The following is a 47,500-nucleotide window of genomic DNA, read 5'->3' as shown; positions in this document are numbered from 1 at the left end:
TAAGCTTCAGATTACAAGTCATCGTACCCCAAACCGACACAGGTGGTCGGGTAGAGAATACCAAGGCGCTTGAGAGAACTCGGGTGAAGGAACTAGGCAAAATAGAACCGTAACTTCGGGAGAAGGTTCGCTCTTGATGGTGAAGTCCCTTGCGGATGGAGCTGTCGGGAGTCGCAGTGACCAGATGGCTGGGACTGTTTATCAAAAACACAGCACTCTGCAAACACGAAAGTGGACGTATAGGGTGTGACACCTGCCCGGTGCCGGAAGGTTAATTGATGGGGTTAGCGCAAGCGAAGCTCTTGATCGAAGCCCCGGTAAACGGCGGCCGTAACTATAACGGTCCTAAGGTAGCGAAATTCCTTGTCGGGTAAGTTCCGACCTGCACGAATGGTGTAACCATGGCCATGCTGTCTCCACCCGAGACTCAGTGAAATCGAATTCGCCGTGAAGATGCGGTGTACCCGCGGCTAGACGGAAAGACCCCGTGAACCTTTACTACAGCTTGGCACTGAACATTGAACCTACATGTGTAGGATAGGTGGGAGGCTTTGAAGGCGTGACGCCAGTTGCGCTGGAGCCGTCCTTGAAATACCACCCTTGTATGTTTGATGTTCTAACGCAGGGCCCTGAATCGGGCTCGCGGACAGTGCCTGGTGGGTAGTTTGACTGGGGCGGTCTCCTCCCAAAGAGTAACGGAGGAGCACGAAGGTTGGCTAATCCTGGTCGGACATCAGGAGGTTAGTGCAATGGCATAAGCCAGCTTAACTGCGAGACGGACAGGTCGAGCAGGTACGAAAGTAGGTCATAGTGATCCGGTGGTTCTGAATGGAAGGGCCATCGCTCAACGGATAAAAGGTACTCCGGGGATAACAGGCTGATACCGCCCAAGAGTTCATATCGACGGCGGTGTTTGGCACCTCGATGTCGGCTCATCACATCCTGGGGCTGAAGTCGGTCCCAAGGGTATGGCTGTTCGCCATTTAAAGTGGTACGCGAGCTGGGTTCAGAACGTCGTGAGACAGTTCGGTCCCTATCTGCCGTGGGCGTTGGATGATTGAAGGGAGTTGCTCCTAGTACGAGAGGACCGGAGTGAACGAACCTCTGGTGTTCGGGTTGTCACGCCAGTGGCACTGCCCGGTAGCTAAGTTCGGAATCGATAACCGCTGAAAGCATCTAAGCGGGAAGCGAGCCCTGAGATGAGTCATCCCTGACCCCTTGAGGGTCCTAAAGGGCCGTTGGAGACCACAACGTTGATAGGTGGGGTGTGTAAGCGCGGCGACGTGTTGAGCTAACCCATACTAATTACCCGTGAGGCTTAACCATACAACACCCAAGAAGTGTTTCTGGCCTTGTAGCGAATGAACGAACTACTAATTCAGTGATAATGACCAAGTCGTTACTCACGTCAGCTTTCTAGATTAAAGAATTTGCCTGGCGGCCATAGCGCCGTGGAACCACCTGATCCCATGCCGAACTCAGAAGTGAAACGCGGTAGCGCCGATGGTAGTGTGGCATTCGCCATGCGAGAGTAGGACACTGCCAGGCACCCAATTAAACAGTGATGTGAAGAATCATGTCACTGGCTGCGAGGATGACACCTCAGAAAATGCAGCAGAAGATTTAGCGCAAGCTAACCGAATGCGGAGCGGTAGTTCAGTCGGTTAGAATACCGGCCTGTCACGCCGGGGGTCGCGGGTTCGAGTCCCGTCCGCTCCGCCACTAATTTGAAGGCCTTCCCGATTGGGAAGGCCTTTTTGCTATGGGCGATTTTGTCCATAAGACCCACAGGTTTGCATACCAGAACGAATACAAAAGCCCGGCTTCACGACCGGGCTTTTGTATTTTTAGCGCGTTAAACCACCAATGTCTGGCTTTTCCCTGCCAAGTAAGAGTGCCAGATAGCCGGTTATTTCTACCATTTTCTGGCTATATCAGAGTCTTATCAGTTTCATTCACAGCAATTTGAACGACTCTGCAGGTGGTCAAATCAGGCTTCTGTCGCTTGCTGGCTACAGAGCAGTTCCATATTGACCACCCCCTCTTCCATTTGCACATCGATCTTGAAGCCAAGCCGTTTGGCGAGGTTGACCATGCCACGATTGCTGGGCATGGTCATGCCGGATAGCTGGCCAATCCCCTGCTCTTTGGCGTAGCGGATGATCTTCTCCATCATCAATTTGCCGAGCCCCACCCCTTTCAAGTCCGATCGCACCAGAATGGCAAACTCGGCATCGCTCTGGTCCGGGCTCGAAATGGCGCGTACCACGCCGAGGATCTGATCCTGCAGCTCGCCATCTTGCCCCACAGCCACGAAGGCCATCTCCCGGTCGTAATCGATCTGGGTCATGCGAGCCAGCTCTTCATGGCCCAGCTCGCCCACATCGGCGAAGAAGCGTTTGTACCTGTCTTCATCGGAGACCTGCAGCACGAACTGCTTGTGAGCCGGTTCATCTTCCGGCCGGATTGGGCGCAGCAGGATATGGCGCTGATCTTTAAGCCAGGCACCCTCCTCCAGTTCGGTGGGATAGGGGCGGATCGCCAGTCGGTTGATTGTCGGGATGGTAGGGTCACTCAGTGTGAGGCTGGCATCCAGCACCACCATCTCGGCACCGCACGCTTGTAGCGGGTGAAGATCCAGCTCCTGAATTTCCGGAAAGGCGAGCAGCAGCTCGGAGAGCTGGCAAAGCACTTGGCCCAAGGCATCGATATCCAGTCGTTCCGGCGTCGCCTGTTCGCGGATTTTACGGCTCTTGAGTGCACCGATGATCTGGTAACGGGCCAGCGCCTGATTGAGCGGCGGTAACGCTGCCACCATCTCCTGCGGTTCGGCGCCCGACTCGCCCAGCAGAATGACGGGGCCAAAGATGGCGTCTTGCTGGATCCGCACCCGCAGCTCCAGGCCGCCGCTGCGGCGAGCCATGCGCTGTACCAGCAGCCCTTCGATACGGGCGCCCGGATCATGCTGTTTGACCCTGTCCAGAATGGCATCTGCGGCTTGTGCCACTTCGGCCGAGGTGCGCAGATTGAGCACCACCCCGTGTACGGCAGACTTGTGCAGGATATCGGGCGAGCGCAGTTTTACCGCCACTGGATAGCCGATCTGCTCGGCGGTGAGGGTCGCCTCGATGGCGTCGGTGACGATCCAGGTTGGCAGGGTCGAGAGACCTGCGGCTTGTAAAATCGGGTGCACCAGATGGGTATCCAATCTTAGCTGTTTGCGCTCCTGCGCTTGGCGGATCAGCTGCTGGCACAGCTCGACATTGAGCTGGTTGCCGTGCAGTGACGCCGGGGTTTCCATCAACTGCTTCTGGTTGCGGCGGTATTCCACCATGTGCATGAAGGCGGCCATGGCGCTTTCCGGCGTACGGTAGGTCGGGAAGCCCGCCTCGGTAAAGAGTTTGCGCCCCTCCTGCGCCGAGTATTCGCCCGCCCAGTTGGTGAGGATATTGAAACGGCGCGCTCTGGGATGCTGCTTCAGATGGGCGATAAGATGGCTGGCCAGCGGCGCGCTCGGTGCCGTGAGCGAGGGGGCGTGGATGATCAGGATGGCGTCGATCCCATCCTCTTGCAGCACGCTGTCCAGCGCCTCCTGATAGGTGGTGATGGTGGCATCGCTACCAATGTCGAGCGGCGGGCGAGCCAGCTTGCCGCCCCGCTCCAGCAGCACATCCACCGCCATATTGGCCAGCCCGCGGCCGTTGGAGATGATGGCGAGTCGCTCTCCCTTGAGGGTCATGGAGTGGCTGAGGGTTTCCACCGCGGCAAACAGTTCGTGGGTATCCCGTACCCGCAGCATGCCGGCACGGCGGATGGCGGCATCATAGACATTGTCGAGGCCGTGGGCCGGTTCGTGGCGCCCGCTTTTCAGCACCAGGATCGGCTTGTTGCGCGATGCTGCCCGCGCAGCCGAGAGAAAGTGGCGGGCGTCGTGCAACTTGTCCATGTAGATCAAGATGGCGCGGGTGACGCTGTCGCGGGAGAGCTGATCCAGCAGCTGGCCGAAGTCGATATCGCAGTGATCACCAAGGGAGATGAAGGCGGAGAAGCCCAGCTCATGCTGCTTGGCCCAATCCAGAATGGTGGTGCTGACGGCGGCGGATTGCGAGAGAAAGGCGACCTGCCCCGGCTTGGCAGCAATGGGTGAAAAGCTGGCGTTAATCCCCTGGCCGGGCAGCAGCATCCCCATGCTGTTGGGGCCGAGCAGGCGAATACCGTATTGCTGGCAGACCCGTTTCAGCTCCAGCCGCTCCTCGGGGGAAAAGTCGGCGGCCAGTATGATGGCTGCCCCCGCGCCCTTCTGGCCTAGCGCTTCCAGCAATGGCAGGACCCGCTCCCGCCTAGTGCAGATGATGGCGAGATCCGGGGTTAGCGGCAGGCTGGCAATATCGGGATAGGCCAGCACGCCGGCGATGGCTTTGTTGCGCGGGGTTACCGGGAGGATAGGCCCTTTGAACTGGCCCGCCAGCAGGTGGCGCACGATTACGTGACCCGCCTTGAGCGGGTCGGTCGAGGCGCCGATCACGGCGATTGAGTGGGGTTTGAACAGCCGATCCAGACCGCTTGCTTTCATGGGCACTCCCGACAAAAGGGGGAAGATACCAGTCTAATACGCCTTTGCTGCGGGTTCTGTGACCGGATCCTGATCACCGTTTGTTGAGGGCATTGGCACGCAGATAAAAGCGCAGTTCGCCCTGCACCCGGCGAATGGCTCCCAGGTGGCGTTCCTGCAGATAGATATCCTGCTCCCGATCGAGCGCCGTGCTGGGTACGCCCATGCTTTGCAGATACTCGTCAAACAGGGTTGAACCCTTGATCTCTAGCAGATGCTGTTTCATGGCTCTCCTCCCTGCGCCTTGGCGTTTGTTGATGAACGCCCAGTCTGCGATGACTTGTCGGGTTTGCCTATTGTCACTTTTGACATGAGATTTGACACGAGAGCGCTCACACATCTTTCAGAGAGGGCGCCGTTGAGGCGCTGGCTGGCGTTATAGTATGGCGAGGAGCACGAGGCACGGATGGTGCACAGGATGATCAGAGTTTGGTGGTGGTGCATGGCACTGTGGACGGTTGGCGTATCGGCAACCGAGCAGCCTATCCGCGCCTGGAATCTGCTGCTGGATCATCCCAACCCCGCCGTCGTCCAGTTGCTGCGCCTCTCCCTCGATCTCACCGTGCCCGAATATGGCCCCTATCAGCTGGTATCCAGCTCGCAGATGGAGCAGGGGCGGGCGGTGAAGGAGCTGCGCAGCGGTGAGCTGGTTCAGGTCGGTGTCTTTGCCCCCGATGGTGAGCGAGAGCGGGAGTTGCTGGCAATCCACATTCCGCTGGCCAAGGGGCTGCTCGGTTGGCGGGTGTGTCTGGTTCGGCAGGGGGATGAGGGGCGTTTTGCCGCGATCGAGTCGTTGGCGGACTGGCATCGTGCCGGGCTCTCCATCGGCCAGCACAGGTCCTGGCCAGACACCCAGTTGCTGCGGGCCAACGGTCTCAAGGTGACGGTGGGCAATCTTTATGAGGCGCTCTTCAACATGCTGCGCAAGAAGCGCTTTGACTGCTTCCTGCGTTCGGTCATCGAGATCGAGGATGAGCTCAGGCAGCATCCGGATCTCGCCATCGAGCCCCGTCTGGTGTTTCGCTATCCGCTGGCGCTGCTCTTCTTTGTCTCGCCAAAATATCCGGAGCTGGCCCAGCGCATCGAGCTCGGCTTGCTGCGGGCACAGCAATCCGGCGCTTTTGACCGGGTCTTTGAAGAGGGATTTGGCAGCACCATTCGGCGGCTGAAACTGGATGAGCGGGTGCGCCTCGAGCTGCACAACCCCGACTTGCCGCTGCCCAGCCGTATGATGATGGTCGATCCGGCCCTTATCTATAATCCGGTGTCAGCGCAGTGAGCCCTGATTCTGCGCGGTATCCCAGAAGGCGCGGATCAGCGGCTCTTCCAGCCGCTTCTTGAGTACCCCGATCCCCACATCAAATGGCTTGAAGGCGGGTTTGAGGTCGATGATCCGCACCTTGTCGCCGAGCGGGCTATGGTCGATCACCGCTGCCGGCACCAATCCTACGCCACAGCCGAGCGCCACCATGGCGACGATTCCCTCGTTGCCCGCCACTTCGGCATAGATGTTGGGGGCGATCCCCTTGTTGCGAAACCACTGATCGCTGCGTTTGCGGGCCAGCCCCTGCTCGGAGAGGATGACAGGCAACTGCTCCCAATCCGGCTCGCCCTGACGGAACCACTGGTTCAGCTGGGGAGCATTGCGCGGCGCGATAAAGACCAGCGGTACCAGTTGAAGGCTGGCGAACTCCAGCTTGGCGGGCAGGGCATCGGGACGGGCGGCGATGGCGAGATCGGCCTCGTCGGCCAGGATTTTGTCCACCGCCAGCGCCGGGTCGCCGGTCTCCAGCTTGATCTCCAGCTGGGGGTAGCGGCGGCGAAAGCGCTCCAGTACCTCGGGCAGCAGAAAGTAACTGGCGGTGACCGAGCAGAAGACCCGCAGCCGCCCCTGCAGCGGTTCATCGCTGCGTTTGAGCTCCTGCTTGAGCTGACGCCACTCCTGTAACAGGCCGCCGCCGAATTCGCGCAGCTTCTCGCCGGCGGGGGTGAGCCGAACCGAGCGGTTGTCCCGTTCGAACAGGATGCAGCCGGTCTCCTGTTCCAGTCGCTGGATGGCGCGGCTCAGGGTGGAGGGGCTGACCGCCATGGCATCGGCGCTTTTGCCGAAATGAAGGGAGTCGGCGAGGTGGAGAAACAGCTCGAGATTGCGAAGGTCCATCTTTCAGCTCCTGGCGCGGCTTGTGTGCCCGATATCCAGCGGTTGGCGGCTTGTTTCTGCCATCTCGCGGTACATTCAGCAGGCGATTATGAAAGGCTAGCGTTTCAGTTATTGCAACGTACTGTTTCGAATATATCAGTTCAGGCAATAAGTGTCCCGCGCTATAGTGGTTCAGACAACGCCGCTATCCGGCATGGAATCAATCGAACGGAGCAATCACCATGGCTAACTATTTCAACACCTTGAACCTGCGTCAGCAGTTGGCCCAGCTGGGCAAGTGTCGTTTCATGCAGCGCGAAGAGTTCGCGGACGGCTGCAACGTGCTGAAGGGCAAAAAGGTGGTGATTGTGGGCTGTGGTGCCCAGGGTCTGAACCAGGGTCTGAACATGCGCGACTCCGGGCTGGATATCTCCTACGCCCTGCGCAAGGCCGCCATCACCGAGAAGCGCGCCTCCTGGCAGAAGGCTACCGACAACGGCTTCGCGGTCGGTACCTATGAAGAGCTGATCCCGACCGCCGATCTGGTGCTGAACCTGACTCCGGACAAGCAGCACTCTGACGTGGTGAAAACCGTGATGCCGCTGATGAAGCAGGGTGCTGCGCTGGGCTACTCCCACGGCTTCAACGTGGTGGAAGAGGGTCAACAGATCCGCTCCGACATCACGGTCGTGATGGTGGCGCCGAAGTGCCCGGGTACCGAAGTGCGTGAAGAGTACAAGCGCGGTTTCGGCGTACCGACCCTGATCGCTGTTCACCCGGAAAATGACCCGAAAGGCGAAGGCATGGCCATCGCCAAGGCGTGGGCCTCTGCCACCGGCGGCGACCGTGCCGGAGTGCTGGAATCCTCCTTCGTGGCGGAAGTGAAATCCGACCTGATGGGCGAGCAGACCATCCTCTGCGGCATGCTGCAGGCCGGTTCTCTGCTCTGCTACGACAAGCTGGTTGCCGAAGGCACAGACCCGGCCTACGCCGGCAAGCTGATCCAGTTCGGTTGGGAGACCATCACAGAAGCCCTGAAACAGGGCGGGATCAGCCTGATGATGGATCGCCTCTCCAACCCTGCCAAGCTGCGCGCCTTCGAGCTCTCCGAGCAGCTCAAGACCCTGATGCGCCCGCTGTTCGAGAAGCATATGGACGACATCATCGCCGGTGAGTTCTCCCGCGGCATGATGGCTGACTGGGCCGAAGACGATGCCAAGCTGTTCGGCTGGCGCGAAGAGACCGGTAAATCCGCCTTCGAAAACGCCCCGGCGTTTGCAGGCAAGATTGCCGAGCAGGAGTACTTCGACAATGGCGTGGTGATGGTGGCCATGGTCAAGGCGGGTGTCGAGCTGGCGTTCGAGACCATGGTGGCCTCCGGCATCTACGAGGAGTCTGCCTACTACGAATCCCTGCACGAGTTGCCGCTGATCGCCAACACCGTTGCCCGCAAGCGTCTGTACGAGATGAACGTGGTTATTTCCGACACCGCTGAGTACGGTAACTACCTGTTCGCCAACGCTGCTGTGCCCTTGCTGCGTGAGCACTTCATGCCGACCCTGAAAGCGGGCGATCTGGGTGCCAGCAAGGCGGAAGGGCAGAGCGTCGATAACCTGGCGCTGCTGGCGGCCAACGAGGCGACCCGCAACCATCCGATCGAGAAGATCGGCCAGGTACTGCGCGGTTACATGAAGGACATGAAACGCATCGCCGTTGGCGGTTAAGCCCGCATCGGGCTGGATGATGAAGGGGCGGGGATGACGATCCCCGTCGCTGGTCGGACTGGACACCCGACCGGCCAGCCAGAAAAATCAGCCTGACAGCCATAAAAAAGCCCCGCTCATCGAGCGGGGCTTTTGCATTCAGAAAGGCTGGATAAATCAGGCTTTCCACGCTTTCCAGGTGTTGATCAGACCGTTGGTGGAGCAGTCGTGGCTGGTGACAGCCTCGTTGTTGCCCAGCTCCGGCAGGATCTTGTTGGCCAGCTGTTTGCCCAGCTCCACGCCCCACTGGTCGAAGGAGAAGATGTTCCAGATTGCGCCCTGTACGAAGATCTTGTGCTCGTACATGGCGATCAGGGCACCCAGGGTTTTCGGGGTCAGACTCTTGAACAGGATGGAGTTGGTCGGGCGGTTGCCTTCGAACACCTTGAACGGCACCAGATCCTTGACCTGCTCCAGCGTTTTGCCTGCCGCCAGGAACTCGGCTTCGACCTCTTCCTTGCTCTTGCCGAAGGCCAGCGCCTCGGTCTGGGCGAAGAAGTTGGCCAGCAGTTTCGGATGGTGGTCACCGATCGGGTTGTGGCTGATGGCTGGCGCTAGGAAGTCACAGGGGATCAGCTTGGTGCCTTGATGGATCAGCTGGTAGAAGGCGTGCTGGCCGTTGGTGCCCGGCTCACCCCAGATGATGGGGCCAGTCTGGTAGTCAACTGGCTTGCCGTTGCGATCCACGTACTTGCCGTTGGATTCCATGTTGCCCTGCTGGAAGTAGGCAGGGAAGCGGTGCATGTACTGATCGTACGGCAGAATGGCTTCGGACTCGGCACCGTAGAAGTTGTTGTACCACAGGCCGATCAGCGCCAGCAGTACCGGCACGTTCTGCTCATAGGAGGCAGTAGCGAAGTGCATGTCCATCTCGAAGGCGCCTTGCAGCAGGGCTTCGAAGTTCTCGAAACCGACAGACAGGGCGATGGGCATGCCGATGGCAGACCAGGAGGAGTAGCGGCCGCCAACCCAGTCCCAGAACTCGAACATGTTGTTGGTGTCGATGCCGAACTCGGCCACGGCCTTGCCGTTGGTGGAGAGGGCTGCGAAGTGCTTGGCAACGTGGGCCTTGTCACCGGCGATCTTGATGAACCAGTCGCGGGCGGTCAGGGCGTTGGTCATGGTCTCCTGGGTGGTGAAGGTCTTGGAGGCCACCAGGAACAGGGTGGTTTCCGGATCGATCTTCTTCAGGGTCTCGGCGATGTGGGTGCCATCGACGTTGGAGACGAAGTGCATCTGCAGGTGGTTTTTGTAGGGACGCAGAGCCTCGGTGATCATCACCGGACCCAGATCGGAGCCACCGATACCGATGTTGACCACGTGCTGGATCGCTTTACCGGTGTAGCCTTTCCACTCGCCGGAGATGATTTTCTCGCAGAAGCCTTTCATCTTGGCCAGTACGGCGTTCACTTCCGGCATCACGTCCTTGCCGTCGCACTCGATGGGGCGGTCGGAGCGGTTGCGCAGGGCCACGTGCAGTACGGAGCGGCTTTCGGTCATGTTGATCTTGTCGCCATTGAACATGGCATCGATCGCGCTGCGAAGATCGGTCTCTTTGGCCAGATCAACCAGCAACTTGAGGGTTTCTTCGGTGATCAGGTTCTTCGAGTAATCAACCAGGATGTCGCCGCCGAAGGTAAGGGAAAACTTGTCAAAGCGCTTCGGGTCCTGCGCGAACAGATCCTTGAGTCGGGTCTCTTTGTTTGCTGCAAAGTGGGCTTCCAGTGCCTGCCAGGCCTGGGTTTGGGTTGGATTGATATTTTTCATAGGATTCCTGAAATGCCAAGTTGTGTTTGAACCTTGCAGGCAAGGTCCCGCCAAACCTTATTATCCGAGCATTATAGCGAGCCGAACGGGCGGCCCGTGTAACAGATTTTTACCGATTGTCTTTTACCGCAATGGGTCACTGTCGGGAGCATACAACCAGAACATTGGGATTATGTGTCACGAAAGCAAGGCGGATCTTGCGCTTGCTCATGATTGGGGCCACCCCGATAGCCTGAAATTGTTTTCATCCGGTTGGCGTGGTTATGCACCGACATGGCCATGGGCTGGGGCCAGAAACGACAATGCCAGCCCGAAGGCTGGCATTGTCTGTTGCAGCAGAACCGCGATCACGCCTGCGTTTTTTGCATGTGCATCACCATCTGCGGGAAGGGGATCTCGATGCCTTCGGCATCAAAGGTCAGTTTCACCTTCTCGTGGAAGTCGAACCAGACACCCCAGTAGTCAGCGGTTTTCACCCAGGGGCGCACCACGATATTGACCGAGGAGTCGGCCAGCGCGGCAACGGCGATGGTAGCGGCCGGATCTTTCAGGATGCGCGGCTCTTCGCTTACCAGACGCTCGAGGATCTGTTTGGCCTTGCGCAGGTCAGAGCCGTAACCGATACCGAAGGTCATATCGACGCGGCGGGTATCCATGCGCGAGTAGTTGACGATGGTGCCGTTGAGGATGGCGGAGTTCGGGACTACCACCATCTTGTTGTCACCGGAGGTGAGGGTGGTGGTAAAGAGCTGAACGGACTGCACCACACCCGCGGTGCCTGCCACTTCGATAAACTCGCCCGCCTTGATGGGGCGGAAGATGATCAGCAGGAAGCCGGCAGCGAAGTTGGAGAGCGAGCCTTGCAGCGCCAGACCGATGGCCAGACCGGCGGCACCGATAATGGCGACGAAGGAGGCGGTCTGCACGCCGACACGTCCCAGCGCGGCGATCACCACGAACACCAGAATGGCGTATTTGAGGATGCTGCCGACGAAGTGGGTGACTGTGGTGTCCAGCTTGCGGGCCTGCATCACCTTGACCACGCCACCGCTGACGAGGTTGGCGGCGATATAGCCGACCAGCAGGGTCAGCAGGGCGGCGGCGATATTGACGCCGTATTCGATCAGCAGTCCCTGATTATTGACCAGCCAGGTCTGCGCTTCGGTAATGATTTCGGGTTCCATAGGATGTCCTGTCAGGTTCTAAAAGGTTTATGGTGGATAAATCTAACACCGCAGCGCGACAGTACGGGTCGCATCTGGTACTTCTTTTCTGCCATAAAAACCTGACACAAAAAAGAAGGGAGGCCAAAGCCTCCCTTCTTTTTGCTGAATGACGCGAAAAGAACATCAGCTCTGCAGCAGCTGGCTGCGGATAAATTGCCACTGATCTTCGAAACCGGCGGTCGGCTTGAGCTTGAACTCGGAGCGCACGAACTGGCTGATGCGGCCTTCGGTGTAGGCCAGCAGCAGATTGGCCAGCATGGTCTCGTCGAGCTGGAAGCCTTGCCCCTCGCGCAGCCGCTTCTCGCGCAGCACCTGCTTGATCTGGGTCTCCAGCTTGTCAAACAGGATGCTGATGCGATCCCGCAGCCGATCGTGCTCACCCAGCAGGGCGTCGCCGTTGAGGATACGGGTGATGCCGGGATTGCGCTCGGCGAACACCAGCAGCAGCTGCAGGATATGGTGACAGCGCGCCATGGTGTCCTTCTCTTCCGCCATGATCAGATTGACCCGTGACAGCAGGGAATCCTCGATAAAGTCGATCAGCCCCTCGAACATCCGCGCCTTGCTGGGAAAATGTCGATAGAGGGCTGCTTCAGAGACGCCGACCTCGGCCGCCAGACGGGCCGTGGTGATGCGCTGACCCGGACTGGTTTCCAGCATATGGGCGAGCGCTTGCAGGATCTGATCGCGCCGACTCTGTTTCTGATTACTGCTTGCCATGGATTCCCCTAAAAAAAACAATGGCTTGATTCTATTATTAGGCACCGCCCATCGGGCTGGTGTGGTCTGTTATTGGCGACCAGAAGAACCAAAACCGCCTTCACCCCGTTCGCTCTGATTGAACTCATCGACCAGTTGGAAGCTGGCCTGAACCACCGGCATGATCACCAGCTGGGCGATGCGCTCGCCGGGTTGCATGGTGAACTCATCTTTGCCGCGGTTCCAGACCGATACCATCAGCTGACCCTGGTAATCGGAATCGATCAGACCGACCAGGTTGCCCAGCACGATGCCGTGCTTATGGCCGAGGCCGGAGCGGGGCAGGATGGTGGCACACAGACCCGGATCCTGGATGTGAATGGCCAGACCGGTCGGCACCAGGGTGGTATCACCCGGAGCCAGAGTCAGCGGCGCATCCAGCAGTGCGCGCAGATCCATACCGGCAGAGCCCGGTGTGGCGTAGGCGGGCAGCGGGTACTCGGTACCGATACGGGCATCCAGAATCTTCAGTTCAATTTGTGTAGTCATGAATCGCTTTTTCAGTTGGATCTTGTATTGGCGTCCCTCTTGGCAGGCGGGGCGCCGTGAGTCTTGTTCTTTCGGGACGCTCAGTGCCGGTAGTGGCGTGCAATCAGGGCGATCAGGTGACGGGCCAGCGTCAGCTTGTCGGCCAGCGGCAGCGGGGCCTGGCCCCCTTGCCAGAACACGGTCAGGGCGTTGTCATCGGCGTTGAAGCCTTGCCCCTCGCGGGACACATCGTTGGCGGCGATCATGTCCAGCCGCTTACGCTGCAACTTGTCGAGGGCGTATTGTTCCACATCCACGGTTTCGGCGGCAAATCCGACGGTGAAGGGTTTGTCTGAAAGGGCGCCGACGGCCGCGATGATGTCGGGATTTTTCACCAGCTTCACCACCATCTGATCGTTGTCACCGCTCTTCTTGATCTTCTGGCTGGCGACCTGCTCGGGGCGGTAGTCGGCCACCGCGGCGCAACCGATGAAGAGATCGCATTCTCCCACCCGGCTCATCACCGCCTGATGCATCTGCTCGGCGCTCTCGACATTGACGCGGGTGACGCCTGCCGGAGTGGCCAGCGCTACCGGGCCGCTCACCAGCGTCACCTCGGCGCCCGCTTCACGAGCGGCGCGGGCGATGGCGTAGCCCATCTTGCCGGAGCTGTGGTTGCTGATGTAGCGCACCGGATCGAGCGCCTCGCGGGTCGGGCCGGCGGTCAGCAGCAGCTTGACGCCCGCCAGCAAGGGCTCGGCGGCCAGCAGCTGGCAGCAGCGCTCCACCAGTTCGAGGGGATCCAGCATCCGGCCCGGGCCCACATCGCCACAGGCCTGGCTGCCGGAGTCTGGCCCCCACAGCAGGACGCCGCGGCTGGCCAGGGTCTTGAGGTTGGCCTGGGTGGCTGCGTTGAGGTACATCTGCTGGTTCATGGCGGGCGCCAGGGCGACCGGTGCCGGGGTGGCCAGACAGAGGGTGGTGAGCAGTTCGTCGGCCATGCCGGCAGCCATGCGCGCCATCAGGTTGGCGCTGGCGGGGGCGATCAATACCAGATCGGCCCACTTGGCCAGCTCGATATGACCCATGCCCGCTTCGGCAGCCGGATCCAGCAGGCTGTCCGCCACCGGATGGCCGGAGACCGCCTGCAGGGTCAGCGGGGTGATGAACTCCTTGGCGGAGCGGGTCATCACCACCCGCACTTCGGCGCCCTGATCTTTCAGGCGGCGTACCAGCTCGGCACTCTTGTAGGCGGCGATCCCGCCACTGACACCCAACAGGATGCGTTTATCGGCCAATCTCATCTGCTGTTTCTCTATCCGGCTCATTCTGACTGGTCGGCTAAGATACCACAGGCAATGGATGACGACAGGGGTTGGCATCAAGGGGTGTGGTCGGGCGCGCGCAATTTTTTGCTATGTTTTTTCTCAACAGGGATGAGGGAGAGACAAATGAGCATCAAAGAGTGGCCGGAAGATGAACGCCCCAGAGAGAAGTTGCTGCGTCAGGGGCCCGCGGCGCTCTCCGATGCCGAGCTGCTCGCCATCTTTCTGCGCACTGGCGTCAATGGCCTGAGTGCAGTGGATCTTTCACGTAATCTATTGAATCAATTCGGCTCTTTGCGCAGCTTGCTGGGCGCGGATCAGCGCGCTTTCTGCGAGGCCCACGGCCTTGGCCCGGCCAAATATGCCCAGTTGCAGGCGGTGCTGGAGATGGCCAAACGCCATCTGGCGCAGCAGTTGCAACGGGGTGATGCGCTCACCTCGCCCCAGCTGACCCGCGACTATCTGCAAGCCCAGCTGCGGGATCGGCCGCGCGAGGTGTTTGCCCTGCTGCTGCTCGACAATCAGCACAGAGTCATTCAATTTGTTGAGCTTTTTTACGGCACAATCGATTCGGCGAGCGTCTGGCCAAGAGAAATCGTGCAGATCGCGCTCAAACATAATGCAGCCGCGGTGATTCTGGCGCATAATCACCCGTCCGGCGTCGCCGAGCCCAGTAGGGCCGACCGCCAGATCACGGATCGGATCACGGCCGCTTTGGCCCTGATCGATATCAGAGTGCTGGATCACTTGGTGATCGGTGATGGCATCACGGTTTCTTTTGCCGAGCGCGGTTGGCTATAACTGTGCTCTGGCACCGTATTAGTTGATCTTTGATCACGGATGCTGTATAAAATGCCGCCTTCTGTTTGCCCCGCAATCGAAGGCCAGCGGGGCAGATATTTGCTCGAGCAATGAAGTAAGATTTGGAGAGACTGACATGTCTAGAGTATGCCAAGTAACCGGCAAGCGCCCGGCAGTTGGTAACAACCGTTCGCACGCTAACAACGCTACCAAGCGTCGTTTCCTGCCGAACCTGCACACTCACCGTTTCTGGGTTGAGAGTGAAAAACGCTTCGTAAGCCTGCGCGTATCCGCAAAAGGCATGCGTATCATCGACAAGCGTGGCGTTGAAGTGGTTCTGGCTGAACTGCGCGCCAGCGGTGTTAAGGTATAAGGAATTAGATCATGGCTAAAGGTATTCGCGAGAAAATTCGCCTGAACTCCAGCGCCGGTACTGGTCACTTCTATACCACTACCAAAAACAAGCGCACCATGCCCGAAAAAATGGAGATCAAAAAGTTTGATCCCGTTGTTCGTCAGCATGTGATCTACAAGGAAGGCAAAATCAAGTAATTACTTGATGCTGCATTCCCAAAAACCCGGCCTTGTGCCGGGTTTTTTTATGCGCCGAATTCAGTACACTGCCGGTTCAAAGGGAGGCTTGTCATGTTCAAACTGAGCCGCAAAGGCTGGAACAACGTGATCATAGTGGTGGTACTGATCGTGATCACCCTGTTGCATCGTATGGAGACTGCCCAGCAGGAGAACAGCGCCAAGCGGGCTCGCCCCTTGTTGCCGGATGCGTCTGTGGTGCTCACTTGGCAGGGGCCGAGCTGGCAGATTGAGCGGATCGGTCAGGGCTGGCGCAGCATGCCGGATCTGGGGCTCGACACGGCTCAGCTGGATGCCCGTCTGGCGCGCTGGCAGAGCTGGTTGCTGCTCCCCGGCGAGGTGGTGCGCGGTACCCCGGTGACCATCAAGGTGTGGATTGCCGGCCAGAGCGATCCGGTCGAGATCGGCCTCTATCAGAACAGCGGCCAATATGGCGCCCAGCTGCCCTCCGGTCTCTGGCTCGCCCTCACTGCCGAACAGTATCGCGATCTGCTGCGTCCTGCCCCCTGAGTTCCTTTTCCTTGCGAGGTGCCAATGCCCGAATTGCCAGAAGTTGAAGTCAGTCGTCAGGGGGTCTCCCCCTGGCTCACCGGTATCAAGGTGACGCGCGTGGTGGTGCGGGATGGCCGCCTGCGCTGGCCGATCCCCGGTGAGATTCAGGAGCTGGTGGATCTCACCATCCATCGGGTGCGTCGCCGTGCCAAATACCTGCTGCTGGAGACCGATTTCGGCACCGCCATCCTTCATCTGGGGATGTCCGGCAGCCTGCGGGTGCTGGATATCGGCACCCCGGCCGAGAAGCACGACCACGTGGATATCGAGCTGGAGAATGGCAAGCTGCTGCGGCTCAACGATCCGCGCCGCTTCGGCGCCCTGTTGTGGACCCGGGAACCGGCCGAAGCCCACGCGCTGCTCGCCAAGCTGGGGCCCGAGCCGCTCACCGATGCCTTCAGTGCTGATTACCTGCGTGAGCGCGCCAAGGGACGCAGCACCGCCATCAAACAGTTCCTGATGGACAATCAGGTGGTGGTCGGGGTGGGCAACATCTACGCGAACGAGGCGCTCTATGCTGCCGGTATTCACCCCAAACGGGCGGCGGGCAATATCAGTGCCGAGCGGCTGGGAACCCTGGTGGCCGAGATCAAGCGCGTGTTGGCCGAGGCAATTCGCCAGGGCGGCACCACTCTCAAGGATTTCACCAGTGCCGATGGCAAGCCGGGCTATTTCGTGCAGCAGTTGCAGGTCTACGGCCGTGGCGGTCAGCCCTGTTTCCACTGTCACACCCTGCTGACCGAGACAAGAATGGGCCAGCGCACCACGGTTTTTTGCAGTCATTGCCAGCGCTGAGCGCACTTTTTGCCCCGATCCGGGGGAAGTTGTAACAGCGTATTTCCACTCTGTTGAAGATTTGCACAGCTGTCACTAGTATCCCGACCGTTCAGGCGGTTTGAGAATATAAAAATGACAGTTAAATCAATAGACTGGGAATATTTATCCCGGCAGGAGCGCTATTGCGCAAAATCCATGGCCCGCTTCCTCTACCCCGAGGGATGTGACCGAAAAACCTTCAATCGCGGCAAGTTTGTGCTGCGCAGCCTGCTCTATCGCAAGTCGCTGAGTCGGGTCTTCAGTCTGTTTCAGTGCGACTCGCTCAAGGCACTGCCAGCTGTCTATCCCGAGCTGCTCGACAAGCCGATGCGACCCTATCGCTTCGCCTGTGCCAGCGCCCGTGAGCGGGCCGAGATGCTGGAAAATCACTATCGGTTGCTGCTGGAGTGCTACCCGCAGCTGATCGACCCCCTCTATCTGGGCGAGGGGATCGCGCTGGGGCACTATCCCCAGAGCGGCTGCCGCATTCTGCTGCGCCACGATGGCACCTTCCGCCGCGAGGCCGAGCTGGCGCTCTCCATCGTCAACGGCGAGGGGCAGCGCCTCTACAGCTGCGCCTTTTCGCTGGCGGGCAGTGCGGATCGTTTGATTTTGATGATCGGCTCCATGCAGGGGCCAGAGCCTGCAGTCGACAATGCCCAGGAGCGGGTGCGCGAGCTGACCAAAGAGGGGCACGGCCTGCGGCCCAAATCCCTGCTGGTGCAGCTGGTGCTGCAACTGGCACAGGCCATGGGGGCGGCGGAGGTGCTGGCGGTGCGCAAGCGGGCCCATGTGTTTCAGGCCAAGCGCTACAGCAGCAAGCAGAAAGCCAATTTGCAGGCCGATTATGACGAGCTGTGGCAGGAGTTCGACGCCCGGGGTGTGGATGCCAACTTCGTCGCCCTGCAAGCCCAGCCGCGCAAGCCGCTGGAGGAGATCGCCTCCAAGAAGCGGGCTATGTATCGGCGCCGCTACGAGTGGCTCGATCTGCTGGTGCAGGAGATGAATGAGCGGTTTGCCCGTCAGTAACCGGCAAGCAGGCTGACCTCTCTATAACGAGACAGATACAACAAGGGCTACCCGTGGGTAGCCCTTGTTCGTTGTTGCCGTCAGGAATGGCGAGTGTAGAAGGGGATCACCCTTTCTGTTTGGCGGCGATGGCTTGGGCCACCACGGGATCGACAAACTGGCGGATGTCGCCACCGTGCAGCGCCACCTCTTTCACCAGAGTGGAGGAGATAAAGGAGTTCTCCTCTGCCGGGGTGAGGAAGACGCTTTCCAGCTCCGGCATCAGGCGGCGGTTCATATTGGCCAGCTGGAACTCGTACTCGAAGTCGGAGACGGCGCGCAGGCCGCGGATCAGCACGTTGGCCTGATGCTCTTTGGCAAAATCGACCAGCAGGCCGGAGAAGCCCACCACCTTGACGTTGGGAAGCGTGCTGGTCACTTGCTGGACAAGCTGGACACGTTCTGCCAGATCGAACAGCGGGCGCTTGCTCGGGCTGTTGGCGACCCCGACCACCACCTCGTCAAACAGCTTGGCGGCCCGGCCGATGAGATCGGCGTGGCCATTGGTAACGGGATCAAACGTCCCGGGATAAATTACCCTGGTAGTCATCTTTGCGGTCCTGCAACCTGGAAATTTGGTCGCATTATAAGGTCGTCGCTTGAGAATAGCAGTGCATCAGGCAAGAATACGCCATCGCGCATCAAGCCTCCTTGCATTGGTGACAGGGAGCAAAGGGATTTTTTATGAAACGTATTCTGGTCGTTCGCAATGACAAGATTGGTGACTTCATGCTGGCGTGGCCTAGCTTCGCCATGCTCAAAGGATCCATGGAGTGTCATGTGACTGCCCTGGTTCCGGCCTACACGGCACCGCTGGCCCGGCTCTGCCCCTGGATTGACGAGGTGATCATCGATCCGGGCGTGCGGGCCGACAAGGAGCAACAGCGAGCGCTGCTGGCGCGGATCAAGGCGGCGGCGTTCGACGCGTCCATCTGCCTCTTCTCCAACTCCCGCAACGCCATGCTGGTGTGGAAGGCGCACATCCCTTACCGGCTGGCCCCGGCGACCAAGCTGGCGCAAGTGCTCTACAACCAGCGACTGGTGCAGCGTCGCTCCCGCTCCCAGAAGCCGGAATCCGAGTACAATCTGGAGTTGATCCGCCGCTTCCTGGCCGATCAGCAGATGGCCGTGGTGGAGCCCCAGACCCCCTTCCTGCGGTTCGATGACGAGACTCTGCGGCAGGTGCGCGAACAGCTGGCACTCAAGCTCAAGCTCGATGCCAGCCGCCCCTGGCTGATGGTGCATGCCGGTAGCGGCGGTTCGGCCAACAACCTCTCCATCGAGCAGTATGCCCGTATCATCATCAAGCTCAATCAGGCCTGCCCCGAGCTGCAGTGTGTGCTGACCGCAGGCCCGGGCGAGGAGAAGATGGCCGAACAGCTGGCGGCCGAGTTGCTGGCCCACGGTGGCAATGGCTGGATCTACCGCTCCAGCGATGGTCTGCCGATGTTCTGTCAGGTGCTGGCCAACGCAGCCCTGTTTATCGCTGGCAGTACCGGCCCGCTCCATATCGCCGGTGCGCTCGATGTGCCGACTATCGGTTTCTTCCCGATGCGCCGCTCCGCGACTCCGCTGCGCTGGAAGCCCCTCAACAGCGAAGGGCGTCACCTCGCCTTCAGCCCGCCGGAGGATAGCGACCATCCTGAGGATATGAGTCAACTCGATCCCAAGACCATGGTGCCGGTGATGGCCCGCTGGGCGGCGCCTTTCTGGCGCAAATAACGTATGCAACAATGCAAACAGGGCCCCGCGGGGCCCTGTTTCGTATGACGGTTATTCCGGCTGCTGCGGTTGCTGGCGCACCCAGAGGTCGGCGTATTTGACGAAGGTGGAGTGGGCGGAGAGGATCGCCAGCAGCAACCCCTGCTTGCCATCGAGGAAACCGGCTTTTAGCAGGTACATCTTGAGGAAGCAGCCGACCGCGTGGATCAGCCCCTGACTGAGGGAGCCCTTCTTGCCGCGAGCGGTGCGCTGATCGGCCCAGGCGCGGGCATAACCGGCGGATTTCACCAGATAGTGCTCCAGATCCCGATAGGTGAAGTGAAGCAGGTCGCCATGAATATTGACGATCTTCATGTTGGCCCGTACTTCCACCTTTTCGTGCACCAGCGCCTCGTTGTAGCTGGTGAGTGCCTTGGGATAGAGGCGCAGCACCCGATCCGGATACCAGCCACTGTGGCGGATAAAGCGGCCAAACACCCAGGAGAGGCGCGGGATCGAGTAGATGGTTTCGCTGGCCGGATTGGTCATCACGTTGGCTATGGCGGTTTTCAGCTCGGGGGTGAGCCGCTCGTCGGCATCCAGCCACAGCACCCAGTCGGATTGCACGTGGGACTGGGCCAGCCGGCGCTGTTTGCCAAAGCCGGGCCACTTGGCGTTGACGAAGAAACGGGCCCCAAATTCGGCGGCAATGGCCGGGGTCTCGTCCTGACTGCCCGAGTCCAGAATGACGATCTCGTCCACCAGTCCGTCGAGGGAGGCGAGGCACTTGCGCAGGTTGTCGGCTTCATTCTTGACGATCAGAACGGCAGCCAGAGTCGGTTTTTTCACGAATGTGGGCTCACGGTTATTGCCCGGCTGGCGGGTCGAATGCGTATTGATGGGCCATTCTAACGGAAAAACGGGTCAAAGAGAGAGCCGCCATTGCCCGTTTCTATCAGCTGTTTGCCTGTCTCGTCTCGTCCGGTTGGAAGAGGGGCACCGCTGGAAAAATGGGGTGACGGCAGCGTCTGCCAAGGATCTTCTGTTATTTATCCAGTCATTCTTGGGGCATAATCTCGCCCAGTGATGATTAACCGCCGGGCCAGTCCCGAGAGAAGACGCGTGATGAAAATATTGGTGATCGGCCCCTCCTGGGTCGGCGATATGGTGATGTCCCAGAGCCTCTACAAGGCGATCAAGGCCAACCATCCACAGTGCGAATTGCACGTGATGGCCCCCGCCTGGTGCTGTGCCCTGCTGGAGCGGATGCCGGAGGTGGACAAGGCGATCACCATGCCCCTTGGCCACGGTGACTTCAAGCTGGTGGCACGCCGCCGCCTCGGCAAGCAGCTGGCCGCCGAAAAATACGATCAGGCCATCGTCCAGCCCAACTCCATGAAGTCGGCGCTGATCCCCTGGTTTGCCCGCATTCCGGTGCGTACCGGCTGGAAGGGTGAGAGCCGCTATGGCCTGCTCAACGATATGCGCAGCAACAAGTCCGCCTTCCCGCTGATGGTGGAGGGCTATCTGGCGCTCGCCTATCCCAAGGCGCAGATGAAGAGCCGGGCCGATATTCCGACCATTCCGCATCCGGCGCTCCACGTCGATCTGATAAACCAGAGCAAGGCGCTGGAGCGGCTGGGGCTGGATCGCGCCCGCCCGGTGCTGGTGCTCTGTCCCGGTGCCGAGTTCGGCCCGGCCAAGCGCTGGCCGGAAGGGCACTACGCCGTGGTGGCCCAACAGCATCTGGACGAGGGGTGGCAGGTGTGGATCTTCGGTTCCAACAAGGATGTACCAGTGGCCAACACCATCCGGGATCGGGTCAACCTGCTGACTCGCCCCAACTGCCACGTGCTGGCGGGCAAGACCAGCCTGCACGAGGCGATCGATCTGATGGCGCTGGCCGGCCGGGTCATCTCCAACGACTCCGGCCTGATGCACATCGCCGCCGCCCTCAACCGGCCGCTGGTGGGTGTCTATGGCTCCACTTCGCCGCTCTACACCCCGCCGCTGGCGGATCGGGTCGAGATCGTCCACACCGACATCGAGTGTCGCCCCTGCTTCAAGCGCACTTGCAAGTTCGGCCATCTCAAGTGCCTGATCGATCTGGCGCCGGAGCAGGTGGTCGATGCCTGCAAGAAGCTGGAGCAGAGTCAGTAAGATGCCCTATCGTCTGCTCTACAACCTGCTGATCCACTTGGGATTGCCGCTGGCGCTGCTGGCCCTCTATAAGCCTAAGAAAGGCAAGCCCGGCTTTGGCAAGCGCTGGGCCGAGCATCTCGGGCGGCTGCCCGCCACCGGACAGGAGGCGCCGCTCTGGATCCATGCGGTGAGCGTGGGGGAGACGCTGGCCATCACGCCGCTCATTCGTGCCCTCAAGGCGGAGCGGCCCGATCTGCCGATCCTGCTCACCACCACCACCCGCACCGGCGCCGATCAGGCTGCCAGGCTGGGGGGTCTGGTGATCCATCGCTACGCGCCGCTCGACTACCCCTGGGCCATTGCTGCCTTTCTCGACACCTTCAAGCCGCGCGCACTCTGGGTGATGGAGACCGAGCTGTGGCCAAACTGGCTGGCCGCTTGCGAAGCGCGTCACCTGCCGGTGACCATCATCAACGCCCGCCTCTCCGAGCGTTCCTGCCAGCGTTATGCCCGCTTCCACGGCGCCTTCGACGCCCTGAGCCGGCCGCTGACCCATCTGCTCTGTCAACATCAGGATGATGCCGACCGCTTCGCCCGCCTCGGCATCGATCGTTCGCGGTTGGCGGTGACCGGCTCCATCAAGTTCGACATCCAGTTTGGTGACGAGGTACGGGCCAAAGGGCGCGCCCTGCGCCAGCAGCTGGGCGCCGAGCGGCCGGTCTGGATCGCCGCCAGCACCCATCTGGGTGAGGACGAGCAGGTGCTGGCCGCCTTCGATCTGCTGCTCAAACGCCATCCCGACGCGCTGCTCATTCTGGTGCCACGCCACCCCGAGCGGTTCGACCGGGTGGCCGAGCTGTGTGCCCCTTACGGCTGCGTGCGGCGCACTGATGGTGTTGTGGTGCGTGCGGAGGATAAGGTCTATCTCGGCGATACCATGGGCGAGCTGCCACTGATGTTGGCGGCGGCCGATGTGGCCTTTGTCGGTGGCAGTCTGGTGAAGATTGGCGGTCACAACCTGCTGGAGCCGGCAGCCCTCGGCAAGCCCTGCCTGACGGGGCCCGCCTACTTCAACTTCAGCGATATCACTCGTCAGCTGGTGGCTCAGGGGGGCGCCGCCATCGTGGCCGATGCCGCCGAGCTGGGCGAGCGGGTGAGCCAGTTGTTTGCCGACGGCAACGTCCGCCGCGAGATGGGCGAGCAGGCCCGCGCCGTGGTGCTGCGCAATCAGGGAGCCCTGGCGCGCACCCTCTCTCATTGTCTCACCGCGCTGGAGAACGACTGAGTTTCAGCCTTTCATACATCTCAGCCATAAAAAAACGGAGCGCGATGCGCTCCGTTTTGTTTTTGGCGGTGACCGGAATTAGCGAACGATCAGCCCCAGCAGGATGCCGACCACACCGAAGTCGGAGTCGCTGAAGGTGGTGTTGGCGAAACCGAGGTCGCCCAGCACTGGCAGCAGGAAGACCGGCAGAATGGTGAGCAGCAGCAGGCCGTTGGCGAAGGAGCCCAGAATGGCGCCGCGACGACCACCGGTGGCGTTGCCGAACACCCCGGCAGCGGCGCCGACGAAGAAGTGCGGTACCACGCCCGGGATGATGACGGTCAGGCCCATGGCGTAGAGCAGCGCCATCCCCACCAGACCGGCGGCAAAGCTAGACAGGAAGCCGATCAGCACGGCGTTGGGGGCGTAGGGGAAGACGATGGGGCAGTCGAGTGCCGGCTTGGCGTTCGGCACCAGCTTGTCGGAGATCCCCTTGAAGGCCGGAACGATCTCGGCGATGACCATCCGCACACCCTGCAGGATGACGTAGACACCGGCGGCGAAGGTGATGGACTGCATCAGGGAGAACATGAACCAGTGCTTGCCCTTGGCGACGCTGGAGACAAACTCGGGGCCGGCGAAGGCGGAGGTCACCAGGAAGATGATGCCCATGGTGAAGGAGATGGCCACCGGGGTATCGCGCAGGAACAGCAGGCTCTTGGGCACCTGCACATCTTCGCAGCTGTGGGCCTTGTTGCCGAACTTGGCGCCGATCAGGGCGGAGAGCACGTAGGAGCAGGTGGAGAAGTGGCCCAGCGCCACGTCATCGGAGCCGGTGATCTGCTTCATGAAGGGGTGGGCGATGGCCGGGAAGAAGACCATGGCGACACCGACCACCAGACTGCCCACCGCGATCAGCGGCACGCCGCTCATACCGCCGGCAGAGAGGATCACCGCCACCATCATCGACATGAACAGGGTGTGGTGACCGGTCAGGAAGATGAATTTCCACGGGGTCAGACGGGCGATCAGGATGTTCACCAGCATGGCGAAGAACATGATCATCGCCATCTCCTTGCCAAACGAGGTCTGGGCGATGGAGACGATGGCTTCGTTGTTGGGGACGACCCCCTTGATGCCGAAGGCGTGCTGGAAGATGACGGCAAAGTCACCCAGCGAGTTGATCACCAGGGTGGCACCGGCTCCCAGAATGACGAAACCCATGATGGTCTTGACCGTGCCCTTGATGCACTCGGTCACCGGTTTCTTCTGGGCAATAAGGCCGATAAGCGCGATCAGGCCGACCAGCACGGCGGGCTCGGACAGCACGTCAAACATCAGAAAGTTGAAAAATTCCATGGTCAGCTCCTGGCAATGGAAGATGCGGCCCGCAGGCCGCATGGAGGGTCCTTAGAGGGCGCCCAGTTCGCGCAGGGCGATGGCGAGTTTCTCTTTCATCGCGGCCTTGTCGACCATGTTATCGAGGGCCACCAGACGGCCGTTGACGCCCATGCTCTGTAACTGCTCGGCGATGTCGCGGGTGGCGACAAAGATCTCGGCGGTTTCGCTGCCGGCGGAGGCCAGATCGCGGTGATCCACCTCGGCGGTGACTGCCAGCTCTTTCAGGATGCTCTTGATGCTCATCTCCATCATCAGGCTGGTGCCCAGACCGTGACCGCATACAACCAGAATTTTCATTGTCTCTTCCTCTGTCAGGTGCGCAGTGGCGCAGATCAGTAGCGCGCCAGAATGCGCAGGATGTCGCCTTTGGTGTCGGCCGCGATGATGGCCGCCACGTCCTCTTCATTCATAAACATCTCGGCCAGCTGGGCTATGGTCTCCACGTGGGAGTTGCTGTCGCTGGCGGCCAGGGTGATCAGCAGCTGGATCGGGTCGTTGCCCTCGGAGTCGAAATTGACCCCCTGCTTGATGACGGTCAGCCCCAGACCCAGCCGGTTGACGCCGTCTTCGGGGCGGGCATGGGGCATCGCCAGACCGGGGCCCAGTACGTAGTAGGGGCCGAGCTCTTCATGAGAGCGAAACAGCGCCGCCACGTAGGAGGGTTCGATGGTGCCATTGGCCAGCAAGGGCGCCGTGGCCAGCTCGATGGCGTGGCGCCAGTCGCGGGCGGCGGGTTCGATGCGGATGACATCCTCGGTCAGCAGTTGAGTCAGCATGGTGGTGATCCGGCTAGTTAAGATGGCGCCAATCTATCGATCTTGCGGTGGTGAAACTGTGAGGGTGATCGCGAAAGTTAGCGCTATCAGATAGCGCTAACATCAAACTGTGATAGCGCTATCACTTCACCCATTAACGGGAGTCATCCTGCCCTCATTGTGGGGGAAAGAGAGTAGAATCGGCCTTGAGCAAATGGTCAGTGGCGCTCTTTTGCCTTAAAGTGAGCAGCCGCAAGTCGAGGATGGGATGGATGTCAGAAGCAAAGAAGCGCCGTAGTACGGGTCGGGTGACCCTCAACGATGTGGCCCAGCTGGCTGGTGTGGGGGCCATGACGGTTTCCCGTGCCCTGCGCACGCCGGAGATGGTCTCCGACAGAATGCGCGAGCGCATCGAAGCTGCGGTGGAAGAGCTCGGCTATATCCCCAATCGGGCCGCCGGGGCGTTGGCCTCTGCGACTTCCCAGACCATCGTAGTGATCGTCCCGAGTCTGGCGGAAGCGGGCTGTGGCGAGATGATCGCTGGCCTGCAACAGACCCTGCTCGAGGAGGGTTACCAGATCATGCTGGGGGATGCCCAGCATCTGAAACAGCAGGAAGAGCGCCTGCTGACCAGCTTTTTGCAGCACAATCCGGCGGCGGTGGTGCTGTTTGGTGGCGATCCCGGCGAGACGATCCGTACTCGCCTGAAAGCCTCCCGCCTGCCGGTGGTGGAAGTGGGTGCTATGGCCCGCAGTCCCATCGACATGAATGTGGGAGTCTCCAACTTCGATGCCGGTTATCAGCTCACCCACCACCTTATCGAGCGGGGCTACCGCAATATCGGTTTTCTCTGTGCCCGTCAGGAGCAGTGGATGCTACAACAGCGGATGCAGGGCTGGCAGAAGGCGCTGCTCGACAACTACCTCTCCCCCGATGCCATCATCAACACCTCGGAGCGGCCCAGCTTCAGCACTGGCGCCACCATGCTGGGCGAGTTTCTACTGCGCTGGCCCGAGCTGGACGCGCTGATCTGCGTCAACGACGAACTGGCGGCCGGGGTGCTGTTCGAGTGCCAGCGCCGCCATTTGAATGTGCCGGGCAAACTCGCCATCGCCGGATTTGACGATCTGGATGTGGCGCGCGCCTGTTATCCGACCCTTACTTCGGTCAGGATCCCCTATCGGAAAATGGGGCAGGAGGCTGCCGAGCTGATCCTGCGCCAACTGGCCGGGGAGCCCGTGATGGGCACTGCGCTGGCTCTCGATTTTCAACTGCAAAAGCGTCAAAGCAGCTGATCCCCGTTTCACACGTCATCAAAGAGGCAACCATGTTCAAGGCTCTGTTACTGGAAAACCAAGACGGCAAGACCGTACCGACTCTGACCCGGCTGGCCGAGAGCCAGTTGCCGGAAGGTGAAGTGCGGGTGGCGGTCGCTTACAGCTCGATCAACTACAAGGATGGGTTGGCCATCACCGGCAAGGGCAAGATCGTGCGCCAGTGGCCGCTGGTGCCCGGCATCGACTTTGCCGGTACCGTGCTCGAGTCTGCCGACAGCCGCTATCAGCCCGGCGACAAGGTGGTGCTGACCGGTTGGGGTGTGGGCGAAGGGCACTGGGGCGGCATGGCCGAACAGGCGCGGGTCAAGGGGGACTGGCTGGTGCCGTTGCCCGCCGGGCTGGATGAGCGGCAGGCCATGTGCATCGGTACCGCCGGTCTCACCGCCATGCTCTGCGTGCTGGCACTGGAAGAGGCGGGTATTACTCCCGCAAGCGGCGAGGTGCTGGTCACTGGTGCAGCAGGCGGTGTGGGCTCCACCTCGGTTGCCCTGCTGGCAGCCCTTGGCTATCAGGTGGCGGCGCTGACCGGTCGTCCCGAAGAGCAGGGCGCCATGCTGACCGCACTGGGTGCCAGCCGCATCGTGCCGCGCAGCGAGCTGCTGGTGCCTGCCAAACCGCTGGAAAAACAGCTGTGGGCCGCTGCCATCGATACCGTCGGCAGTCAGGTGCTGGCCAAGCTGCTGGCCCAGATGAATTATGGCGGCGCTGTGGCGGCCTGCGGGCTGGCGGGCGGTTTCGATCTGCCGACCAGTGTGATGCCCTTCATCCTGCGCAATGTGCGGTTGCAGGGGGTCGATTCGGTGATGTGCCCGTTTGAACGTCGTCAACTGGCGTGGCAGCGACTGGCACGGGATCTTCCTGCCAGCTTCTTTGAGCAGGCGGTTACCGAGATTGGGCTGGAGCAGGTAGTGGAGGCCGCCGAGGCCATCACGCAAGGCCAGATCGCAGGTCGCACTCTGGTCAAACTTTGAACTCTCTCTGACTGGCGAGCCCGACAATTCCGGATAAAATTGGAGTGCGGGTGAACTATCCAAGGAGAGTGAAGATGGGTGGACACAAGCCGGATTACGACTCCTCTGATGATGATTGGGAGCCGGATTCCTGGGAAGAAGAGCTGGATCAGTGGGAAGATGAAAGCTGGCAGGATGATGACACTTTCGATGACCAGTGAACCACGGCATTGAACGAACAGGCGGGCTTTGGGCCCGCCTGATTTTTTTGCCGCGCTCACACGGCTGAGCGTTCGTCCTTGGTCAGGGGCGGGGCGCTGGGTAGAATGAACTGCCCAAATGACGCTCAAGGATGACTATGCGACTCTCCATCATATTGTTGGCTGCCCTGCTGGGTGGCTGTGTCTCCAACGATGACCCTTGCGAGAAGGTGTGGAGTGAGGTTGGGGAGGCGGATGGCAAGCTGGGCTTCACCACCGAGCGGATCGAGTTCCATCAGGGCCAGTGTGGCAAGAAGGTGGATCCCGAACTGTGGAAGCAGGGACATCAGAAGGGATTGGCATGGTATTGCCGCCCCGAGCATCTCTATCTGGCTGGCCGTTCAGGCGAGGAGTATCGCGGTGTCTGTCCGAATGATACCCAGGCGCGCAGATTGTTCGAACAGGGACGTCAGGGGTGGACCGACCAATAACGCCCTGACAGGGAGGGGCGTTACTCCTCTTTCAAGCGCAGCGGTTGGCAGAGGTAACCCTTGTCATTGGCACTGCGGGCGCACTTGCTGCAGACAAACTTGGGTTTGCGGACTATCTTGCGCAACGCCTTGAGATCGGTGGGGATCTCGTGACGGCGCCATTCACACAGGGTTTTGCTGCCCATAACGACTACCTCTACGACTTGACGGCCGTATTGTAATCGATTTTCATTTCGAATAAACCGGCAAAGCTCGCTTATTGGCCGATATGCCAATAAGCGATTGTTTCGGGAGGGATTACTGGTAGAGGAACTTGGTGAAGATAAGCTCGCGCACCGCTTTCTTGCCGGTCTCTTTCACCAGCAGTTCGTTGACGGTTGTCTCGCACTCCTTGCGCAGCTCTTCTCGGTTGGTCAGGGACTTCACTTGATCGGCATTTTTGCTGCCAATCAGACGGATGATGGCATCGCGGATCAGCGGGTCATGCTGCTCCAGCAGTTTGAGGTCGGCTTCGTTTTCCGCCATCAGCTCTACCGTGACCCGGATATAACCGAGGGTTTTGCTATCACTCAGGTAGTTGGTGATGATGTCGGGATCGAGCGCGTGGTAGGAGAAACCGGGCTTGGCAGCCCCCTCTGCGCCCTCGGCGGGCGGCTCATCTTCAGCCAGAGCTTGCTGCTGCAGGGCGCCACAGCTCAGTAACAACACCAGCAGAATTTTGAAGATCTTCATATAGATGGCTCATCAGCAAGAGATAACCCATTTTTGATGTTGCCATCGGGGCCGTCAAGCACGGATGTTCTTACATTTCGCTATTGATTTACGGATAATAAACCGGATTTTAACCTGAACACGGAAATCTCTGGATGGTGAAGCTGTGAAGTCCGAGTTGACTGTTCCCCTCACGCCGTTAAGCGGGTGGCTGGCCCCCGAATGTTGCGAATTGCCCACCAGCTTGCGCCCCTGGCTGCTGGAGCCCGGCTCCATGACCCGGCGTCTGCGTCAGCACAATCGCCACTTTTCGGTGGAGTGGCTGGGCAATCACCCGGTCGCCCTTACTGCCGATGAGCAGTGGCTGGTGGATTCGGCCTCGCCGGCCGGTACCTGCCGCGAGGTGATCCTGCATGGGGATCGTGGGCCCGCCGTGCTGGGCTGGACCCTGTTTGCCGATGACGCACTGCAAGGGAGCGGCATTGCCGAGCTTGGCGAGCAGCCGCTGGGTGAGCGGGTATTTGGCCATGAGCCTGCCCGCCGTGATCACCTGCAGCTGGCCCGTTTCGATATTGCCGCCAATCCCCGTTGCCCGGCCGCCACTGTCTGGGGGCGTCGTTCCCGTCTGTTTCTGGGGCAGTGGCCACTGCTGGTGCACGAGCTGTTTCTGCCCTCTCTCGTCTGTGACAAGGAGCTGGAGTGAATCTGTTAACCAAGGAGCGGGGACTTGCCTATATGCAGTTGGCCCGCGTCGACAAGCCCATAGGCACTCTGCTGTTGCTGTGGCCAACCCTGTGGGCGCTCTGGCTGGCCGCTGGTGGCCTGCCCAATCTCTGGGTGCTGACCGTGTTTGTGGTCGGCGTCTTTCTTATGCGCTCGGCAGGGTGCGTCATCAACGACTATGCGGATCGCAACTTCGACGGCCATGTCAAACGCACCGCCGGTCGCCCCTTGCCCACGGGCAGAGTCAAGCCGTGGGAGGTGCTGGCGCTCTTCTTCGTGCTGGCGCTTATTTCGTTTGGTCTGGTGCTGACCATGAATCCGCTCACCATCGGCCTGTCGTTTGTCGCCCTGCTGTTGGCGGTGAGTTACCCCTTCATGAAGCGCTTTATCTCGAACCCTCAGCTGGTGCTCGGGATGGCCTTCTCCTGGTCGATCCCGATGGCCTATGCGGCGCAGGCGGATGCCCTGCCGCTGGTGGCCTGGCTGCTCTTCTTCGCCAACCTGCTCTGGACCGTGGCTTACGACACCCAGTACGCCATGGTGGATCGGGATGACGACCTCAAGATTGGCCTCAAATCCAGCGCCATCCTGTTTGGTCGTTACGACAAGCGGATCATTGGCGTACTGCAACTCTCGACTCTGCTGCTGTTGCTGGCGGTCGGGCAGCTGATGACGCTGGGGGGCTGGTATTACTGGGGATTGCTGGGGGCGGCGGTGCTGTTTGTCTATCAGCAGCGGCTCATTCGCGAGCGGCAGCGGGAAGCCTGCTTCCAGGCGTTTCTCAACAACAACTATGTGGGGGCGCTGGTGTTTGCCGGTCTGGTGCTCGATTACCTGCTGGCGTGACATGTTCCCGCGCAGACTCCGATAAAAAAGAAGGCCGCATCATGCGGCCTTCTTTGTTTGCGTTGCAGATCAGAGCTGATTGCCTGCCTGAATGGTACGGCGGATCTTGTTGCTCAGCAGCGGCACTATGTTGTCGGCCAGCGCCTGGAAGCGGCCGAGATCCGGCTTGCACTCGGGAGAGAGGTAGCCCTCTTTGCGCAAGGTGTGGATCAGGGTGCTGAACAGCTTCTGGTCGAAGAACTCGGGGGCGTTGATGCCGTGCAGGGTGCCGAGGCGCTCTGCCATCATCAGGCCGTCCGCCTCCAGCTGCTCCGCCTCGATATGGGGTTGGGCCAGCACCCGGGTCAGCACGATGGCGTAGCGTTGCAGGGTCTCCTGAATGCTCTCCGCCAGCAGCAGCAGGCGCATCTGGTTGGCCGGATTGACCCAGTAGCCGTCATCGCGGGTCTCGATCAGTTGCTGGGTCTGCAGCGCGTCGAGCAGGCTGTCGACCAGCGCCGGCAGCTCCTCCTCTTCATAACGCAGGAACAGCTCGGTCTTGAGCAGCGGATAGATGTCGATGCAACGGGCCATGATCTCGCTGCGGGAGATCCCTTCGCACCGTTCGATCAATGCCGCCACCAGAGAGGGCATGGCGAACAGGTGGAGGATGTTGTTGCGGTAGTAGGTCAGCAGGATCGCCTGATAGCGGTCGAGACTGATGATCTGCCCCAGTTTGTCCTCGCTCACCTCGAACTTGTTGAGCTCCATCGCCTGATCCAGCAGGGTCTTGGCATCCTCATCCGGAATGGTGCTCTGCGGACTGTAGGGCACCGCTTTGAGCAGATCCAGATAGGTGTTGAGCTGGGCCTGCAACTCGTCGCGGGTCAGGGCGTGGCGCTCGGCGGCCAGCAGCGCCAGCGCACTCAGGGTCAGGCCGTTGACCGCGGCAGCGCCGTTGATGCGGGTCATCAGCAGTTCGGCCAGATTGTTGACGGTGCCCGCCATCCACTCCGGACGCTCCTCTTCCCCGATGTGCTTTTTCCAGTCGGGGATATGTTCGCTCAGGTAGCTGTTGAGGGTCAGCGGTTCGCCGAAGTTGACGAAGCCACGGCCGTAGTTGCGCAGCTTGCGCAGAATGCCGAGCACCTGCAGGAAGCTCTCTTTCTCCTTGCGACTCCCCTTGAGCTCGTTGTGGTAGGTGTTCACCTCCATCACGTGCTCGTAACCCAGATAGACCGGCACCAGAGTGACCGGCCTGTCCAGCCCGCGCATCATCGCCTGCAGGGTCATCGCCAGCATGCCGGTCTTGGGCGGTAGCAGACGGCCGGTACGGGAGCGCCCCCCCTCGGTGAAGAACTCTACCGAGTAACCCTTGGCAAACAGCAGGTTGAGGTATTCCCGGAATACCGTGCTGTAGAGCGGGTTGCCCTTGAAGGTGCGGCGAATGAAGAAGGCGCCGCCGTGGCGGAAGATGGGGCCCGCCGGCCAGAAGTTGAGGTTGATGCCTGCCGCGATATGGGGCGGCACCATCCCCTGGTGGTAGATGACGTAGGAGAGCAGCAGGTAGTCCATGTGGCTGCGGTGGCAGGGGACATAGACGATCTCGTGCCCTTCCTGCGCCAGCTGGCGCACCTTCTCGGCGCCATTGACCGACAAACCGCGGTAGAGTTTGTTCCACAGCCAGCCGAGGAAGCTCTCGCCCAGGCGGATCAGCCGGTAGGAGAAGTTGGAGGCGATCTCGTCCATGTAGCCATGGGCACGCTTTTGCGCCTTCTCGAGGCTGATCCCCTCGCGCTGGGCCTCCTCTTCAATCGCCTGCTGGATCACCGCGGAGTCGAGCAACTGCTTGAACAGCAGGTTGCGGTTCGGCAGTTTCGGGCCGGTGGCAGCCAGCTGCTGGCGGCTGAAGTGGGTACGGGCCACTCGTGCCAGCTTGTGGGCGATGGCCTCGTCAGTGCCGTGCTTGTCGGCCATGTAGCGCAGGGAGAGCGGCGGCGAGAAGCGCACCAGATTTTCGCGACCCTTGAGGATCACGATGAGTGCCTTCTTCAGCCGGTTCGGCGCCAGGCTACTGATGATGTTGAGGCCGGAGGCTTCTTCCCCTTCCCGACCCGGAGCGCGGCCCCAGAACAGGGTGACGGGCACTACCTGGATATCCAGCTCGGGATCCTGCTTGTGCAGATCCAGCAGCTGGTGGAACTCCTGCAGGAAGGGGAGCGGTTTGCTGCGTTTGCCAAACAGGGGAGGCGGACGATCCAGACAGACATAGCGCGGCAGCAGCTGGCCGTTCAGTTCCAGCGGCGTGAAGGGGCCGGGCAGACCGAGATCCTCGCAGCACTGCTGCAGGGTCATCAGGTCGGTGATCGAACTGGTTTTCAGGGCATAGACGATGGGTCTGGCCGGATCCAGATTGAGTTCTGTGATGGGATTTTCCGGCAGGCTCTTGTGATTGACCAAGCCGCTGACCGGCCATTGCAAGATGGCTCTGGAAATCTTCTGTCCTAGGGACATGTGCGTCTGCTCTCCAAAAAAATGCGGCGTGAGCATAGCAAATCGACAGCCCCTTGTCGCCGAGAGGTACGATGAGTCAGCTGCGCAGGATCAAAACAGCAGTAAATGAGGGGTTGGTCGCGACAAATGTCAGCTGCGCCTTGCCTTGGCCACTGCACTGTATATACTGCCAGTGTGCTGTATAAAAAGACAGGTGCCAATTCTATGAAACCCCTTACCCCCCGCCAGGCCGAAGTGCTGGAGCTGATCAAGGTGAATATGAGCGAGACCGGTATGCCGCCGACTCGTGCCGAGATCGCCCAGAAGCTTGGTTTCAAGTCGGCCAATGCGGCCGAAGAACATCTGAAGGCCCTGGCCAAAAAAGGGGTCATCGAGATCATGCCGGGCACGTCCCGCGGCATTCGCCTGTTGCTCGAAGAGGAAGAGGTGCTGGAAGAGAGCGGCTTGCCGCTCATCGGCAAGGTTGCCGCCGGTGAACCTATCTTGGCTCAGGAGCATATCGAGAGCCACTATCAGGTTGATCCCGCCCTGTTCCATCCGCGCGCAGATTTTCTGCTGCGGGTGCAGGGGATGAGCATGAAGAACATCGGCATTCTGGATGGCGATCTGCTGGCGGTGCACAAGACCCAGGAGGTGCGCAACGGTCAGGTAGTGGTCGCCCGTCTCGATGAGGATGTCACCGTCAAGCGCTTCCAGCGCAAGGGCAGTCAGGTATGGCTGCTGCCAGAGAATGAAGAGCTCTCCCCCATCGAGGTGGATCTCTCTTGCCAGCAGCTCACCATCGAAGGACTGGCTGTCGGGGTGATCCGCAACGCTGACTGGATGTAATCATCCCCGCCAACTGCGTTTGCCACACGGCCTCCTTCGGGAGGCCGTGCTGTTTCTGGCGCACTTTCCCTGTCATATCAAACAGATCATCGGCGGCGGCATTTTTGTCCTGCGCGACCGGCTACCAATCATCCATTTCAGATATATGCTCAGATCAGTGCCCTGTCGCCGAGACAGGCCTTGGCGCCTCCCTCTGACCATCGCAATGCGCCGGGACGGGAGGGCCGGTAACAACGAGAATCGGGCAGTACACCTTCACGGGATATGAGGGGGAGTGGGGAGATCCCGAGCCTTGTCGGGCAAAGGGGACCACTCGTAATGGTTGCAGATAGTCGTGACGGGCCTGTTCCCAGTTCAGGCCGACGAAGCAACATGACCTGTCGGTCAAGGAGGACTGGTATGGCATCAAGATCGCCATGGGATTCAGAGGCTGGGGCTGCGCCAGCGGAATCGTCAATCACCCGTTTCGTCAAAGGTAGCCGGATGACCTGGTTTTACGGTCTCTGGCTGCACCATCGTGGGTCGCGCTGGACGCTCTGGCTGGGATGCCCGAAAGAGAAGGTGGTGCGTCTGGTGCTGCTGTTCAAACGGGGTCACGGTGACCGCCAGGGGGAAGAGGGCTGGCTGGCACCCGTGATTCCCATCGGCGTGCGGGCCATCGGCAAGATGTTGCAGCAGGGGCGTAACGCTCGCCCCTGAGCAGAAGAGACAAACAAATCCATCCATAACCGGCACCCAAGGGGGCCGGTTTTTTTATGGCCGCAACTGGCGATTAATTATGCCAAATGGTCGACTCCTGACAGGGCGTTGCACAAGGTTGAACCACCTTGGCGGCTCGCTGGGGTACAATGCCTCCCTCTTGTCCGGTCACTGCTGGCCATCTGCCTCGAACTGAAAGGGTCTCTTGTTATGATGAAGCTCCGCTATCCCCTGCTCTTTCTGCTGTTGACAGCCTGCCTGATCCTGGTGTTCTACGCCACGCAGCCAGAGCAACCGGAACAGGCTGACTACTATCCGGCGGGGCGGGACATCAATGATTTCGCTTTTACCGATGCGGACAACCAGCCGTTTACCCCTGCCAACCTGAAGGGGCACTGGACCTTCCTGTTTGTCGGCTACACCTTCTGCCCTGATATCTGCCCCACCACGCTGGCAGATATGCGTTCCGTCTATGACCAGCTGAAGAAGATGGCGCCCGACAGCCAGGTGGTGTTTATCTCGGCGGATCCCCAGCGTGACGATATTCCACGCCTCAAGACCTATACCGCCTTCTTCAATCCCGAATTCAAGGCGGCCACTGCCCCCCACGACAAGCTGTTCCCGTTCGTGCGCAATTTGGGGCTCATCTACTCCATCGCCAATCAGGGGGAGAAGGATTACCTGATCGATCACTCCGCCTCCATCGTGCTCATCAATCCCAAGGGCAAGCTGCAGGCGGTATTCCGCCCGCAGGTGGCGCCGGGTCAGGTGCCCCGGGTGCAGATGGCTACCATGCTCTCTGACTTCGCCCGCATTCTGAAGCTGACAGGCCACTAAGCGTGACCCTAGCTGTTGCCCCCTGGTGGCGAGATCCCTCTCGCCACCGCGTTGTCTTTGCGCTCGCCCTGCCCATGGTTTTCTCCAATATCACCACCCCCTTGCTGGGGCTGGTGGACACCTGGGTGATCGGTCATCTCGGTCAGGCCTGGTTTCTGGGGGGCGTTTCGGTCGGTGCGACCCTGATCAACCTCATCTTCTGGCTGCTCGGCTTTTTGCGGATGTCGACCACCGGGCTGACGGCGCAGGCGCACGGCGCCGCCGATGGTCGTGCCCAGCTCGATACCCTGCTGCGGGCGCTGGGGCTGGCCATTGCTCTCGGTCTGGCGCTGCTGTTGTTGCTCTTCCCCCTGTTGCCACGACTGATCGCCCTGAGTGGCGGCTCGCCCGAGGTGCAGCTTTATGCGGGCCAATATGTGGCGGTGCGGATCTGGAGCGCCCCGGCGGCGCTCTGCAATCTGGTGGTCATGGGCTGGCTGTTGGGGATGCAGGATGCCCGCAGCCCCATGGTGATGTTGATCCTCACCAATCTGGTCAACATGGCGCTCGATGCCCTGTTTGTGCTGGGGCTCGGCTGGCAGGTGCGGGGTGTGGCAGCGGCCTCGGTCATGGCGGACTACTGCGCGCTGGCGGTCGGGATCTGGCTGGTACGCCGTCAGCTGCGGCAACTGGCACCGACGGTGTGGCAGGATGGCTGGCAGCGCTGGCGGCAGCTCGCGCCCATGGTGCGGCTGCTCGGCCTCAACCGCGATATCTTCCTGCGCTCCCTCTGTTTGCAGCTCTGCTTCGCCTTCATGACTCTGCAAGGGGCGCGGCTGGGGGATGTGGCGGTGGCCGCCAATGCGGTGCTGCTCAACTTCCTGATGCTCATCTCCTACGGACTCGATGGTTTTGCCTATGCGGTGGAGGCCATGGTAGGACGAGCCATCGGTCAGCGGGATCGGCAGAAACTGCGGGAGGCCATCGTGCTCAATCTGGGCTGGGCCGCCCTCATCGCCAGTGGTTTTACCCTGGTGTTTGCCCTCTTCGGTGCCCACCTTATCGGCTATATCACCGACATTCCGGCCGTGGTGGCGGAGGCACATCGTCAGCTTCCCTGGCTGATCGCCATGCCCTTGCTGGCGGTCTGGTGCTTCCTGCTGGATGGCGTGTTCATCGGGGCGACCCGGGCGCGGGAGATGCGCAACAGCATGTTGCTGGCCGCGTTTGGCGGCTTCTTCCCGATCTGGTGGCTCTGTCAGTCGTGGGGCGTGGCCGCGTTATGGGCGGCGATGGCAGCGCTGATGGTGGGGCGCGGCCTGTCGCTGGGGGTCACTTGCTGGCGGCTGGAGCGCAGCGGGCATCTGCTCGACGCCCGCCACTGATCATCGGTGGCGCTTACATGGCACCGTCGTAGCCGAGCTGGCGCCAGCTCTCGTAGACAAAGACAGACACCGCGTTGGAGAGGTTCATGCTGCGGCTCTGGGGTACCATAGGGATGCGTAGCCGCTGCTCGAATGGCAGACTCTCGATGATCTCGATGGGCAGGCCGCGACTCTCCGGGCCAAACAGCAGGGCGTCGCCAAGGGCATATTGTGCTGCCGAGTGTGCGGTGCGGCCCTTGGTGGTGCAGGCAAACACCCGCTTGGGCGCCACGGCAGCCAGAAAAGCCTCATAGCTCGGCCAGCGCTTCACCTCGGCAAATTCGTGATAGTCGAGTCCCGCCCGCTTTACCCGCTTGTCATCCCACTCAAACCCCAGCGGCTCGATCAGATGGAGCCGGTAACCGGTATTGGCGCAAAGCCGGATGATATTGCCGGTGTTGGGCGGAATTTCCGGCTGGTAGAGGACGATATCGAGCATGACGAGCTCCTGCAAAGAGATGTAAAGCCAAGAAGGGGCGCCAGCATACCCAGCGCCCGTCCGGATGAAAAGGATCAGGCGATGGGCAAGCGGATGGTGATGGTCAGCCCGGTCGGGTGATTGTTGCTGGCCGCAATGGTGCCGCCGTGGCGCTGTATTGCCTCCGAGGCGATGGCCAGCCCCAGCCCGGTGCCGCCAGTCTTGGCGTTGCGGGCATCATCGACCCGGAAGAAGGGCTGGAACAGCAGCGCCTGTTGCTCGTCAGGCACGCCGGGGCCGTCATCTCGAATGGTCATCACCCACTCCTGCCCCTCTCGATACCAGTCCACCTTGATGAACTCGCGGGCATATTTGAGGGCGTTGCGCAGGGGGTTCTCCACCGCCCGGGCCAACAGCTCTGGCCACATCTGGATCGACTCTGCGGGCAGCGGCGGCAGTCTGAGTTGTTTGCCGCTCTGGTTTGCCTCGAACATGGCATCTTCGAGGATGGGTTCCAGCAGGTCGGCCAGCGGGTGCACCACCGGTGCCTCCACATGCTGCTGCACCCGCGACAGATCCAGCAGATCGCCGATCAGCTTGTCCAGCCGTCCGATCTCCGATTCGATCCGCGCCAGCTCGGCGCTGTCACCCTGCTTGCGGCGGATCAGCGCCTGCGCCAGTTGCATCCGGGTGAGGGGGCTGCGCAGCTCGTGGGAGATATCGGAAAGCAGCTGTTTCTGCTTCTGGATCATGCTCTTGAGTGTCTCCACCATGCGGCTGACGTTATCCGCCAGCTGGCCGATCTCGTCGCCCCTTCCCAGGTTGGGGATCTGTACCTCCAGATTGCCGGCCGCCAGTTGGGAGACCGATTTCTGCAACTGCAGGATGGGGCGGGTCAGCCGCCAGGCGAGCAGCAGGCAGAGCGGGGTGCTGACCAGCATCGAGATGCCCAGAATGCGGATCGGGTGATCCAGCACCTGAATAAACAGGAACAGGTAGGGATTCTCGGCATTGAGGCCGAAATAGACGTGATAGCGATGACCGTGGTGCTCCATCAGGAAGGGGCCGGCGATCGCCTTGCGATCCTCGTTGCCCAGCATGGGATTGGCCGGGTCATCGGCATCCACCATAAAGCGCACCACGAACTTGCGCGGATGGGTGGTGGACTGGATCTGCCCCTTCTCGTCGCGCAGGTAGACGTTATCCACCGGCAGCATGGCGATCTTGTCCATCGCCTTGGCCAGATCGAAATCCTGATCCGGCTCGGCGGCGTTGAGCAGGGCCTGCACGTTGTTCTGCATCCGCGCGACTTCGTGAGTCGGCAGCGGGATCTGGTTGCGGGGATCCAGGGTCGGCAGGCTGATCACGGCGGCCAGCATCACCAGCAGCATGAACCAGAACCAGAGGAAGATGTGGGTCGAGATCCCGTTGAGGGAGTTGATGCGCTCTATTCTTGCTCTAGCCACAGGTACCCGCGCCCCCGTACGGTTTTGAAGCGGGGCTGGCCATCGGTGCGGTCCGGCAGCTTCTTGCGCAGGTTGCTCAGGTGCATGTCGATGGCCCGATCGAAGGGTTCCAGCTTCTTGCCCAGCACCTGCTCGGAGAGGTGGCTCTTGCTGACGATCTGGCCGGGATTACGCAGCAGGCACTCCAGCAGCCCGAATTCGGTGGCGGTCAGCTCCAGCAGCTGTTCGCCGCAGCGGGCCTGCTGCAGGCCGGGTTGCAGCACGATATCCATGAAGTGCACTTCGTCCGAGGAGTTGCCGCGCTGGGGCGGGGCGCTCTGGGTACGGCGCAGGATGGCGCGTACCCGGGCCAGCAGCTCCCTGTCATCGAATGGCTTGGCCAGATAGTCGTCGGCACCCGCTTCCAGACCGTTGACCCGATCCTGGCTGTCACCGCGGGCGGTCAGCATCAGCACCGGGGTGTCGTGGGTCTTGCGCAGCTTGGTCAGCATGGCAAAGCCGTTGAGCTTGGGCATCATCACGTCCAGCAACACCAGATCGAAGCTCTGCTCCGCCAGCCGTTGCAGCCCCTCTTCACCATCCTCGGCGACCGTGACCTGAAATCCCTCCAGGGTCAGAATTTCGGTGAGCAGTTGGGTCAATTCAAGATCGTCGTCGACCAGGAGTATTCTGTTCATCTGGTGTTATTCCGCAGATTTTCGCGCCAAACTGACGCCGGGGTCAGGGTATAATAAGTTTTTCATCGCCAGAGGAAAGCCGGTTTTGAGCCATCAACAATATTCCCGTTGGGTGACCTTTGCCAGCATAGCGGCGGTCACCACCGCTACCTTGCTGATCATCGGCAAACTGATCGCCTGGCTGATGACCGACTCGTCGACCCTGCTGGCGTCGCTGACCGACTCCTTCATGGATGTGAGTGCCTCCATCATCAACCTGCTGGCCATTCGCTATGCGCTGGCCCCAGCCGATGACGAACACCGTTTCGGTCACGGCAAGGCGGAGTCGCTGGCGGGCCTCATCCAGTCGGCCTTTATCTCCGGCTCCGCCCTGCTGCTGGTGATGCACGGAATTTCATCCTTGCTCAATCAGGCGCCGATTCTGCGGCTGGAGGCGGGTCTCTGGGTCAGCGGCGGATCCATCGTGCTGACCCTGCTGCTGGTCAGTTTTCAGAGTTTCGTTATTCGCAAGACCAACAGTGTGGCCATCAAGGCCGACATGCTGCACTACCGCTCCGATCTGCTGCTCAATGCCGGTGTCTTGCTGGCGCTGGTGCTGGCGGGGCAGGGGTGGTACTGGGCCGACGGCCTGTTTGCCATCCTGATCGGGCTATTCCTGTTGTGGGGGGCGGGACACATCGGCTACGAGTCGGTGCAGGCCCTGCTCGATCGTCAGTTGCCAGCGGAAGAACAAGCGAGAATAATGGCGCTCTGCTGTGCCGTAGAAGGTGTACACGGCGTACATGACCTGCGCACCCGTCAATCCGGGCCGACCCGATTCGTACAGTTGCATCTTGAACTGGATGATCAGATCCCCCTGGTCAAGGCCCATCAGATCGCCGATGAAGCCGAACTGGCGGTACGCCAGGCATTCGAGCGGATGGATGTCATCATCCACATGGACCCCATCTCGGTGCTGACAAAAGAACAACAGAGCCCTCACCCAGAACAACAGTAGGCTGCAACATGGATGAACTGGTTGCCAAAACCTGGCACAAAATTCAGCAAGAAGCACAGTGCATGGCGGCCCAGGAGCCGATGCTGGCCAGCTTCTTCCACTCCACCATTCTCAATCACAAGAATCTGCGTTCGGCCCTCAGCTTCCAGCTGGCCAACAAACTCGACAGCGCCACCATGCCCGCCATCGCCCTGCGCGAGGTGATCGAGCTGGCCCTGCGCAGCGAGCCCGAGCTGCTGACGGTAGTGGCGGCCGACATCTGCGCCGTGCAGGAGCGCGATCCGGCGGTCGATCTCTTCTCCACCCCGCTGCTCTATCTCAAGGGATTCCATGCCCTGCAGGGTTATCGGGTCGCCAACTGGCTGTGGCGCCAGGGGCGCCGCTCGCTGGCACTCTATCTGCAAAACCAGATCTCGGTGGTGTTCGGGGTGGATGTGCACCCGGCCGCCCGCATCGGCAAGGGGATCATGTTTGACCACGCCACCGGCATAGTGGTGGGCGAGACGGCGGTGATTGAAGATGATGTCTCCATCCTGCAGAGCGTGACCCTCGGTGGTACCGGCAAGGAGAGCGGCGATCGCCATCCCAAGATCCGCGAAGGGGTGATGATAGGGGCGGGCGCCAAGGTGCTCGGCAATATCGAAGTGGGCGTGGGCGCCAAGATTGGCGCGGGCAGCGTGGTGATCAACCCGGTGCCACCTCATACCACGGTCGCTGGCGTACCTGCCAAGATCGTCGGCCGTCCGGAGTGCGACAAGCCTTCCCTGGATATGGATCAGTGTCTCTGATCTCCCGGCCGGAGTAGTCGATGGTCAAACGCTGGTCGGGTTATCTGATCCTGGGGATGTGGCTGCTCAACCTGCTGCATCTCTATCTGGGACTCTCCCCCTGGCCTGCGGCCATGGCGGCCTGGGGGGCGTCACTGCTCACCTGGCCCTGGCTGGTGGGGGCCGCCAAGCGGCAGGCGCTGGCATTGTATGGCGCGGCGCTGTTGCTGCTCTTCTTATCCTGGTGGCAGGGAGCGACCCTCACCGCCGGTGACTGGCTGCTGCCCAACATCAATATGCTCACCATGTTTGCCGCGGTGAGCACCCTCAACCTTGCCACCTCCGGCTTGCTGACCGGCACCACCTCCTGGACCGGACGCAAGGGGCTGTGGAGCACCATGGCCAGCCTCAATCTGCTGGGGGCGGTCATCAACCTCTCGGTGCTGTTCATCATCGGCGATCGGCTGGAGCGCAATGGCACCCTGGAGCGGCGTCAGGTGATGGTGCTGAGCCGGATCTTCTGTGCCGCTGCCTTCTGGTCACCCTTCTTTGTCGCCATGGCGGTGGCGCTCACCTATGCGCCGGGCTTGCAGCTCTCCCATATTCTGCCGTTCGGGATCCTCGCCGCCTTGCTGGCGATGGGACTGACCGCCTGGCAGGTGGAACGGCTCGGGGTGGCTGACTTTGCCGGTTATCCGCTGCGGTTGCAGACCCTGGGGTTGCCGGTCACGCTGGCGCTGCTGGTGCTCCTCATCAAGCAGATCTGGCCCCAGCTCGGCATTCTGGCGGTGATCGCACTGGTGGCCCCGCTGCTGGCGCTGCTCTTTATGCCGAGGGCCGGGCGCAAGGCGGCCCTCAAGCGGCAGGTGGTGGAACGCTTTCCCGCCATCGGCGGTCAGCTGGTGCTGTTTCTGGGGGCCGGTTTGCTGGCGGCAGGCATCAACAGCGCGCTGTCGGTCATCGATCTCGGTGCCGGTCACGGCTTGCCGCTGTTCAATCACTTTGGCTGGCTTGAGGCATCCCTCACTCTGCTGCTGATACTGCTGGTGGCCATCGTCGGGGTGCATCCGCTTATCAGTATCTCCGGGCTGGCGCCGCTGCTCTGGCCGCTGGCGCCGGATCCCAGCCTGCTCGGCATGTGTTTCCTGCTGGGATGGGGGCTTGCCACCGGCACCAGTCCGCTCTCCGGCTCCAATCTGGCGCTGGCCTCCCGCTACAACCTCAGTGCCGGGCTGATCCTGCGCTGGAACCTGCTCTACGGCCTGCTGATGTATGTCGTCGCCTGTCTGTTGCTGGGGGCTTATATCGCCTTGCATGGATAACGGCGATTCCGTCGAGAGGGTACAAATGATGCGCGGGCGGCGGGGTCTTTTACGCACGGTTCAGTGTGTTGTCGCGGCTCGGGCGCAGGATGCGAGAAAAATAGACGCATATTTAGACAATACATCTATGGAAGGCGCATTTTACAGCGCACTGGCTTGTTTGTGCCGATGCGCTCGGGGTATGCTGGCTTCACGCGCTTGAATCGCCCTCTGTGGGGCATCGCAATTGAACATACAGGTATGCATATGTCACTAGAAGTCCTTGAGCAACTCGAATCCAAAGTACAATCCGCCGTCGACAACATCTCCCTGCTGAAGATGGAGCTGGACGAGCTGAAAGAGCAGAACAGCAAGCTGCAAGACGAGAACCATCAGCTGCGCAACGAGCACACTGCATGGCAGGAGCGTCTGCGTGCCCTGCTGGGTAAAATGGATCAGATGGGCGAAACCATCTAATTCATTGCCTTCAGGCAGAATTGAAAACGGGCCGCTCCATGAGCGGCCCGTCTGTTTTTGGCGGGATGGGAATTACAGCGCCAGCAGCTGCTTGACTGTCTTCTCGATCCCGTCTGCCGCTTCGACTATGTTGTTGGCCAGCATGTAGGCGGGGGTGGAGATCACCTTGCGCTCCTGATCCACCACGAATTCGTTGACCGGGCAGTTGAGATGGCTGCCGCCCATCGCCTCGATGGCGTTGGCGGTACTCTCGTCATGGCCGATGGTCGCCAGCGTCCCGGCACCATAGATCAGCGGGATCATGGCGGGTGCGATGCAGATATAGGCGGCCGGTTTGTTGGCGTTGGCAAAGCTCTGGCACGCTTTCAGCACATCGGGCTGGATCTGGCACTCCGCCCCCTTGATAGCGAAGTCGCACAGGTTCTTGGCCGCGCCAAAGCCGCCGGGCACCAGCAGCGCGTCGTAATCGGCCGCATCCAGCTCGGCCACATCCTTTATCTGGCCACGGCAGATGCGGGCCGCTTCGACCAGCACATTGCGGCTCTCTCCCTCGCTCACTTCACCGGTCAGGTGGTTGATGACATGGAGCTGCGCCACGTTCGGGGCGAAGCACTGGACGGCGGCTCCCTGACGGGCCAACGCCAGCAGGCTGATGACGGCCTCGTGGATTTCGGCCCCGTCAAAGACACCGCAGCCACTCAAAATCACGGCCACTTTTTTCATGGCAAACTCCTCGTTGTTGAAAATGTGAGCCAGGATGGATTGTTGTACTTTTGTATGGTTATCGCTCGCCCTCCGCTGGTCAAGTCATCTTGCTGTGCTAGGATTGTTTCGCTTTGGATCCTGCCGTACCTACTCCCTTAAATCTTTTTCCACATTGATCGAGATCATTCTAACTGTCTCACGATCGGTTTTTACGATACCAACGCATTGTTTTTAATGGGTTTTTATATTCTTATGCACAGTTTTATCACTGTTCGTCCTGATGCGCCCCATTTTTGAACACAGAGTTATCCACAGATTGAGTCCCTTTATCAGGCGCTGTGTGCTGTTGCTGCGCCCCTTGGTGTGAGGGGGGCCCTGTGGCATCCTAGCGGCTGTTTATCTCTGGCAGGACGATTTCATGGCCCCTAGCAACCCCCTTATTCTGGTCGACGGCTCCTCTTATCTTTACCGCGCCTTCTTCGCCTCCCAGCAGGCTGATCTGCGCACATCGACCGGTTTGCCGAGCGGCGCCGTCCGTGTCATGGCCAACATGATGCGCAGCCTGCGCAAGCAATATCCTGACTGTCATGTGGCCGTGGTGTTTGATGCCAAGGGCAAGACCTTCCGCGACGACATCTATCCCGAATACAAGGCGACCCGCGCCAGCATGCCGGACGATCTGCGCAGCCAGGTTGCCCCGATCCACCAGATGATTAAGGCGATGGGTTTCCCCTTCCTGATGGTGGAGGGGGTGGAGGCCGACGACGTGATCGGCACCCTGGCCCGCCAGGCGACCGAGAAGCAGCTGCCGGTCCTGATCAGCACCGGTGACAAGGATATGGCGCAGTTGGTCTCCGACCATGTCACCCTGATCGACACCATGAAAGATGTGAAGACCGATCGGGAAGGGGTGATCGAGAAGTTCGGCGTACCGCCCGAGCTCATCATCGACTATCTGGCCCTGATGGGTGACAAGGTCGACAACATTCCCGGCATGACCGGTGTCGGCGAGAAGACCGCGCTGGCCCTGTTGCAGGGGATTGGCAGCATCGACGAGATTGCCGCCAACCTCGACAAGGTGGCTGCGCTCGGCTTCCGAGGCTCCAAGGCGTTCGCCGACAAGTTCCGCGAGCAGGAGGAGCAGGTTCGTCTCTCCTATCGACTGGCGACCATCAAGACCGACGTTGAACTGGAACAGAGTTTGGAAGAGCTGTTGCTTCAGCCGGTCGACAAGGAGTCCCTGCTGGCAGTCTACCGCGAATACGAGCTGCGCAACCTAATCAAGGAGCTGGAATCCGGTGGTGATGAGGGGAGCGAGAGCGCCGGACAGGACGAAGCTGGCGATGAGAGCGCTGCTCCGGTTGCCGCCATCGAAACCGACTACCGCTGCATTCTGGACGAAGCCGAGTTTGACGGCTGGCTGGAACAGTTGAAATCGGCACCGCTGTTTGCCTTCGATACCGAAACCACCAGTCTCGACTATATGGAGGCGCGGATCGTCGGCGTCTCCTTCGCGGTTGAGCCGGGCAAGGCTGCTTATGTGCCGTTTGGCCATGACTATCTGGGGGCGCCGCTACAGCTGAGCGAGGCCGTGGTGTTGGGCAAGCTCAAGCCGCTGCTGGAAGATCCGACCCGCCTCAAGGTGGGGCAGAATCTCAAGTACGATCGTAACGTGCTGCTCAACCACGACATCGATCTGCAAGGTATCGCTTACGACACCATGCTGGAATCCTACGTGCTCAACTCCACCGCCAGTCGTCACGATATGGATTCACTGGCCCGCAGGTATCTGAACGTCGAAACCATCTCGTTCGAGGATATCGCCGGCAAGGGGGTGAAGCAGCTCACCTTCAACCAGATCGAGCTGGAGCAGGCGGCTCCTTACGCAGCGGAAGATGCCGACATCACCCTGCGTCTGCATCAGGCGCTGTGGGGCAAGCTCTCTGCCGAGCCGGGCCTCGCCAAAGTATTCAGCGAGATCGAGTTGCCGCTGCTGCCGGTATTGGCGCGGATGGAGTTGCTCGGCACCACCATCGATCCCAAGCTGCTGCACCAGCAGAGTCAGGAGATCGAGCTGCGGCTGGCGGAGCTGGAGAAGCAGGCTCACGAGCTGGCCGGGCAGGAGTTCAACCTCTCCTCGCCCAAGCAACTGGGGGAGATCCTCTTCACCAAGCTGGGCCTGCCGATCATCAAAAAGACTCCGAAGGGTGCGCCATCCACCGCAGAAGAGGTGCTGGCCGAGCTGGCGGAGACCTACGAGCTGCCGCAACTGCTGATGGAGCATCGTGGGCTGGCCAAGCTCAAGTCCACCTACACCGACAAGCTGCCGCTGATGATCAAGCCGCAGACCGGGCGGGTACACACCTCCTATCATCAGGCGGTCGCTGCCACCGGCCGTTTGTCATCGTCTGATCCCAACCTGCAGAACATCCCGGTGCGCAACGAGCAAGGGCGCCGGATCCGTCAGGCCTTTATTCCGAGCGCCGGTTACAAGCTGGTGGCGGCGGACTACTCCCAGATCGAGCTGCGCATCATGGCGCACCTCTCCGGTGACAAGGGGCTGCTGACCGCCTTTGCCGAGGGCAAAGACATCCACAAGGCGACTGCTGCCGAGGTGTTCGGCGTGGCGCTCGATGCGGTCACCACCGACATGCGCCGCAGCGCCAAGGCGATCAACTTCGGCCTTATCTACGGCATGAGTGCCTTCGGTCTGGCCAAGCAGCTGGGGATCGGTCGTGCCGAAGCGCAGAAGTACATGGATCTCTACTTCGAACGCTATCCGGGCGTGCTGGAGTATATGGAGCGCACCCGTCAGCAGGCGGAAGCCCAGGGATATGTCGAGACCCTGTTTGGCCGTCGCCTCTATCTGCCGGATATCAAGTCCCGCAACGCCGGTCTGCGCAAGGCGGCCGAACGGGCCGCCATCAACGCCCCGATGCAGGGCACGGCCGCCGATATCATCAAGCGCGCCATGATCAACGTGGACAGCTGGATCCGCGGTATCGAGGATGAGTCGATCCGCATGCTGATGCAGGTACACGATGAACTGGTGTTCGAGATCCGCGAAGAGAAGCTTGAGGAGTACACCGCCATCATCAAGGAGAAGATGTCGGCCGCAGCCGAACTGCATGTGCCGCTGCTGGTTGAAGCGGGTACCGGTGACAACTGGGATCAGGCCCACTGATCTCCGGTCAGCCGTTTTGCACGGTTATATAGCTATATAAGACGCGAAGCCCGGCATCATGCCGGGCTTCCTGTTTCTACCAGCCCTATCAGGTCTCTTGCAGATACTCATCCTTGAGCAGGACATAGTTGTCGGCTGAGGTTTTGAGAAAGGCGATCTCGGCGGGTTTGAGCGGGCGAGCCTGTTTTACGGGATTACCTATATATAGAAAGCCCGATTCGAGTCGCTTGCCCGGTGGCACCAGCGAACCTGCGCCGATCATCACATCATCTTCAACCACGACGCCATCAAGCAGAATGGCACCCATGCCGACCAGCACCCGGTTGCCGATGGTGCAGCCGTGCAGCATCGCCTTGTGACCCACGGTGACATCTTCACCGATCAGCAGCGGATAGCCGGTAGGATTGCTGGCGCTCTTGCGGGTCAGGTGCAATACGGTGCCATCCTGAATGTTGCTGCGGGCGCCGATGCGGATATGGTTCACATCCCCCCGTGCCGCCACCATGGGCCAGATGCTGGCGTCGTCGGCCAGTTCGATATCGCCCACCAGTGTCGCGCAGGGATCTACATATACTCCTTTGCCCAGTTGCGGGCGTTTTCCCTTGTAGGGTCTCAGTCGCAAGTCCATCTTGGCCTCCTTGTTTTCGGCCATTCTAGCAACCTGAAGGCTGTTTCTGTGGATAAGCTTGTATAAAAGCTGTGTCTAGATATGAATAACTAAAAAAGTGCGGTTTTTTGCAATTTTATTGCCGATAAGGGGTTGCCAGAAAGAATCTGTTCCCTATAATGCGCCTCCATCGACAGGGCAAGCGGCAACGCAAACAACCTCGTCGATAACC

Annotated in this window: 47 protein-coding genes, 1 tRNA gene and 2 rRNA genes (1 of these 50 only partly in view); 29 read left to right on the top strand and 21 right to left on the bottom strand. The window is 60.5% G+C overall.

All coding sequences use genetic code 11. The features are described from left to right. From WBR25_RS20440 to WBR25_RS20430, 3 genes are all read left to right on the top strand, one after another. Positions 1–1,326 (top strand): 23S ribosomal RNA (locus tag WBR25_RS20440); it begins 1,562 nt to the left of the window's first position. 107 nt (positions 1,327–1,433) lie between these two features. Further along, positions 1,434–1,548 (top strand): 5S ribosomal RNA (rrf, locus tag WBR25_RS20435). Positions 1,549–1,645: 97 nt separating this feature from the next. Continuing rightward, positions 1,646–1,722: transfer RNA gene (locus WBR25_RS20430), tRNA-Asp, on the top strand. Between the two features lie 268 nt (positions 1,723–1,990). Here WBR25_RS20430 and WBR25_RS20425 read toward each other — a convergent pair. After that, positions 1,991–4,573 (bottom strand): bifunctional acetate--CoA ligase family protein/GNAT family N-acetyltransferase, encoded by a 2,583-nt coding sequence (locus WBR25_RS20425; RefSeq protein WP_479749096.1) that lies wholly within the window; start codon positions 4,571–4,573, stop codon positions 1,991–1,993. Positions 4,574–4,646: 73 nt separating this feature from the next. Beyond that, positions 4,647–4,838, bottom strand: a complete 192-nt coding sequence (locus WBR25_RS20420; RefSeq protein ID WP_157161653.1) for a hypothetical protein — start codon at positions 4,836–4,838, stop codon at positions 4,647–4,649. Between the two features lie 192 nt (positions 4,839–5,030). Here WBR25_RS20420 and WBR25_RS20415 point away from each other — a divergent pair, with 192 nt between their 5' ends. Then, entirely contained in the window at positions 5,031–5,891 is an 861-nt protein-coding gene (locus WBR25_RS20415) for a hypothetical protein (protein WP_479749094.1), read from the top strand. On the opposite strand, the gene ilvY is transcribed toward WBR25_RS20415, so the two are convergent. Continuing rightward, the gene (gene ilvY, locus WBR25_RS20410; RefSeq protein WP_005342097.1) at positions 5,880–6,773 is read right to left on the bottom strand and encodes an HTH-type transcriptional activator IlvY; all 894 of its coding nucleotides are present in this window, start codon (positions 6,771–6,773) and stop codon (positions 5,880–5,882) included. The two genes, WBR25_RS20415 and ilvY, sit on opposite strands and share 12 nt — an antisense overlap. A 221-nt stretch (positions 6,774–6,994) precedes the next feature. Here ilvY and ilvC point away from each other — a divergent pair, with 221 nt between their 5' ends. After that, positions 6,995–8,476, top strand: a complete 1,482-nt coding sequence (ilvC, locus tag WBR25_RS20405; RefSeq protein WP_041210772.1) for a ketol-acid reductoisomerase — start codon at positions 6,995–6,997, stop codon at positions 8,474–8,476. A 156-nt stretch (positions 8,477–8,632) separates the two neighbouring features. On the opposite strand, the gene pgi is transcribed toward ilvC, so the two are convergent. The 5 genes from pgi to coaBC form a co-directional block, all read right to left on the bottom strand. After that, positions 8,633–10,282, bottom strand: coding sequence for a glucose-6-phosphate isomerase (gene pgi, locus WBR25_RS20400; protein WP_479749092.1), 1,650 nt, complete (start codon positions 10,280–10,282; stop codon positions 8,633–8,635). A 347-nt stretch (positions 10,283–10,629) separates the two neighbouring features. After that, positions 10,630–11,466, bottom strand: coding sequence for a mechanosensitive ion channel domain-containing protein (locus tag WBR25_RS20395; protein ID WP_201959210.1), 837 nt, complete (start codon positions 11,464–11,466; stop codon positions 10,630–10,632). A gap of 165 nt (positions 11,467–11,631) precedes the next feature. After that, complete coding sequence (gene slmA / locus WBR25_RS20390; RefSeq protein WP_005339495.1) at positions 11,632–12,228, bottom strand: nucleoid occlusion factor SlmA; 597 nt, start codon at positions 12,226–12,228, stop codon at positions 11,632–11,634. A 69-nt stretch (positions 12,229–12,297) separates the two neighbouring features. Further along, positions 12,298–12,756 carry a dUTP diphosphatase gene (gene dut / locus WBR25_RS20385; protein WP_005339498.1) on the bottom strand — a complete coding sequence of 153 codons (459 nt, stop codon included), beginning with the start codon at positions 12,754–12,756 and terminating at the stop codon, positions 12,298–12,300. An 80-nt stretch (positions 12,757–12,836) separates the two neighbouring features. Continuing rightward, positions 12,837–14,039, bottom strand: coding sequence for a bifunctional phosphopantothenoylcysteine decarboxylase/phosphopantothenate--cysteine ligase CoaBC (gene coaBC, locus WBR25_RS20380; protein WP_479749089.1), 1,203 nt, complete (start codon positions 14,037–14,039; stop codon positions 12,837–12,839). A gap of 147 nt (positions 14,040–14,186) precedes the next feature. On the opposite strand from coaBC, the gene radC reads away from it, so the two are divergent. The 6 genes from radC to WBR25_RS20350 all read left to right on the top strand — a co-directional run bounded on the left by radC (position 14,187) and on the right by WBR25_RS20350 (position 17,849). After that, positions 14,187–14,861 carry a RadC family protein gene (gene radC, locus WBR25_RS20375; RefSeq protein WP_479749087.1) on the top strand — a complete coding sequence of 225 codons (675 nt, stop codon included), beginning with the start codon at positions 14,187–14,189 and terminating at the stop codon, positions 14,859–14,861. A 136-nt stretch (positions 14,862–14,997) separates the two neighbouring features. Beyond that, positions 14,998–15,234 (top strand): 50S ribosomal protein L28, encoded by a 237-nt coding sequence (gene rpmB / locus WBR25_RS20370; protein ID WP_005307492.1) that lies wholly within the window; start codon positions 14,998–15,000, stop codon positions 15,232–15,234. 11 nt (positions 15,235–15,245) lie between these two features. After that, positions 15,246–15,413: a 50S ribosomal protein L33 gene (rpmG, locus tag WBR25_RS20365; protein WP_005307500.1), complete on the top strand. Its 168-nt coding sequence runs from the start codon at positions 15,246–15,248 to the stop codon at positions 15,411–15,413. Positions 15,414–15,506: 93 nt separating this feature from the next. Then, positions 15,507–15,962 (top strand): hypothetical protein, encoded by a 456-nt coding sequence (locus tag WBR25_RS20360; RefSeq protein ID WP_069556316.1) that lies wholly within the window; start codon positions 15,507–15,509, stop codon positions 15,960–15,962. A gap of 24 nt (positions 15,963–15,986) precedes the next feature. Then, entirely contained in the window at positions 15,987–16,799 is an 813-nt protein-coding gene (mutM, locus tag WBR25_RS20355; RefSeq protein WP_479749085.1) for a bifunctional DNA-formamidopyrimidine glycosylase/DNA-(apurinic or apyrimidinic site) lyase, read from the top strand. A 114-nt stretch (positions 16,800–16,913) separates the two neighbouring features. Continuing rightward, the gene (locus WBR25_RS20350) at positions 16,914–17,849 is read left to right on the top strand and encodes a VirK/YbjX family protein (RefSeq protein ID WP_144716161.1); all 936 of its coding nucleotides are present in this window, start codon (positions 16,914–16,916) and stop codon (positions 17,847–17,849) included. A 106-nt stretch (positions 17,850–17,955) separates the two neighbouring features. On the opposite strand, the gene coaD is transcribed toward WBR25_RS20350, so the two are convergent. Next, positions 17,956–18,438 (bottom strand): pantetheine-phosphate adenylyltransferase, encoded by a 483-nt coding sequence (coaD, locus tag WBR25_RS20345; protein ID WP_040069411.1) that lies wholly within the window; start codon positions 18,436–18,438, stop codon positions 17,956–17,958. A 134-nt stretch (positions 18,439–18,572) separates the two neighbouring features. Here coaD and WBR25_RS20340 point away from each other — a divergent pair, with 134 nt between their 5' ends. Continuing rightward, entirely contained in the window at positions 18,573–19,610 is a 1,038-nt protein-coding gene (locus tag WBR25_RS20340; protein ID WP_236368484.1) for a glycosyltransferase family 9 protein, read from the top strand. Between the two features lie 51 nt (positions 19,611–19,661). Here the strand turns inward: WBR25_RS20340 and WBR25_RS20335 are convergent, their stop codons facing one another. Further along, positions 19,662–20,438, bottom strand: a complete 777-nt coding sequence (locus WBR25_RS20335; RefSeq protein ID WP_421301639.1) for a glycosyltransferase family 2 protein — start codon at positions 20,436–20,438, stop codon at positions 19,662–19,664. Positions 20,439–20,714: 276 nt separating this feature from the next. On the opposite strand from WBR25_RS20335, the gene waaF reads away from it, so the two are divergent. Both waaF and waaA read left to right on the top strand, forming a co-directional pair. Beyond that, positions 20,715–21,749: a lipopolysaccharide heptosyltransferase II gene (gene waaF / locus WBR25_RS20330; RefSeq protein ID WP_479749082.1), complete on the top strand. Its 1,035-nt coding sequence runs from the start codon at positions 20,715–20,717 to the stop codon at positions 21,747–21,749. A 1-nt stretch (position 21,750) separates the two neighbouring features. Then, positions 21,751–23,016, top strand: a complete 1,266-nt coding sequence (gene waaA, locus WBR25_RS20325) for a lipid IV(A) 3-deoxy-D-manno-octulosonic acid transferase (RefSeq protein ID WP_479749080.1) — start codon at positions 21,751–21,753, stop codon at positions 23,014–23,016. Positions 23,017–23,094: 78 nt separating this feature from the next. On the opposite strand, the gene WBR25_RS20320 is transcribed toward waaA, so the two are convergent. Genes WBR25_RS20320 through WBR25_RS20310 form a run of 3 tightly spaced genes read right to left on the bottom strand, consistent with a single transcriptional unit; the run spans position 23,095 to position 25,172 of the window. Continuing rightward, positions 23,095–24,354: a PTS ascorbate transporter subunit IIC gene (locus WBR25_RS20320; protein ID WP_005357405.1), complete on the bottom strand. Its 1,260-nt coding sequence runs from the start codon at positions 24,352–24,354 to the stop codon at positions 23,095–23,097. Between the two features lie 51 nt (positions 24,355–24,405). Continuing rightward, positions 24,406–24,693 (bottom strand): PTS sugar transporter subunit IIB, encoded by a 288-nt coding sequence (locus tag WBR25_RS20315; RefSeq protein WP_064339011.1) that lies wholly within the window; start codon positions 24,691–24,693, stop codon positions 24,406–24,408. A 35-nt stretch (positions 24,694–24,728) separates the two neighbouring features. Then, positions 24,729–25,172, bottom strand: a complete 444-nt coding sequence (locus WBR25_RS20310) for a PTS sugar transporter subunit IIA (RefSeq protein ID WP_479749078.1) — start codon at positions 25,170–25,172, stop codon at positions 24,729–24,731. A 251-nt stretch (positions 25,173–25,423) separates the two neighbouring features. Between WBR25_RS20310 and WBR25_RS20305 the strand changes: the two genes are divergently transcribed. The 4 genes from WBR25_RS20305 (at position 25,424) to WBR25_RS20290 (ending at position 28,129) form a co-directional block, all read left to right on the top strand. After that, the gene (locus tag WBR25_RS20305) at positions 25,424–26,446 is read left to right on the top strand and encodes a LacI family DNA-binding transcriptional regulator (RefSeq protein ID WP_043826411.1); all 1,023 of its coding nucleotides are present in this window, start codon (positions 25,424–25,426) and stop codon (positions 26,444–26,446) included. Positions 26,447–26,478: 32 nt separating this feature from the next. Then, positions 26,479–27,459: an acrylyl-CoA reductase (NADPH) gene (acuI, locus tag WBR25_RS20300; protein WP_307895802.1), complete on the top strand. Its 981-nt coding sequence runs from the start codon at positions 26,479–26,481 to the stop codon at positions 27,457–27,459. A 74-nt stretch (positions 27,460–27,533) separates the two neighbouring features. Continuing rightward, positions 27,534–27,659, top strand: a complete 126-nt coding sequence (locus tag WBR25_RS20295) for a hypothetical protein (RefSeq protein WP_005339521.1) — start codon at positions 27,534–27,536, stop codon at positions 27,657–27,659. Positions 27,660–27,796: 137 nt separating this feature from the next. After that, positions 27,797–28,129 (top strand): DUF2799 domain-containing protein, encoded by a 333-nt coding sequence (locus WBR25_RS20290; protein ID WP_042054791.1) that lies wholly within the window; start codon positions 27,797–27,799, stop codon positions 28,127–28,129. Positions 28,130–28,149: 20 nt separating this feature from the next. Here the strand turns inward: WBR25_RS20290 and WBR25_RS20285 are convergent, their stop codons facing one another. Both WBR25_RS20285 and WBR25_RS20280 read right to left on the bottom strand, forming a co-directional pair. After that, positions 28,150–28,314, bottom strand: coding sequence for a hypothetical protein (locus WBR25_RS20285; protein ID WP_005339525.1), 165 nt, complete (start codon positions 28,312–28,314; stop codon positions 28,150–28,152). A gap of 112 nt (positions 28,315–28,426) precedes the next feature. Beyond that, a complete protein-coding gene (locus WBR25_RS20280; RefSeq protein ID WP_005339527.1) occupies positions 28,427–28,861 on the bottom strand; it encodes a flagellar basal body-associated protein FliL in 435 nt (144 codons plus the stop codon). Positions 28,862–29,006: 145 nt separating this feature from the next. On the opposite strand from WBR25_RS20280, the gene WBR25_RS20275 reads away from it, so the two are divergent. Both WBR25_RS20275 and ubiA read left to right on the top strand, forming a co-directional pair. Beyond that, on the top strand, positions 29,007–29,543 hold the full coding sequence (locus tag WBR25_RS20275) for a chorismate--pyruvate lyase family protein (RefSeq protein ID WP_150390081.1): 537 nt from the start codon (positions 29,007–29,009) through the stop codon (positions 29,541–29,543). Next, positions 29,540–30,409, top strand: a complete 870-nt coding sequence (ubiA, locus tag WBR25_RS20270) for a 4-hydroxybenzoate octaprenyltransferase (RefSeq protein ID WP_005356031.1) — start codon at positions 29,540–29,542, stop codon at positions 30,407–30,409. Before WBR25_RS20275 ends, ubiA begins: the two co-directional genes overlap by 4 nt. Before the next feature lie 69 nt (positions 30,410–30,478). Here ubiA and plsB read toward each other — a convergent pair whose 3' ends face one another. Further along, entirely contained in the window at positions 30,479–32,902 is a 2,424-nt protein-coding gene (plsB, locus tag WBR25_RS20265) for a glycerol-3-phosphate 1-O-acyltransferase PlsB (RefSeq protein ID WP_019446525.1), read from the bottom strand. Positions 32,903–33,106: 204 nt separating this feature from the next. Here plsB and lexA point away from each other — a divergent pair, with 204 nt between their 5' ends. From lexA to dinF, 4 genes are all read left to right on the top strand, one after another. Then, positions 33,107–33,730: a transcriptional repressor LexA gene (gene lexA / locus WBR25_RS20260; protein WP_005339540.1), complete on the top strand. Its 624-nt coding sequence runs from the start codon at positions 33,107–33,109 to the stop codon at positions 33,728–33,730. Positions 33,731–34,213: 483 nt separating this feature from the next. Continuing rightward, the gene (locus WBR25_RS20255) at positions 34,214–34,429 is read left to right on the top strand and encodes a hypothetical protein (protein WP_447735663.1); all 216 of its coding nucleotides are present in this window, start codon (positions 34,214–34,216) and stop codon (positions 34,427–34,429) included. Between the two features lie 210 nt (positions 34,430–34,639). Then, positions 34,640–35,266 carry an SCO family protein gene (locus WBR25_RS20250; RefSeq protein ID WP_005357419.1) on the top strand — a complete coding sequence of 209 codons (627 nt, stop codon included), beginning with the start codon at positions 34,640–34,642 and terminating at the stop codon, positions 35,264–35,266. 2 nt (positions 35,267–35,268) lie between these two features. After that, entirely contained in the window at positions 35,269–36,630 is a 1,362-nt protein-coding gene (gene dinF, locus WBR25_RS20245; protein WP_479749074.1) for an MATE family efflux transporter DinF, read from the top strand. A 13-nt stretch (positions 36,631–36,643) separates the two neighbouring features. Here the strand turns inward: dinF and trmL are convergent, their stop codons facing one another. From trmL to WBR25_RS20230, 3 genes are all read right to left on the bottom strand, one after another. Then, entirely contained in the window at positions 36,644–37,108 is a 465-nt protein-coding gene (trmL, locus tag WBR25_RS20240; RefSeq protein WP_005339545.1) for a tRNA (uridine(34)/cytosine(34)/5-carboxymethylaminomethyluridine(34)-2'-O)-methyltransferase TrmL, read from the bottom strand. A 74-nt stretch (positions 37,109–37,182) separates the two neighbouring features. After that, positions 37,183–38,553, bottom strand: coding sequence for an ATP-binding protein (locus WBR25_RS20235; RefSeq protein ID WP_005339547.1), 1,371 nt, complete (start codon positions 38,551–38,553; stop codon positions 37,183–37,185). Next, entirely contained in the window at positions 38,535–39,230 is a 696-nt protein-coding gene (locus tag WBR25_RS20230) for a response regulator (protein WP_005339549.1), read from the bottom strand. Before WBR25_RS20230 ends, WBR25_RS20235 begins: the two co-directional genes overlap by 19 nt. An 85-nt stretch (positions 39,231–39,315) precedes the next feature. On the opposite strand from WBR25_RS20230, the gene fieF reads away from it, so the two are divergent. From fieF to WBR25_RS20210, 4 genes are all read left to right on the top strand, one after another. Next, the gene (gene fieF, locus WBR25_RS20225; protein ID WP_005339551.1) at positions 39,316–40,227 is read left to right on the top strand and encodes a cation efflux pump FieF; all 912 of its coding nucleotides are present in this window, start codon (positions 39,316–39,318) and stop codon (positions 40,225–40,227) included. Between the two features lie 8 nt (positions 40,228–40,235). Then, the gene (gene cysE / locus WBR25_RS20220; protein ID WP_019446522.1) at positions 40,236–41,015 is read left to right on the top strand and encodes a serine O-acetyltransferase; all 780 of its coding nucleotides are present in this window, start codon (positions 40,236–40,238) and stop codon (positions 41,013–41,015) included. A 20-nt stretch (positions 41,016–41,035) separates the two neighbouring features. Beyond that, the gene (locus WBR25_RS20215; RefSeq protein ID WP_479749071.1) at positions 41,036–42,316 is read left to right on the top strand and encodes a hypothetical protein; all 1,281 of its coding nucleotides are present in this window, start codon (positions 41,036–41,038) and stop codon (positions 42,314–42,316) included. Positions 42,317–42,562: 246 nt separating this feature from the next. After that, a complete protein-coding gene (locus WBR25_RS20210; protein ID WP_005339554.1) occupies positions 42,563–42,772 on the top strand; it encodes a cell division protein ZapB in 210 nt (69 codons plus the stop codon). A 72-nt stretch (positions 42,773–42,844) separates the two neighbouring features. Here WBR25_RS20210 and elbB read toward each other — a convergent pair whose 3' ends face one another. Continuing rightward, entirely contained in the window at positions 42,845–43,495 is a 651-nt protein-coding gene (elbB, locus tag WBR25_RS20205) for an isoprenoid biosynthesis glyoxalase ElbB (RefSeq protein WP_064339002.1), read from the bottom strand. 400 nt (positions 43,496–43,895) lie between these two features. On the opposite strand from elbB, the gene polA reads away from it, so the two are divergent. Next, positions 43,896–46,661, top strand: coding sequence for a DNA polymerase I (gene polA, locus WBR25_RS20200; protein ID WP_479749069.1), 2,766 nt, complete (start codon positions 43,896–43,898; stop codon positions 46,659–46,661). 88 nt (positions 46,662–46,749) lie between these two features. On the opposite strand, the gene WBR25_RS20195 is transcribed toward polA, so the two are convergent. Then, on the bottom strand, positions 46,750–47,289 hold the full coding sequence (locus tag WBR25_RS20195; RefSeq protein ID WP_159164585.1) for a gamma carbonic anhydrase family protein: 540 nt from the start codon (positions 47,287–47,289) through the stop codon (positions 46,750–46,752). Positions 47,290–47,500 lie beyond the last annotated feature (211 nt).

The organism is Aeromonas sp. MTB, from assembly GCF_056632455.1.
This window is presented reverse-complemented; position numbering and strand designations above follow the sequence as displayed.

Bases quoted from the DNA above. Each gene is read 5' to 3' on its own strand.
- WBR25_RS20250 (WP_005357419.1), top strand. From the start codon at position 34,640: ATGATGAAGCTCCGCTATCCCCTGCTCTTTCTGCTGTTGACAGCCTGC.
- WBR25_RS20395 (WP_201959210.1), bottom strand. From the start codon at position 11,466: ATGGAACCCGAAATCATTACCGAAGCGCAGACCTGGCTGGTCAATAAT.
- ilvC (WP_041210772.1), top strand. From the start codon at position 6,995: ATGGCTAACTATTTCAACACCTTGAACCTGCGTCAGCAGTTGGCCCAG.
- rpmG (WP_005307500.1), top strand. From the start codon at position 15,246: ATGGCTAAAGGTATTCGCGAGAAAATTCGCCTGAACTCCAGCGCCGGT.
- WBR25_RS20420 (WP_157161653.1), bottom strand. From the start codon at position 4,838: ATGAAACAGCATCTGCTAGAGATCAAGGGTTCAACCCTGTTTGACGAG.
- WBR25_RS20195 (WP_159164585.1), bottom strand. From the start codon at position 47,289: ATGGACTTGCGACTGAGACCCTACAAGGGAAAACGCCCGCAACTGGGC.
- coaD (WP_040069411.1), bottom strand. From the start codon at position 18,438: ATGACTACCAGGGTAATTTATCCCGGGACGTTTGATCCCGTTACCAAT.
- WBR25_RS20210 (WP_005339554.1), top strand. From the start codon at position 42,563: ATGTCACTAGAAGTCCTTGAGCAACTCGAATCCAAAGTACAATCCGCC.
- WBR25_RS20320 (WP_005357405.1), bottom strand. From the start codon at position 24,354: ATGGAATTTTTCAACTTTCTGATGTTTGACGTGCTGTCCGAGCCCGCC.
- WBR25_RS20285 (WP_005339525.1), bottom strand. From the start codon at position 28,314: ATGGGCAGCAAAACCCTGTGTGAATGGCGCCGTCACGAGATCCCCACC.
- WBR25_RS20305 (WP_043826411.1), top strand. From the start codon at position 25,424: ATGTCAGAAGCAAAGAAGCGCCGTAGTACGGGTCGGGTGACCCTCAAC.
- mutM (WP_479749085.1), top strand. From the start codon at position 15,987: ATGCCCGAATTGCCAGAAGTTGAAGTCAGTCGTCAGGGGGTCTCCCCC.
- WBR25_RS20215 (WP_479749071.1), top strand. From the start codon at position 41,036: ATGGTCAAACGCTGGTCGGGTTATCTGATCCTGGGGATGTGGCTGCTC.
- radC (WP_479749087.1), top strand. From the start codon at position 14,187: ATGAGCATCAAAGAGTGGCCGGAAGATGAACGCCCCAGAGAGAAGTTG.
- cysE (WP_019446522.1), top strand. From the start codon at position 40,236: ATGGATGAACTGGTTGCCAAAACCTGGCACAAAATTCAGCAAGAAGCA.
- WBR25_RS20350 (WP_144716161.1), top strand. From the start codon at position 16,914: ATGACAGTTAAATCAATAGACTGGGAATATTTATCCCGGCAGGAGCGC.
- waaF (WP_479749082.1), top strand. From the start codon at position 20,715: ATGAAAATATTGGTGATCGGCCCCTCCTGGGTCGGCGATATGGTGATG.
- dut (WP_005339498.1), bottom strand. From the start codon at position 12,756: ATGACTACACAAATTGAACTGAAGATTCTGGATGCCCGTATCGGTACC.
- lexA (WP_005339540.1), top strand. From the start codon at position 33,107: ATGAAACCCCTTACCCCCCGCCAGGCCGAAGTGCTGGAGCTGATCAAG.
- polA (WP_479749069.1), top strand. From the start codon at position 43,896: ATGGCCCCTAGCAACCCCCTTATTCTGGTCGACGGCTCCTCTTATCTT.
- waaA (WP_479749080.1), top strand. From the start codon at position 21,751: ATGCCCTATCGTCTGCTCTACAACCTGCTGATCCACTTGGGATTGCCG.
- WBR25_RS20295 (WP_005339521.1), top strand. From the start codon at position 27,534: ATGGGTGGACACAAGCCGGATTACGACTCCTCTGATGATGATTGGGAG.
- WBR25_RS20255 (WP_447735663.1), top strand. From the start codon at position 34,214: ATGACCTGGTTTTACGGTCTCTGGCTGCACCATCGTGGGTCGCGCTGG.
- plsB (WP_019446525.1), bottom strand. From the start codon at position 32,902: ATGTCCCTAGGACAGAAGATTTCCAGAGCCATCTTGCAATGGCCGGTC.
- WBR25_RS20340 (WP_236368484.1), top strand. From the start codon at position 18,573: ATGAAACGTATTCTGGTCGTTCGCAATGACAAGATTGGTGACTTCATG.
- WBR25_RS20315 (WP_064339011.1), bottom strand. From the start codon at position 24,693: ATGAAAATTCTGGTTGTATGCGGTCACGGTCTGGGCACCAGCCTGATG.
- acuI (WP_307895802.1), top strand. From the start codon at position 26,479: ATGTTCAAGGCTCTGTTACTGGAAAACCAAGACGGCAAGACCGTACCG.
- trmL (WP_005339545.1), bottom strand. From the start codon at position 37,108: ATGCTCGATATCGTCCTCTACCAGCCGGAAATTCCGCCCAACACCGGC.
- WBR25_RS20425 (WP_479749096.1), bottom strand. From the start codon at position 4,573: ATGAAAGCAAGCGGTCTGGATCGGCTGTTCAAACCCCACTCAATCGCC.
- WBR25_RS20230 (WP_005339549.1), bottom strand. From the start codon at position 39,230: ATGAACAGAATACTCCTGGTCGACGACGATCTTGAATTGACCCAACTG.
- WBR25_RS20290 (WP_042054791.1), top strand. From the start codon at position 27,797: ATGCGACTCTCCATCATATTGTTGGCTGCCCTGCTGGGTGGCTGTGTC.
- rpmB (WP_005307492.1), top strand. From the start codon at position 14,998: ATGTCTAGAGTATGCCAAGTAACCGGCAAGCGCCCGGCAGTTGGTAAC.
- coaBC (WP_479749089.1), bottom strand. From the start codon at position 14,039: ATGAGATTGGCCGATAAACGCATCCTGTTGGGTGTCAGTGGCGGGATC.
- WBR25_RS20415 (WP_479749094.1), top strand. From the start codon at position 5,031: ATGATCAGAGTTTGGTGGTGGTGCATGGCACTGTGGACGGTTGGCGTA.
- WBR25_RS20360 (WP_069556316.1), top strand. From the start codon at position 15,507: ATGTTCAAACTGAGCCGCAAAGGCTGGAACAACGTGATCATAGTGGTG.
- ilvY (WP_005342097.1), bottom strand. From the start codon at position 6,773: ATGGACCTTCGCAATCTCGAGCTGTTTCTCCACCTCGCCGACTCCCTT.
- pgi (WP_479749092.1), bottom strand. From the start codon at position 10,282: ATGAAAAATATCAATCCAACCCAAACCCAGGCCTGGCAGGCACTGGAA.
- slmA (WP_005339495.1), bottom strand. From the start codon at position 12,228: ATGGCAAGCAGTAATCAGAAACAGAGTCGGCGCGATCAGATCCTGCAA.
- WBR25_RS20310 (WP_479749078.1), bottom strand. From the start codon at position 25,172: ATGCTGACTCAACTGCTGACCGAGGATGTCATCCGCATCGAACCCGCC.
- elbB (WP_064339002.1), bottom strand. From the start codon at position 43,495: ATGAAAAAAGTGGCCGTGATTTTGAGTGGCTGCGGTGTCTTTGACGGG.
- WBR25_RS20280 (WP_005339527.1), bottom strand. From the start codon at position 28,861: ATGAAGATCTTCAAAATTCTGCTGGTGTTGTTACTGAGCTGTGGCGCC.